This is a genomic window from Litoribacterium kuwaitense, assembly GCF_011058155.1.
Taxonomy (GTDB): Bacteria; Bacillota; Bacilli; order Bacillales; family DSM-28697; genus Litoribacterium; species Litoribacterium kuwaitense.
This window is the reverse complement of record NZ_JAALFC010000013.1, coordinates 1-57,671: the sequence shown is the minus strand read 5'-3', so window position 1 is coordinate 57,671 and position 57,671 is coordinate 1. Positions and strand designations below refer to the sequence as shown.

At 42.6% G+C, this 57,671-nt stretch carries 48 protein-coding genes, 3 pseudogenes and 1 other annotated feature (1 of these 52 running past the window's edge); of the genes and pseudogenes, 38 read left to right on the top strand and 13 right to left on the bottom strand.

What is annotated here, in order from left to right:
- A protein-coding gene (locus tag G4V62_RS09070; protein ID WP_165201396.1) for a YjiH family protein crosses the window boundary here: on the bottom strand, positions 1–426 show its start. The gene continues 924 nt to the left of window position 1, outside the view; 426 of the gene's 1,350 nt are visible here — the first part of the coding sequence; its start codon is at positions 424–426; the stop codon falls past the left edge of the window.
- Positions 427–1,282: 856 nt separating this feature from the next.
- On the opposite strand from G4V62_RS09070, the gene G4V62_RS09065 reads away from it, so the two are divergent.
- The 7 genes from G4V62_RS09065 (at position 1,283) to G4V62_RS09035 (ending at position 5,887) form a co-directional block, all read left to right on the top strand.
- Positions 1,283–1,942, top strand: a complete 660-nt coding sequence (locus G4V62_RS09065; RefSeq protein ID WP_165201394.1) for a hypothetical protein — start codon at positions 1,283–1,285, stop codon at positions 1,940–1,942.
- Positions 1,943–1,965: 23 nt separating this feature from the next.
- The gene (locus tag G4V62_RS09060) at positions 1,966–2,430 is read left to right on the top strand and encodes a GNAT family N-acetyltransferase (protein ID WP_165201392.1); all 465 of its coding nucleotides are present in this window, start codon (positions 1,966–1,968) and stop codon (positions 2,428–2,430) included.
- Positions 2,431–2,606: 176 nt separating this feature from the next.
- A complete protein-coding gene (locus tag G4V62_RS09055; RefSeq protein ID WP_165201390.1) occupies positions 2,607–2,807 on the top strand; it encodes a hypothetical protein in 201 nt (66 codons plus the stop codon).
- A 9-nt stretch (positions 2,808–2,816) separates the two neighbouring features.
- Positions 2,817–3,194, top strand: a complete 378-nt coding sequence (locus G4V62_RS09050) for a ribonuclease FAU-1 family protein (protein WP_165201388.1) — start codon at positions 2,817–2,819, stop codon at positions 3,192–3,194.
- Positions 3,195–3,567: 373 nt separating this feature from the next.
- Entirely contained in the window at positions 3,568–4,131 is a 564-nt protein-coding gene (locus G4V62_RS09045) for a DUF4256 domain-containing protein (protein ID WP_165201386.1), read from the top strand.
- 95 nt (positions 4,132–4,226) lie between these two features.
- The gene (locus tag G4V62_RS09040) at positions 4,227–4,583 is read left to right on the top strand and encodes a DUF2200 domain-containing protein (RefSeq protein ID WP_165201384.1); all 357 of its coding nucleotides are present in this window, start codon (positions 4,227–4,229) and stop codon (positions 4,581–4,583) included.
- Between the two features lie 401 nt (positions 4,584–4,984).
- A complete protein-coding gene (locus tag G4V62_RS09035) occupies positions 4,985–5,887 on the top strand; it encodes a methyl-accepting chemotaxis protein (protein WP_246218352.1) in 903 nt (300 codons plus the stop codon).
- A gap of 242 nt (positions 5,888–6,129) precedes the next feature.
- Here G4V62_RS09035 and pflA read toward each other — a convergent pair whose 3' ends face one another.
- Together pflA and pflB are read right to left on the bottom strand one after the other, a co-directional pair.
- Positions 6,130–6,855, bottom strand: coding sequence for a pyruvate formate-lyase-activating protein (pflA, locus tag G4V62_RS09030; protein WP_165201382.1), 726 nt, complete (start codon positions 6,853–6,855; stop codon positions 6,130–6,132).
- 95 nt (positions 6,856–6,950) lie between these two features.
- On the bottom strand, positions 6,951–9,197 hold the full coding sequence (gene pflB / locus G4V62_RS09025) for a formate C-acetyltransferase (RefSeq protein ID WP_165201380.1): 2,247 nt from the start codon (positions 9,195–9,197) through the stop codon (positions 6,951–6,953).
- A gap of 335 nt (positions 9,198–9,532) precedes the next feature.
- Here pflB and G4V62_RS09020 point away from each other — a divergent pair, with 335 nt between their 5' ends.
- The 14 genes from G4V62_RS09020 to G4V62_RS08955 all read left to right on the top strand — a co-directional run bounded on the left by G4V62_RS09020 (position 9,533) and on the right by G4V62_RS08955 (position 28,296).
- A complete protein-coding gene (locus G4V62_RS09020) occupies positions 9,533–10,387 on the top strand; it encodes a PHP domain-containing protein (RefSeq protein WP_165201379.1) in 855 nt (284 codons plus the stop codon).
- A 25-nt stretch (positions 10,388–10,412) separates the two neighbouring features.
- Complete coding sequence (locus G4V62_RS09015; protein WP_165201377.1) at positions 10,413–11,045, top strand: DapH/DapD/GlmU-related protein; 633 nt, start codon at positions 10,413–10,415, stop codon at positions 11,043–11,045.
- Positions 11,046–11,059: 14 nt separating this feature from the next.
- Positions 11,060–11,770: a GntR family transcriptional regulator gene (locus G4V62_RS20565; RefSeq protein WP_165201375.1), complete on the top strand. Its 711-nt coding sequence runs from the start codon at positions 11,060–11,062 to the stop codon at positions 11,768–11,770.
- Between the two features lie 3 nt (positions 11,771–11,773).
- The gene (phnG, locus tag G4V62_RS09005) at positions 11,774–12,205 is read left to right on the top strand and encodes a phosphonate C-P lyase system protein PhnG (protein ID WP_165201373.1); all 432 of its coding nucleotides are present in this window, start codon (positions 11,774–11,776) and stop codon (positions 12,203–12,205) included.
- Between the two features lie 14 nt (positions 12,206–12,219).
- Positions 12,220–12,813 carry a phosphonate C-P lyase system protein PhnH gene (gene phnH / locus G4V62_RS09000; protein WP_246218351.1) on the top strand — a complete coding sequence of 198 codons (594 nt, stop codon included), beginning with the start codon at positions 12,220–12,222 and terminating at the stop codon, positions 12,811–12,813.
- A gap of 1 nt (position 12,814) precedes the next feature.
- A complete protein-coding gene (locus tag G4V62_RS08995; protein WP_165201369.1) occupies positions 12,815–13,948 on the top strand; it encodes a carbon-phosphorus lyase complex subunit PhnI in 1,134 nt (377 codons plus the stop codon).
- Positions 13,949–13,951: 3 nt separating this feature from the next.
- Entirely contained in the window at positions 13,952–14,794 is an 843-nt protein-coding gene (locus G4V62_RS08990; protein ID WP_165201367.1) for an alpha-D-ribose 1-methylphosphonate 5-phosphate C-P-lyase PhnJ, read from the top strand.
- Positions 14,795–14,810: 16 nt separating this feature from the next.
- Complete coding sequence (locus G4V62_RS08985) at positions 14,811–15,656, top strand: ATP-binding cassette domain-containing protein (protein WP_165201365.1); 846 nt, start codon at positions 14,811–14,813, stop codon at positions 15,654–15,656.
- Positions 15,657–15,674: 18 nt separating this feature from the next.
- The gene (gene phnM / locus G4V62_RS08980; RefSeq protein ID WP_165201363.1) at positions 15,675–16,853 is read left to right on the top strand and encodes a phosphonate metabolism protein PhnM; all 1,179 of its coding nucleotides are present in this window, start codon (positions 15,675–15,677) and stop codon (positions 16,851–16,853) included.
- Positions 16,854–16,860: 7 nt separating this feature from the next.
- Complete coding sequence (locus G4V62_RS08975) at positions 16,861–17,589, top strand: phosphonate C-P lyase system protein PhnL (RefSeq protein WP_165201361.1); 729 nt, start codon at positions 16,861–16,863, stop codon at positions 17,587–17,589.
- Positions 17,590–18,192: 603 nt separating this feature from the next.
- Positions 18,193–19,695 (top strand): malate:quinone oxidoreductase, encoded by a 1,503-nt coding sequence (locus tag G4V62_RS08970; protein ID WP_165201359.1) that lies wholly within the window; start codon positions 18,193–18,195, stop codon positions 19,693–19,695.
- A gap of 317 nt (positions 19,696–20,012) precedes the next feature.
- Positions 20,013–21,125, top strand: coding sequence for a response regulator (locus G4V62_RS08965; RefSeq protein ID WP_165201357.1), 1,113 nt, complete (start codon positions 20,013–20,015; stop codon positions 21,123–21,125).
- Positions 21,126–21,153: 28 nt separating this feature from the next.
- Positions 21,154–24,201, top strand: a complete 3,048-nt coding sequence (locus G4V62_RS08960) for an ATP-binding protein (protein WP_165201355.1) — start codon at positions 21,154–21,156, stop codon at positions 24,199–24,201.
- A gap of 252 nt (positions 24,202–24,453) precedes the next feature.
- Positions 24,454–28,296: a cadherin-like beta sandwich domain-containing protein gene (locus tag G4V62_RS08955; RefSeq protein WP_165201353.1), complete on the top strand. Its 3,843-nt coding sequence runs from the start codon at positions 24,454–24,456 to the stop codon at positions 28,294–28,296.
- Between the two features lie 169 nt (positions 28,297–28,465).
- Here the strand turns inward: G4V62_RS08955 and G4V62_RS08950 are convergent, their stop codons facing one another.
- From G4V62_RS08950 to G4V62_RS08935, 4 genes are all read right to left on the bottom strand, one after another.
- Positions 28,466–29,599, bottom strand: coding sequence for a Ger(x)C family spore germination protein (locus G4V62_RS08950; protein ID WP_165201351.1), 1,134 nt, complete (start codon positions 29,597–29,599; stop codon positions 28,466–28,468).
- Positions 29,599–31,047 carry a spore germination protein gene (locus G4V62_RS08945; protein ID WP_165201349.1) on the bottom strand — a complete coding sequence of 483 codons (1,449 nt, stop codon included), beginning with the start codon at positions 31,045–31,047 and terminating at the stop codon, positions 29,599–29,601. Before G4V62_RS08945 ends, G4V62_RS08950 begins: the two co-directional genes overlap by 1 nt.
- Positions 31,031–32,125 carry a GerAB/ArcD/ProY family transporter gene (locus G4V62_RS08940; RefSeq protein WP_165201347.1) on the bottom strand — a complete coding sequence of 365 codons (1,095 nt, stop codon included), beginning with the start codon at positions 32,123–32,125 and terminating at the stop codon, positions 31,031–31,033. The genes G4V62_RS08945 and G4V62_RS08940 overlap by 17 nt, the downstream gene beginning before the upstream one ends.
- 166 nt (positions 32,126–32,291) lie before the next feature.
- A complete protein-coding gene (locus G4V62_RS08935) occupies positions 32,292–32,708 on the bottom strand; it encodes a DUF2283 domain-containing protein (RefSeq protein ID WP_165201345.1) in 417 nt (138 codons plus the stop codon).
- A gap of 105 nt (positions 32,709–32,813) precedes the next feature.
- Positions 32,814–33,083 (top strand) — a binding site (T-box leader).
- A gap of 51 nt (positions 33,084–33,134) precedes the next feature.
- On the opposite strand from G4V62_RS08935, the pseudogene metG reads away from it, so the two are divergent.
- The 4 genes and pseudogenes from metG to G4V62_RS08915 all read left to right on the top strand — a co-directional run bounded on the left by metG (position 33,135) and on the right by G4V62_RS08915 (position 36,555).
- Positions 33,135–34,773 (top strand): annotated as a pseudogene (gene metG, locus G4V62_RS08930) (methionine--tRNA ligase).
- 120 nt (positions 34,774–34,893) lie between these two features.
- Positions 34,894–35,301, top strand: coding sequence for a VOC family protein (locus tag G4V62_RS08925; protein ID WP_165201343.1), 408 nt, complete (start codon positions 34,894–34,896; stop codon positions 35,299–35,301).
- A 40-nt stretch (positions 35,302–35,341) separates the two neighbouring features.
- The gene (locus G4V62_RS08920; protein ID WP_165201341.1) at positions 35,342–35,872 is read left to right on the top strand and encodes a hypothetical protein; all 531 of its coding nucleotides are present in this window, start codon (positions 35,342–35,344) and stop codon (positions 35,870–35,872) included.
- A gap of 185 nt (positions 35,873–36,057) precedes the next feature.
- Positions 36,058–36,555 (top strand): annotated as a pseudogene (locus tag G4V62_RS08915) (NUDIX hydrolase).
- Here the strand turns inward: G4V62_RS08915 and G4V62_RS08910 are convergent.
- Complete coding sequence (locus tag G4V62_RS08910) at positions 36,536–37,075, bottom strand: hypothetical protein (RefSeq protein ID WP_165201315.1); 540 nt, start codon at positions 37,073–37,075, stop codon at positions 36,536–36,538. The pseudogene G4V62_RS08915 and the gene G4V62_RS08910 overlap by 20 nt on opposite strands.
- Positions 37,076–37,238: 163 nt before the next feature.
- Between G4V62_RS08910 and G4V62_RS08905 the strand changes: the two genes are divergently transcribed.
- The 3 genes from G4V62_RS08905 to G4V62_RS08895 all read left to right on the top strand — a co-directional run bounded on the left by G4V62_RS08905 (position 37,239) and on the right by G4V62_RS08895 (position 39,138).
- A complete protein-coding gene (locus tag G4V62_RS08905) occupies positions 37,239–37,667 on the top strand; it encodes a cytidine deaminase (protein ID WP_165201339.1) in 429 nt (142 codons plus the stop codon).
- Between the two features lie 320 nt (positions 37,668–37,987).
- Positions 37,988–38,557, top strand: coding sequence for a C40 family peptidase (locus tag G4V62_RS08900; protein WP_246218350.1), 570 nt, complete (start codon positions 37,988–37,990; stop codon positions 38,555–38,557).
- Entirely contained in the window at positions 38,554–39,138 is a 585-nt protein-coding gene (locus G4V62_RS08895; protein ID WP_246218349.1) for a histidine phosphatase family protein, read from the top strand. The genes G4V62_RS08900 and G4V62_RS08895 overlap by 4 nt, the downstream gene beginning before the upstream one ends.
- Before the next feature lie 172 nt (positions 39,139–39,310).
- On the opposite strand, the gene G4V62_RS08890 is transcribed toward G4V62_RS08895, so the two are convergent.
- Complete coding sequence (locus tag G4V62_RS08890) at positions 39,311–39,550, bottom strand: hypothetical protein (protein WP_165201337.1); 240 nt, start codon at positions 39,548–39,550, stop codon at positions 39,311–39,313.
- Between the two features lie 220 nt (positions 39,551–39,770).
- On the bottom strand, positions 39,771–40,790 hold the full coding sequence (locus G4V62_RS08885; protein ID WP_165201335.1) for a zinc-binding alcohol dehydrogenase family protein: 1,020 nt from the start codon (positions 40,788–40,790) through the stop codon (positions 39,771–39,773).
- 228 nt (positions 40,791–41,018) lie between these two features.
- Here G4V62_RS08885 and G4V62_RS08880 point away from each other — a divergent pair, with 228 nt between their 5' ends.
- Both G4V62_RS08880 and G4V62_RS20820 read left to right on the top strand, forming a co-directional pair.
- Entirely contained in the window at positions 41,019–43,040 is a 2,022-nt protein-coding gene (locus tag G4V62_RS08880) for a HelD family protein (protein WP_165201333.1), read from the top strand.
- A 79-nt stretch (positions 43,041–43,119) separates the two neighbouring features.
- Positions 43,120–43,697, top strand: a pseudogene (locus G4V62_RS20820) (5' nucleotidase, NT5C type).
- Here G4V62_RS20820 and G4V62_RS08865 read toward each other — a convergent pair.
- The gene (locus tag G4V62_RS08865) at positions 43,694–45,505 is read right to left on the bottom strand and encodes a cation:proton antiporter (protein ID WP_165201329.1); all 1,812 of its coding nucleotides are present in this window, start codon (positions 45,503–45,505) and stop codon (positions 43,694–43,696) included. The pseudogene G4V62_RS20820 and the gene G4V62_RS08865 sit on opposite strands and share 4 nt — an antisense overlap.
- A gap of 169 nt (positions 45,506–45,674) precedes the next feature.
- On the opposite strand from G4V62_RS08865, the gene G4V62_RS08860 reads away from it, so the two are divergent.
- From G4V62_RS08860 to G4V62_RS08825, 8 genes are all read left to right on the top strand, one after another.
- Positions 45,675–47,552, top strand: a complete 1,878-nt coding sequence (locus G4V62_RS08860; protein ID WP_165201327.1) for an ABC-F family ATP-binding cassette domain-containing protein — start codon at positions 45,675–45,677, stop codon at positions 47,550–47,552.
- 331 nt (positions 47,553–47,883) lie between these two features.
- Positions 47,884–49,692 (top strand): ribosomal protection-like ABC-F family protein, encoded by a 1,809-nt coding sequence (gene abc-f, locus G4V62_RS08855; protein WP_165201325.1) that lies wholly within the window; start codon positions 47,884–47,886, stop codon positions 49,690–49,692.
- Between the two features lie 184 nt (positions 49,693–49,876).
- The gene (locus G4V62_RS08850) at positions 49,877–51,340 is read left to right on the top strand and encodes a spore germination protein (protein ID WP_165201323.1); all 1,464 of its coding nucleotides are present in this window, start codon (positions 49,877–49,879) and stop codon (positions 51,338–51,340) included.
- Between the two features lie 14 nt (positions 51,341–51,354).
- On the top strand, positions 51,355–52,455 hold the full coding sequence (locus G4V62_RS08845; RefSeq protein WP_165201322.1) for a GerAB/ArcD/ProY family transporter: 1,101 nt from the start codon (positions 51,355–51,357) through the stop codon (positions 52,453–52,455).
- The gene (locus G4V62_RS08840; protein WP_165201321.1) at positions 52,448–53,563 is read left to right on the top strand and encodes a Ger(x)C family spore germination protein; all 1,116 of its coding nucleotides are present in this window, start codon (positions 52,448–52,450) and stop codon (positions 53,561–53,563) included. Before G4V62_RS08845 ends, G4V62_RS08840 begins: the two co-directional genes overlap by 8 nt.
- Before the next feature lie 72 nt (positions 53,564–53,635).
- The gene (locus tag G4V62_RS08835; RefSeq protein WP_165201320.1) at positions 53,636–54,583 is read left to right on the top strand and encodes an acetylxylan esterase; all 948 of its coding nucleotides are present in this window, start codon (positions 53,636–53,638) and stop codon (positions 54,581–54,583) included.
- Between the two features lie 126 nt (positions 54,584–54,709).
- The gene (locus tag G4V62_RS08830; RefSeq protein WP_165201319.1) at positions 54,710–55,372 is read left to right on the top strand and encodes a DsbA family protein; all 663 of its coding nucleotides are present in this window, start codon (positions 54,710–54,712) and stop codon (positions 55,370–55,372) included.
- Positions 55,373–55,374: 2 nt separating this feature from the next.
- Complete coding sequence (locus G4V62_RS08825; RefSeq protein WP_165201318.1) at positions 55,375–55,794, top strand: disulfide oxidoreductase; 420 nt, start codon at positions 55,375–55,377, stop codon at positions 55,792–55,794.
- A gap of 119 nt (positions 55,795–55,913) precedes the next feature.
- Here the strand turns inward: G4V62_RS08825 and splB are convergent, their stop codons facing one another.
- Together splB and G4V62_RS08815 are read right to left on the bottom strand one after the other, a co-directional pair.
- The gene (splB, locus tag G4V62_RS08820) at positions 55,914–56,942 is read right to left on the bottom strand and encodes a spore photoproduct lyase (RefSeq protein WP_165201317.1); all 1,029 of its coding nucleotides are present in this window, start codon (positions 56,940–56,942) and stop codon (positions 55,914–55,916) included.
- Positions 56,935–57,192: a transcriptional regulator SplA domain-containing protein gene (locus G4V62_RS08815; protein ID WP_165201316.1), complete on the bottom strand. Its 258-nt coding sequence runs from the start codon at positions 57,190–57,192 to the stop codon at positions 56,935–56,937. Before G4V62_RS08815 ends, splB begins: the two co-directional genes overlap by 8 nt.
- Positions 57,193–57,671: the final 479 nt, after the last annotated feature.

The following is a 57,671-nucleotide window of genomic DNA, read 5'->3' as shown; positions in this document are numbered from 1 at the left end:
AAATAAAAAGACACTAAATAACACATGTAATAAATCTCCTAAAAGCATTTGACCAGTATTATCACTATGGATAAACTCAGGTCCTATGCGGAAAAACACCATAACAGCAAAGATAGCAGCAATAACTCTTGTGAGCGTCCAAAACGCATTCACATAAAAAAGCTGTTGGAAAAAAGGCGTTCGGTCCAGCTTTTCTTTGCCGAGAAACCGAACGATCACCGTCATTATAGCTGTGAAGACGATCATCACCATCATAATGGCCGAGAGCTGATCAGCCAATAATGATTGAACATTGCCGGCAAGAATGGCAATGGGAATCGTGAACCCATCACCGGTTTTCATTGGTGTCATAAATAAAAACACACCAATGAGAGAGGGGATAATAAATTTAATATGATCCAGTATCGAATAATTGTTGTTTTTCATAAAAAAGCCTCCAGCGGTTCTTGGTGCTTATTATTATAAGTCAAAATGTATTATTATCCAATAATAAATTATGGCAATATTGTTTTTCTAAAATAGCGACAATGCAAACTAGCATGACTTTCATACGGAATATTCCTGAATAACGCTGTGTGCTTTCGCTTTAATGTTGAACGAATATTGATCGCACCTTTACAACTACAACATGCACTGGCAAAAAAATATACGAAAATGCTCCTTAATGCGAAAAGTGATAAGCATATTTCACTGAAATATATGACTGAATATTATTATTTATCGTATAATTGAATGAATCGAATCGTAAAGGAGTGATCGACATGATACGTCGGGACATACAAATACAGGTGATTTGCGTTTCACAGAAATAGTAAAATCATCTGTATGGAAAGGTGTCTTTTACTATTTCTTCTCGATCTATTTTACTTATAGGGTTTTTTGGGATTTTACTAGAAAAGGATTGTAGTTTGCAGGCCATCATACTCATTTCAATACGCCATGATTTAGGGACCCTTATATCCCGTATAGTATGCTTGTTGGTTTTACGTTTAGATCGCATCATTTTTCTGGATGTGTATTAGAAACCGTGTCGCCTTGCAGTGGGATCGATCAAATAAGTATGCATTTTATCATAGAGGTCCTTGGAAAACTTCAAATCAGGGACGTGTGAGTGATAGTAAGAAGCATATGTATCTATGAACAACTATGACAATGAGTTGTTTGAAAATATAGGATCTATTAATGGCGGTACAAAAGCATTTACAAAACGATTTAGGAAGGTTTTATGAATGCTAAAAAGTAAAAAATGATATGGGTTTTTGGAGCTCTAGTAATCACTGTAATGGTTGTCGGGTTTGGTGGTAAGTTTGTTGATGGTGCTCAAAATGAAAGAGAAATGATTAATAATAAGCCAAAAGAAACTAAAGACACAGAGGTTTTAGATGTCGACTTTACGAAAATAGATGCGATTGTAGCTGAAGAATTAAAATCAATGTCTAAAGTATCCTCTGAAATTAAAGAGATTCGTAGTAAGCCTAATCAGAAAAGCATATCCATGAAAGATCATATGATTGATGATGAATATTTCAAAAATTTATTAAGTGTTGATAAAACGATATTTCGTTTAAATGTTGAAAATAAGCTTTCTAATGCTAATCAAACGAATGTAAACATGCTTGCTAAAGAGTATGTAAATCACTATGCTAAAGCATTGTCTATCGCTGAAGAAGTATATGGTGTAACTGTTTCTGAAGATGAGGTTACGCAATATATTGATGCTCATATTGTTAATGTAAAATCAGAGGAAAAGGAAGCATATGCTAAAGCTCTAGGTTTGACTTCTGCAGAATTGGATTATCGTTTTGACCGGGATATATATGTTATGGATACTTTATGGAATAAGCTTATACCAGTTTTAATGAAGAAATATCCTCAAAAAGAGAATGAAGAAGAAAATGGTTATCTGGAACGTATTAAATCGGAGTTCTATAATCAACAATAAAAAAGAGATAGCTAGAGTTTGGTATGTATCAACATCACCAATTTTTAAAAGAGGTGGTTTATACGTTAAGTAGCCAATACAAAATGATCGAACGTCCTCCAACTGTTTTGGAACATCAAGCGTTAGGGGAAGCGGTTGGTTGGGGAGAAGTGGATTTAGAGATGACTGAACAGTCAATTGCTAATTCTGTCTATTGTGTCGTTGCCATCAGTGAGGGAAAAGTCATCGGCATGGGGCGAATTGTTGGCGATGGCGCGATGTACTTCTATATCCAAGATGTTGCTGTGCTCCCTGAGCATCAACATCGGGGCATCGGTAAGAACATGATGAAGAAAATGCTTACCTATATAAAAGGTCATTGTTCTGAAGGCGCCTTCGTCGGATTATTTGCATCACATGGGAAAGAAGCATTTTACGAAAAAATGGGCTTTGAAGACCATCCACCAGGGATGACAGGCATGTTTATGGTCATGGACAAATCGTTGTGAAACATTTAGAGCGGTTCGCCTCTTCTTTCGTCATGTTAAAACCCTGTACTCTTGTGACATGTGGGTTTGAGATACAGTTCTTTAAACTGTAACGATGTAGCGAAAAAGAGGTGGGGAAGGTTGTCATGAGTGTCACTTTCCCATCTCAACACTGGGTTAAGAATAGGTGAAATCTTATGGGAAAACGGATCAAGATAAAAGCATTGAAATACGCGGATAATATACATTATGAATGGACAGCGGAAATGCTCGAACACACAGATGAGTATGTATTAGTCCTATGCAAACCTGGAAGAAATTTAGTTCACCATTCAAAGAATAAAGTTTTTACGATTGATAACACATCCCTTGAGTTGTTCTCATTGAAAGAGTGGTAAACAGTCGCTATGGAACTTGAGCAAGGAAAAATCATCTCATATTACTGTAATGTTGCCATGCCGTCTGTGATTAGAAACGACGAACTGAGCTTCGTCGATTTAGACTTAGACTTGGTGAAGGAAAGCAATGAGGATTGGAAGGTTGTGGACGAAGAAGAGTTTACAATGAATAGTCAAACGTATCATTACCCCGCTGCACTAAAAGACAATGCCATTAAAGCATTAGCAACACTTAAAGAGAAGGCCAAACAGGAAAGCTTTCCTTTTGATGAGGCTGTCTTAAAGACGTTGAATCTTAAAGACGACGATGCGGATGGAGAGAATAGTCTTTTAAATGCGGAGACTCCGCCAAAACGAGAAAGGGAACATGAGTCATGCACTATTTAAACAGACAATGAATGAACAACACGCCATTGAAATACTTGGTTGGAAATACAAGAAGCCTTATGATATTTATAACAATGAAGTGTTTGCTGATATATAAATAAAAAATGTGGATTTAGCTGAATCGGTTCCGGTAAAATGTATAAAAGCAGATGGATAAGAAAAAGTATGGTCATAGCAAACAAAAGATGGAATTCGCGAATATGGCCGACTTCACGACGAATGAAGACAGCCGTAAAATAATATAGGAAGCAGTGACCAAAGATCGAAATTGGGGATTTTTTGAGATGAGAAGCAGTGCGTCGAGAGTGTAATTTTTTCGACATTCCAATAAACGTCGCAAATCATTGGTGTATCACATCGAGGGAGGTTCAATATGAACAATCAAAAACAGTTGTCACCAGAACAACGCGCAGAACTGCTCAGCGCTTTGAAAGCACGGTTTGAGAAAAACATGGATCGGCATCCGGAGCTTGAATGGGCGCAAGTACAAGCAAAGCTGGAAGCCCATGCTGAAAAATTATGGTCTCTTTATGAAATGGAAGCCACTGGAGGAGAACCGGACGTGGTTGGTCATGATGCGGACACTGGAGAATTGACTTTTTATGATTGTTCCGCAGAAAGTCCTAAAGGTCGCAGAAAAGTTTGTTACGACCGCGCAGCCCTGGATGCTAGAAAAAAATATAAACCAGAAAACAGCGCAATGGACATGGCCGCCGCCATGGGCATCGAGATTTTAACAGAAGCTCAATACCGCGAGCTGCAGAACACAGGGAATTTCGATACGAAAACATCAAGCTGGCTGCACACACCTGAAGAGATCAGAAAACTCGGTGGCGCGATCTTTGGTGATTTTCGCTATGGCAGTGTCTTTGTATATCACAATGGGGCAGATTCTTACTATGGTGCGAGAGGATTTCGGGGAGCGCTAAGGGTGTAAGAAATTGATGACGATACGTCAATGATACCGATCAGAATTTTAATGTGCGAGCTTTACCAAAAGCTCTACGAAAAACCAGATAAGGAATGGTGCGCATGACCAAGCATCGAATTTATAAGATGAGTTTCGCAAGCGTCTATCCTCATTATGTCACGAAGGCAGAGAAAAAAGGGCGGACGAAAACAGAGGTTGATGAAATCATCCGTTGGTTAACGGGTTACAGCGAGAAAGAATTAGAAACGCAATTGGAAAACGAGACAGATTTTGAAACATTTTTTGCGAAAGCGCCCAAGCTGAATCCTTCACGGGCTCTGATCAGAGGCGTCGTCTGCGGAGTTCGGGTGGAAGACATCGAAGAACCTACGATGCAGGAAATCCGCTATTTGGATAAGCTGATTGACGAACTTGCAAAGGGAAAAGCCATGGAGAATATATTGAGGAAATCATGCTAAAAGCAAAGCCATACTGATTCCATCAGTGCCAATCGTATGTCAACAAGAAATTGGCGCCATCAATTTTATCGTTGTCTGCGATTTTTAAGTTTATGTTGTAAAAAATCATTAAAAAATGAACGCTGTCCAGGATTGATGAAAGCAAAAACAGGGTAAACATAAAAAGTGCAAATCGTTCTACATCTGAAAGTGTACCATTAAAGATTGTTTTACGTTACATAAGATCTATAGATTTGCCACTTCTAGATGCATGTTGTCATGTGTCAGTGAACGTGTAAGTGTCAACAGTCAAATTTAAAGGCGGCTGAATTTTTTCCTGTCTTTATCTTTTTTTATGTATAAAATAGAACTAAAGTCCTTATTGATCCATGAGCATAAAGTCTATATGTAGGAGGGAAAAGATGAAACGTTTCCTTGAACATCGTCAGCGCTTTGTATTTGATGCAGTCGTGAACAATTTAGCGATTATTGAATTTGGAATAGATCGGAGGGTGTCTTACGTCAACGATATATTCGCTAAGCAAATGGGCTTCTTTCATAAAGAGGAACTGATCGGAGTGCATCATAAAACGTTGTGTTTTGATTCGTTTGTAAATAGCCCTGATTATGAGCGATTTTGGAAAGGGTTATTGAATGGTCGCAGTCATCAGGACAAAATTTGTAGAAAAGATGCGAATGGCCATGCGGTTTGGCTGGAAGCAACCTATATGCCTGTGTTTGATCAAGGGGAGATCATAGGAATATTAAAAATTGCTACAGATATTACGAACCGACAACAAAATATAAGTGAGGTCGTCGAAAATCTTCAAGAAATGGCTGCTCAATTTTATGAAAAAGCGGAACAAGGCATTCAAAACCATCGCGTTCTCACAAGTAATGTAAAACAGATCGCCCAAGACTCCCAAGACAATACACAAATCCTTTTACGTGTAAAAAATCAAGCAGGGGATATCGAAAATGTTGTAAAAACGATCAGGGACATCGCGGCGAAAACAAATATATTATCATTAAATGCGGCCATTGAAGCAGCAAGAGCTGGAGAACATGGGAGAGGCTTTGATATTGTCGCTCAAGAAGTACGAAAACTGTCCCAACAAGTAGATCAGTCTATTCATGAAGTCAAAGACAACATTGAGAAGATGATGCTTGAGATTACGAACATTACCGAGGGCATCATGGAATCTAAGAAAAGTGTTGAATTCGGAGTCGAACAAATTCAAGTCGCAGCAAGTGGTTATGAAGATATACTAAAGTCAGGGGAAACGCTAAAGCAAGAAGCCGACAGGTTAAGAACGATTATATAGTGATTGGCTGATTTGTCGTGACGTTAAGATGTTTTGAGCTCTTGCGTCGATTATAACAATGATGAATGTATGTTCATCTGAGACTTTTTGACAACGGTTCCCCCAGTCTAGTATTAATAATGTCATGTTATTATACGATGTTTTCTCAGTAACCGAGCGATTTTCACAGTAAATTGTCCTCAAGTGCTTGTGAAAATCATACGAAGGGGGAACTCCCCCTATGAATGCAATTGAATTTCCCTTCACGTAATTGACAACAGCTCTTCCGCTCGTTGGATTTCTGCTTCTGTAGGCGGTTCCACGCCGGCAAGTGGATAGTCCAGGTTTAATTGCTCCCATTTGTATACACCCATTTTATGATAGGGGAGGATTTCGACCTTTTGGACATTACCGAGTTTAGTGATGAGTTTGTTTAGTTCGGTGAGTTCTTGTGGATCGTCGGTTCTCCCAGGGATGAGGACACGGCGAATCCAGACAGGGACGTTTTTGTCGGCTAAGAGCTTGGCAAATTTCATAATGTGGGCATTTGGCATGCCGGTCAGCTGCTTGTGTAAATCCTTATTTAAATGCTTTATGTCTAGGAGGACAAGGTCGGTCATTTTTAATAATTCATTCACTTTGTTTAAAAAGGCAGGGCTTTCCCGGAAACATCCAGCTGATGTGTCAATTGCGGTGTGCAAACCGAGCTTTTTACATTCTTTAAACAACTCTAGCAGGAAGTCGATTTGTAGTAAGGGCTCTCCGCCACTTACTGTAATACCTCCGCGCTTTTTAATATATGGAAGGTAATCTTGCAAATCTGTGATGATGTCTGCAACACTTTTTTCGATGCCGCCCTTAGTATCCCAAGTGTCGGGGTTATGGCAGAATTGGCAACGAAGCAGGCATCCTTGTAAAAAGATGACGTATCGTAGTCCAGGTCCATCTACAGTTCCGCACGTTTCAATGGAGTGAATTCTTCCGATCATAGGTCAAGCCCCCTTATTTAAATGGAAGGGCAGGGAGGCTTGCCCTTCCGACAGATCCGGTTTAATTGCTACTTTTCGCTTAATCAACAGCGATATTACATGTTTTTATGGAAGGTCCGATTAATGACATCAATCTGTTGTTCCCTCGTTAATTTAACGAAATTGACCGCATAGCCGCTCACACGAATCGTTAGCTGTGGATACAGTTCAGGATGCTCCATGGCATCTTGCAGTGTTTCGCGGTCAAACACGTTGATATTTAAGTGATGTCCTTCTCGTAATGCATATCCGTCGAGAATGGAGACGAGGTTTGCTTTGCGGTCATCCATCGTTTTTCCAAGTGCTTTAGGCACAAAGCTCGTCGTATTGGAAATACCGTCTAAAGAATTTTCGTAAGGTATTTTAGCGACACTGTTTAAAGATGCTAAGGCTCCGGATTGATCACGACCGTGGAGCGGGTTAGCCCCTGGGGCAAAAGGTTCTCCAGCACGTCGGCCATCTGGTGTGTTTCCTGTTTTCTTACCGTAAACGACATTTGACGTAATGGTGAGAATGGACAATGTCGGAACTGCGTTTCGATACGCAGTATGCTGACGGAATTTGTTCATGAATTTATTGACAATCTCGACAGCTAATGAATCGACCGCATCATCGTTATTCCCGTATTTCGGGAAATCGCCTTCGATGCGATAATCGACTGCTAGACCATCTTCATCACGAATGACGTGGACTTTTGCGTGTTTGATCGCACTCAAACTGTCAGCGACAACACTTAGTCCAGCAATACCGCCAGCCATAGTGCGAATGACATCTTTGTCATGCAATGCCATTCCAATCCGTTCATACGCATATTTGTCGTGCATGTAATGGATGACGTTTAATGTGTTCATATACAGTTTAGCTAACCAGTCTAAAACGACATCGTATCGTTCCATAACTTCTTCAAAGTCTAGTACATCAGAAGTAATTGGGCGAAGCGGTGGTGTCACTTGCATTTTCATTTTTTCATCAACACCGCCATTGATCGCATACAAGAGTGCTTTGGCGAGGTTCGCACGTGCCCCAAAGAATTGCATTTGCTTGCCAATTTCCATCGCACTCACACAGCAGGCAATGCCATAATCGTCACCATAATGCTTGCGCATGAGGTCATCGTTTTCGTATTGAATTGAGCTTGATTCGATAGACATTTTCGCACAATAGTTTTTAAAGTGCTCAGGTAATTTCGTTGACCAAAGAATGGTCAAGTTCGGCTCAGGAGCAGGTCCTAAGTTTGTTAATGTGTGCAAGAAACGGAATGAGTTTTTCGTCACAAGCGGTTCGCCTTGTAAGCTGATTCCGCCAATCGCTTCAGTTACCCAAGTAGGATCACCACTAAATAGTTCATTATATTCAGGCGTCCGTGCAAATTTTACGAGACGAAGCTTCATGATGAAATGGTCAATCATTTCTTGTGCTTCTTGTTCAGTTAGATTGCCTTCGTTTAAGTCACGTTCAATATAAATGTCTAAGAACGTTGATACACGTCCAAGACTCATCGCCGCGCCGTTTTGTTCTTTAATGGCGGCCAAGTAAGCAAAATACAACCATTGAATCGCTTCTTTGGCATTGGTGGCAGGTTTGGCAATATCAAAACCGTAAGCCGCAGCTAGTTGCTTTAACTCGTGTAATGCCCGAATTTGTTCTGAATGCTCTTCACGCTGTCGAATAATCTCTTCTGACATCACACCGTCATTTTCGAGCTGCATGTACTCTTCTTGTTTATCCTTGATTAAGAAGTCGACTCCATAAAGGGCAACGCGTCGATAGTCCCCAATAATTCGACCGCGGCCGTAAGCATCTGGTAAACCGGTGATAATCCCTACCTTCCGAGCTTTCTTCATATCAGAAGTATAGGCGTCGAATACGCCCTGGTTATGGGTTTTTCGATAGTCAGTAAAAATGCGTTCCGTTTCTTCCTCCAGCTCATAGCCATAAGACTCACAAGCGTTTTTCGCCATGCGAATGCCGCCAAATGGCATTAATGAACGTTTAAAAGGTTCGTCTGTTTGGACACCTACGATCGTTTCTTTATCTTTATCTAAGTAGCCCGGACCGTGGGACGTAATCGTGGATGGGATTTTCGTGTCCATGTCGAGCACGCCGCCCGCTTCACGTTCTTTTACGGTCAGTTCTGATACGCGTTTCCATAAATCTAGTGTATTTTCAGTTGGTGCAGCTAAAAATTGTTCATCGCCTTCATAGCATGTGAAATTCCTTAAAATAAAGTCTCTTACATCCACTTGATGTTCCCATTTCCCTGATTGAAAAGTTCGCCATGGGGTAATTGTAGCAGTAGCCATTGAGCGACCTCCTTTGGAAGTGTTGGTGAATCTACTATTATTATAACAAATAAGAATAATTTGTGAAAGAATTCACATGAAATTCTTTTAGACAATTTGTTTGGCGGAGATTTCTACGTTGAGTATATTACAGTTAAATCAATCCGTTAAACACTTGATTTCCCGAGTGTTTAACGGTTTTTTTATGGGGAACAACGTGTTTTACAGCAAATGAAATCAATAATTTACATAGCATTTACAAATCTTTAACCTTTGCAACTTGGTACCAAGTTAGACTAGGTCTGTACTTAAAAATTGCTGGCAATGCAAATGCGACTGAGCGAAAGGAGCTAGCTATGAAAGTAGAATTACACTGTCATACGACCGTATCTGATGGCTCATATACTTTTCTTGAGTTGTTGGACTTAGCAGAAAAAGAAGAGGTCGGTTGTTTAGCTGTCACAAATCATGATACGACAAAGGATATTGTTGAGATGATCGCTATCGGAAAAGAGCGCGGTATTGACATCATTCCTAGTATAGAAATCTCAGCTTTTGATTTTTTAAGAAAAAGAAGAGTGCATATTCTTGGCTATTTTATTGAACCTGGACACGAGGCAATCGAGCAACTGTGCAGCCCGCTCGTCACTCAACGTCATCAAGCGAGCTTGCAAATGATCGACAAGTTGATCGCAGCTGGATACGAGATTACCTTAGAGCAGGTCATGACATACGCAGAAGGTGGCACAGGGATTTATAAACAGCACATTATGCGCGCCTTAATTGATCAAGGATATACGTCAAGCTATTTCGGTGATTTATATAAGAAGCTTTTTTCCAGAGGACAGAACGGCATGGAAGTTGGCATTGCATATATTCCATTAGAATATGTCGATGCGAAAGCAGCAGTTGCAGCGGTTCGCAAAGCAGGCGGTGTACCTGTCCTTGCGCATCCTGGACAGTACGGCAATTTTGAAGCTGTTCCCGAGCTTGTCGAAGGCGGCTTGCAAGGCATTGAAGTGTGGCATCCACTTCATGACAAAGAAGATGAAACGTTGGCACAAGAGTTGGCGCACAAATACGATTTGGTCATGACGGGTGGGTCGGATTTTCACGGAATTTATGGAGAAAAAGACGTAACGTTAGGCAGCAAGAGTCCGGGAGCATCTTGTCTTGAAGAGTTAAAGCAAAGAAAATCGACGTCAGACTAGATTCAATGGAAGGAAATGATCTCACTTGAAGCATATTCACCAGCCACAACGTCACTCCCTGCTCTCAGCTGAACCAAACATTCACGAGAGCAGCCATATTCTTAACAGTTCTGCCGGTCAATGGGTCTCGATTGGACCACACAACAAAATTGTTGAAGCGAAAATTGATAATTATACGTACACGATGGACGATGTCACGATCAACTACAGTGACATTGGAAAATATACGTCAATTGCGTCGCATGTATGCATAAATCCGACAGACCATCCGATGGATCGCGTCACCCAGCATCATATGACGTATCGACGAAAAGATTATCACTTGGCTGAGACAGATGACGAGACCATCTTCGCTTGGCGGCGGAGTCATCGGGTCACGATTGGGCACGATGTTTGGATCGGGCACGGCGCGATCGTCATGAAGGGCGTCACTATAGGAGCAGGGGCAGTCATCGGTGCTGGCGCTATCGTTACGAAGGATGTCGAGCCTTACTCTGTCGTCGTAGGTGTGCCGGCACGTCCGATTAAAAAACGGTTTGCTCAAGAGGTCATCGACACGTTATTGGACATCGCTTGGTGGGATTGGCCACGACACATTTTGGAAGAGCGTTTCTACGAACTAAATGACTTAGATACATTTATTGCAAAATATAAGTAAAGGAGGGGAATGAAGTGCCTGAGGAATTAGACATTGTTGATCACTTAATTGCACATCTGCAGGGAGAAAAATACGAAGCTGATGATCAATTGCCATCCGAAAATGAATTAGCACATCTATTTCGTGTGCCACGCATCACGGTCAGAAGGGCGTATGAAAGACTTCAAGAACTTGGCTATATTTACACGAAGCAAGGAAAAGGCAGGTTTGTAAAGGACCGTCAGAAAAACATTCCGATCGTCTTGTTCACATATAAAAGCTTTAGTAAAAGAATGCTCGAGCTCGGATATAACTATGAGTCAAAAAATATTTTCTGTGAACCAATTGAGTATAACGACAAGATTTATCGGGCGCTTCAAGTTGAAGAGAACGAGCGGGTATTTAAGATCGGGCGGCTGCGCATCGTCGATCACGTCCCAATCGCCTTGCACATCTCCTATGTAGCTGAGCATATGTTTGACAACATTGAACAGCAAGGGAATAACATCACGTCAATGTATGACTTTTACCAAAGTAAGGGATATACAGACCTTCGCTCAAAAGAGATTAGGTTACAGATGACTTATGCCAATAAGTATGAGCGAGAATGGTTCGCTTGTTCAGGTTTGATTCCACTAATGGTCGTAGATTCGGAATGCGTCGATTTTAATTCCGGAAAGACAGTGGAGTACAGCAAGGTTTTGTACCGAGGTGACTATTTTACTTATAGCGTTGATGGAGGATAAAGGATGAAGCGAAAAAAACGTACGGAAATATTGATTAATGGTTCCCTAGAGCTCTCTTCTTCGATGGCTCAAGAAGTGTCTGATCGCTATTCAGTGACGACGATTGAAGAGCCGAATCAAGGACTCATTATGGTCAAAATGAGAGAAAGTGCCCAAAACAGTTTATTTTATTTAGGAGAAGTGCTTGTGACAGAGTGCAGAGTGCAAATTGAAGACAAGATCGGGTTAGGTATCGTAAAAGGGATTGAGCCGGAGCTTAGTTATCAACTTGCAGTGATCGATGCCGCTTACGAAGCGAATTTACCAGAAACAAACGAATGGGCGACGAAGTTACAGGCTGAAGAGGAAAAGCTTGTCCGCGCCCGTAAAGCAAATGCGGCGAAAGTCCTTAGAACGAAAGTAAACTTTGAAACAATGGTCACGGACCAAGATTGAGAGGAGCAAACTTGATGAAGATAGATTTGGTCCATGATATTCAAACGTTGTACCGGAAAGTCGTCGATGCCATGTCTAGGCCTGGGGTGCTCTCCGATTTGTCGGCGGAGTGTAACAGCGTGAAAGAAGAAGACGGTTGTTATCATTCGAGCTTGCTGTTGGCACTGATGCTTCTCGATACGGAGGTTACCTTTCATGTCGTATCACATCAGGGAGAGGCAGTCAAAAATCGTTTTTACCAATTGACTTATGCGAAAACGGCGGAAATTGGCGAAGCTGATTTTATCTTTGTGACGAGAGAAGCAGTAAATGAAGACCTAAAGCAAGTGCTTTCCAAAGCGAAAGTTGGTGAGCTCAACGATCCGCATGATTCAGCATTGATCATTATAGAAGTCGATTCTCTTACTGAGGGTCATACGCTGAAGCTCACTGGTCCGGGTATTAAAGATGAAAACGAAGTCCAAGTCAGTACCGATTTGGCTTGGTTATCGCTTCGGGAGCAGAGAAACAGTGATTATCCACTTGGTGTTGATATGGTCTTTGTCGATGCCGATCATCAGATGCTCTGCCTGCCGAGAACGACTAAAGTTTTACAGCAGGAGGTCTAGTATGGGATACGTAGCGGTTAAAGGCGGGGCGTCCGCCATTGAAGAGTCATTAAAACGAATTCAGTATGAAAGAATAAAACAGGGCACTGTCCTTGATATGAAAGACATTGAGGGTGGCATGAGAGGCTTGATAGACCAAGTCATGTCAGAAAGCAGCTTGTACAGCGAAACGCTCGCTGCGCTCGCCATTAAGCAAGCAGAAGGAAATCCTGAAGAAGCTGTTTTTCTACTACGAGCATACCGCTCGACACTACCGAGAAAGCATTATTCAAGAACGGTGACGTCAGAAGGGATGGCTGTTGAAAGAAGAATTTCCGCCAGCTTTAAAGACATTCCAGGTGGTCAAATTCTTGGTGCATCGCTTGATTACAGTCATCGTCTGCTCGATTTTGCTTTACTCGAAGAAACCGAATCAGGAGTGAAAGAATGGCTCACTGCTTTTGAGCAAGAACAAGAAGATGAAAGTGTTGCGCTTGACGACACACAGGATGTCTCGCAACTTCCAAAGGTCATTGACTATTTGCGAAGAGAAGGTCTTGTTGCCAGTTGCCCAATCGATCATAGCGAGCCTTATGATGTAACGAGAAAAAGTGCAACCTTCCCTTCCAGCCGCAGTCAAAAACTGCAGATGTTAACGAGGGGCCAAACAGGCGCAGTAACCTCACTGGCCTATGCAGTGATTCGTGGATATGGCGATGTTCATCCTACCGTTGGAGAGCTTAGAGTTGGGACGTTGCCTATCTACATCGATAACCCCTTACATTCAGATTCGGATGAGGAAGATACCTATTATATTGGCGATATTAAGGCGACAGAAGTAGAAATGCTGATTCCCGTCACGATAGAGAAGGAACGAGGAAAGAAAGAGCTGTCGTTTGAATTTGGTTACGGACTTTGCTACGGACAGAATGAAACGAAGGCGATCTCGATGAGTATTTTGGACAAAAGTCTAGAGGCAAACAATGAGAACGTACCGACGCAAAACGAGGAATTTATCTTGCAGCATATCGATTCTGTAGAATCCACAGGCTTTATCTCGCACTTAAAATTGCCGCATTACGTCACTTTCCAATCAACGCTAAACGATGTTCGCGGCACAAAGCGTGAGCAGACAACAGATGATGAGGAGGTGTAAGGGATGCAGATAGAATATAATTTTGCTTTTTTTGATGAAGGATCGAAAAGAGAAATTAGAAGAGCGACATTAAAAGCCATTGCAATTCCCGGATACCAAGTGCCATTTGCTTCAAGAGAGATGCCGATTGGTCGTGGCTGGGGAACGGGCGGACTTCAGCTCACCTTATCATTAATCGGGAAGGCTGACTCGCTGAAAGTGATTGACCAAGGTTCTGATGAGTCTGTGAACGCGGTCAGCATTAAAAAGCTTGTCCAGAAGACAACAGGTGTGCCAGTGGTGGAAGATACCGAGGACGCGACGCTCATTCAATCAAGACACCGCGTTCCTGAAGTGCCGTTAAAAGCTGGACAAATCCTAGTGCTGCAAGTGCCGCTTCCCGAACCATTGCGACCATATGAGCCGAGTGAAGAGAAAACGAAAAAGCTACATGCAGAAAAAGACTATAGTGGCGCATGGCTTATGCTGTTCGAGCAGATTATGAAATTTCGAAAAATGTCGACCGGTGCAGATCATCCGGTTTGGGTGCACGACAGGTATGTCATGGCTCCAAGCCCAATTCCGAAATTTGACAATGATAAGCTAGATCATTCTGAAGCGTTGATTTTATTAGGAGCCGGTCGCGAGAAAAAAATATATGCTGTACCACCACATACAAATGTCGTTTCGCTCGCTTTTGCTGACGTTCCGTTTGAAAAAGAATCGTTTCCGGGGCAAAGCTGTAAGCAGTGTGGAGCGAACGATACATTTTTGGATGAATTAATTGATGAAGAAACGGGACAAGTCTATTACTTGTGTAACGATACGAACCATTGCATCAGTCGGATGAATGAACAATTTTCATAGGGAGGTGAACCGAGAAATGATTGAATGGGAAGCGCCAGTATTAACTATTCAGCAATTAAACAAGCAATTTGGAGACGGGTGCAGCAACTGTGAAGATAAGGAAAATCGAAAATTGGAAAAGAACTACTGTCCAGTGTGCGGCACTGTCTACTCTTGTCAGGATGTCAATATAGACCTCTGGGCAGGGGAAGTGTTAGGAATCGTCGGTGAAAGTGGTAGTGGTAAATCCACTTTGATGAAATGTATTTATTTCGATCAAATGGCGACGAGCGGCGAAGGCTACCTTCAGCATTATAAAGACGGAAAAAGCAATATGTTTCAAGCGTCTGCACAACAAACAAAGACGATTCGCAACGAATACATGGGCATGGTTTATCAAAATCCGGTTCATGGGTTACGCATGGATTTTACTTCAGTCGGTAATATCGCTGAGAAAATGATTGCGGCTGGTAATCGACACGTTGGATCGATGGAAGGAAGAGCAAAAGAGCTTTTGGAGCAAGTAAACATTCCGTTATTTAGAATGATGGATGCGCCAAAGACATTTTCTGGTGGCATGCAACAACGGGTGCAGATTGCGAAAGCACTGTCCAATCGCCCGCCGATTTTATTGCTAGATGAAGTCACGACAGGGCTTGATCTCTCGGTTCAAGCAGATGTCCTCGATTTGATCAAACAATTGCAGATGGAACTAAATATAGGGATGATTCTCGTGTCGCATGACCTCGGCGTCATTCGTATGATGGCCGACCGAACGATGGTAATGCTTGATGGCAAAGTTGTCGAAGAAGGCCTAACCGATCAAATTTTAGAAGATCCTCAGCACGTTTATACACAACAGCTCGTACACTCACTGTTGTAATATTGAAGGAGGTAATCCATGTATTTAATTACGAACGGTCTCATTGTCACAGAGGATGCGATTTTGCAAGGGTACGACCTTCTCATTCAAGATGATCGTATTGCAAAGATTGCTTTACAAGGGGAAATTGAGCCTCATGAGGAAGTAGAAATCGTTGATGCACGCGGCGGTTATGTGTCCCCGGGGTTTATCGATATTCACTCTGACTATATTGAGCATATGGCAGCCCCAAGACCCACTTCATTAATCGATTTTGAACTTAGTCTCATCGAAACGGAGAAGCACCTTGTCTCTCACGGAATTACGACGATGTATCATTCGCTGGCGATCTTTAAAGCGGGTGAATTTAACTATCGTCCAATCCGCGAGCCAGAAAATATGAGGCGTTTAGTTGATCAAATTGAACAGACACATCAAAGCAAACATCTCGTACGTCATCGATTTCATGCACGATTTGAGATCGATAATATCGAAGAGATTGACCAATTGAAAAATTATATTACTGAGGAAAAAGTTCATTTGATCTCGTTTATGGATCACACACCGGGACAAGGTCAGTATCGAGATTTGGAAGGGTACCGTGAAACGCTAAAAGGTTATAATGATTTGTCGGATGAACAAATTGTCGATATCATTAATGACCATCAGTCTAAAGAGAAGCTGACGACAGAAGGACTGCAAGAGATTGCTCAATTGGCTGCAGAATATAACATTCCAATCGCTTCTCACGACGACGATACAATTGAAAAATTAGAAATTGTTGAAAGCTTCGGTGCCGAGATTAGCGAATTTCCAATTACGATGGAAGTAGCGATGAAGGCGAAGGAAAAAGGAATGCATACGGTCGCTGGCGCACCAAATGTCATCTTAGGGAAATCGCACAACGGAAACCTGTCTGCGTCAGAGGCTGTGAAAAATCAGTGCATCGACATTTTATGCAGCGATTATTATCCGGCGTCCTTACTACACGCAGTGTTTGTTCTCGAGAATAAATATCAAATGAATTTGATTGACATGTTTAAGCTTGTTTCCCTGAACCCTGCCAAAGCGTTAAACATCGACCATGACATTGGCTCGATCGCAGAAGGCAAAAAAGCAGACGTGTTGATTATCGAAAAAAATGAGCGTGATTATCCAGTGATCACAACCGTATTTGTCGACGGTCAGGTCATGCAAAGAACCAACTATAGGAGGTGACGACGATTTGGGCAACATACTTACTGTTGAAGGTTTATCTAAAACGTTCCACTTGCAGAACTTGAATAAAGAGATTAAAGCGATCGACAACATCAGCTTTCATCTTCAGCAAGGTGAATTCGTCGGCATTACCGGTAAGAGCGGGAGCGGAAAATCGACGATTTTAAAGTGTGTTTACCGTACGTACGTCCCGCAGGATGGGGTCATTACATACAACTCCTCCCTATATGGATCAGTCAATCTTGCGCAAGTATCAGATCGGAAAATGATTGAGCTGCGTAAAAAGGAGATTGGGTACGTCTCGCAATTTTTAAACGTGATGCCTCGCACGACGGCAAGAGAGTGTGTCAAAAAGGCAGTGATGGAGATGGGGCACCCAGAAGATTTTGCCGAACGAGAGACAGAAGCGATGTTGACGCATTTTGAACTCGACCAAGAGTTGTGGGACAGTTATCCAGCAACGTTTTCAGGTGGAGAGAAGTTGCGTTTAAATATCGCCAGAGCGATGGTGAAGCGCCCGCGCTTGCTATTGCTTGACGAACCGACAGCAAGCCTAGATCACGCCTCAAAAATGAAAGTGAAAGATTTAATTGAGCGATTGATGAACGAAGGTACGACAATGCTAGGCATTTTCCACGACTTAGAGTTCATGGAGAACCTATGTCACCGCCAATATGTGGTTCGTGAAGGAGCCATTCAAATGGAGGAAAGGCGTGACGGCATCTCTTTATCATAATTTTTCTGTTTCCAAGCACAAAAGACAAAGTGTTAGGGAGTCAGAAAGAACTGCATATCCTCAAGATGTGAGTCAGCATTGAGCGGTTTGAATTAGTCAGGGCAGAGACGCCCTGGCTTTTTTGGATGTAGCTTTTTCATTGAGAAGAAGTATGCACCTATTCACATATGCATTTACCTTTGCTTAGTTTCATCGTGTTTTCAGCCTGTCTGATTGATTAGGAGCGGGAAGGAAGCAAAGTGTGACAACACATGAACAACAGCTTCATCGACAGTTTAATGTCAATTCTCTATGATAAATGATGTATTTTGTAATGATTCCGGTATGTGGTGTGGTATGATAAGTAAAGGTGAATATCAAGATGAAGCACCATACATTAGAGTGAAAAACAGAGTATTCAAGGTTGTTTTTCTGTGTTTATGTCTACGTCTACCCCGCTAGTCAGCACCAATGTATTTACAAAAGGTGGTAGGTGCTCTCATCTATTAACCTATGATAAGGTAATCATAGAAAAACAAAAGCGTGTGCAAATTGGTGGCGCCTAGCCTTAGTGTGCCGCCTATCTTTATATAGAAATTATTTTAGAAAAAAAGGTTGATAAAAATGGGCAATAGTAAAACGACGACCGACGTCATCTTAATTGGCGCCGGAATCATGAGTGCGACATTAGGAACGCTCTTGAAGGAACTAGTACCAGACTGGGACATTACCGTTTTGGAAAAGCTCGGAAGTGCAGGTGAGGAAAGCTCAAACGAATGGAATAATGCAGGAACAGGTCATGCGGCATTATGTGAATTGAATTACACTGTCGAAAAGCCGGATGGCTCAATTGATCTGAGCAAAGCAAATAAAATCAACGAACAATTTCAAGTATCGATGCAGTTTTGGTCTTACCTCGTGAATCAAAAACGAATCCAAAACCCACAGGAGTTTATTATGCCGTTACCTCATATGAGTATCGTGCATGGGGAGCAAAATGTAGCGTTTTTGAAAAAACGGTATGAGGCAATGGTGCGCAACCCGCTTTTTAAAGGCATCGAATTTTCTGATGACCCTCAGAAGTTACAGAAATGGATTCCACTGATGATGCAAGGTCGCCAAGTCAATGAACCAATTGCGGCGACAAAGATTGACTCAGGTACGGATGTGAACTTCGGCGCTTTAACGCGTAAACTATTCGAACATTTGTACCGCGAAAATGTCGACATTCAATATAAGCGTCAGGTGGATGATGTAAAGCGTACGAGCGACGGCTTGTGGGAAGTGAAAGTGCGTAACTTGGACACAGGTCAGGTTGAGCGTCACAAAGCAAAGTTTGTTTTTATCGGTGGCGGGGGAGGTAGCCTGCATTTACTACAAAAATCAGGTATTCCTGAAGGGAAGCATATTGGCGGTTTCCCTGTAAGCGGTCTATTTATGGTGTGTAAAAATCCGGATGTCGTTGCTCAGCATCAAGCGAAAGTCTACGGCAAAGCAAAGGTCGGTGCGCCGCCAATGTCGGTTCCGCATCTTGATACGAGATACATCGATCATAAACAATCGTTATTATTTGGTCCGTTTGCCGGTTTTTCCCCAAGATTTTTAAAGACGGGTTCTCTGTTTGATTTGCTCACATCGGTGAAACCGAACAACGTATTAACAATGCTTGCAGCAGGCGCTAAACAGATGGCTTTGACAAAATACTTAATTCAGCAAGTCATGCAATCAAAAGAGCAACGTATGGAAGAGCTACGCGAATTTATCCCAAACGCAAAAATCGAGGATTGGGATTTAGTTGTTGCTGGTCAACGCGTGCAAGTGATTAAAGATACAGAGACCGGCGGTAAAGGAACACTTCAATTTGGTACGGAAGTCATTACTTCTGAGGACGGATCAATTGCTGCTTTACTAGGCGCTTCTCCAGGTGCTTCTACAGCAGTACAGGTCATGCTGGATGTCATTAAACGATGCTTTCCTGAGCATCTAAATGAATGGGAATCAAAAATAAAGGAAATGATTCCTTCATACGGTATGTCTCTCATCGAACATCCTGCACTATTGCAAGATGTCCATCAATCGACAGCACAAACACTCGGTTTAAGTGATAAAAAGTTAGTTATACGTTAAATCATGAGATGAAAACGAAAGCAAAGAGCCTTTGATCCATATTGAGATCGAAGGTTTTTTGCTTTCGTTTAACTTGATCTCAGATAAATGGTGAAAAATCAATTAAAATTCACTTAAAAATTCGTCATAAAAATTTATTTTTAAGTTTTTGTTAATAATATCTTTGCTAAACTTAAAAAAGGTTGAGAACGTCCGTTGTATAGTTGGTACACTTATTCGGTCGAATGACCTAAAGGCCGACAGCATAGATACTTGATTGTCATTGTAAGGATAAAGAGAGTTTAGCCATAAGACAATTCAGAAAGAGGTTCATCGTAATGATCAAAGTACTTTTAATTGATGACGAAGAAACAGGTCTGCATATTTTAAGGGTTTTGTTAAGTGATTTCGACTATGTTTTAATCCAAGGAGCATATACAGATCCTTTCGATGCTCTGCAACATATGAAAGAAGAGCAGATTGATGCTGTATTTTTAGATATCGAAATGCCTGGTTTATCAGGAATGGACGTAGCTCGTGAAATTCGCAAACACAATGATCAGACGAAATTGATATTTGTGACAGCTCATATGGATTTTGCTGTTGAAGCTTTTGAAATTGAGACGATGGATTATGTATTAAAACCAGTGACAAAGCAACGATTGCATCAGTCAGTGCGACGCTTATTTAAGACAGCTATCTTAAACCAAACGACGGCCGAGCAGCCCTCTATTTCGATTCGGTGCTTTGGTCAGTTTGATGTTGTGTTAAGAGATCGTAACGAGCCGTTATCATGGCGTACGAATAAGGCAAAGGAGCTTTGTGCCTTCCTTGTTTATTACGAAGGAAACGTCGTGGGTCGAGACTTTATTATTGACGCTTTATGGCCTGATGTAAGTGTTGACAAAGGAAAAACAAGTCTTTATACGTGTATTTCTTACTTAAGAAAAACGCTGAAGGCGTATGGTCTTGAGGAGGTCGTACTTAAAAAGGGGAGCGGTTATTGCTTTGATATTTGCAAAATACATTGTGATTTGATTGAATGGTCGCAGCTTTATAAATCTCTTCTGCCGATTCAGGAAGAAAATAAAGAACATTACGAGGCATTAGCGTCTATGTACAATGATGAGTTTATGAGTTCCTATGATTGGGCGCGAGAAAAAAGAGACTATATTCGGGCGAAGATGACGAGTGTTTTTCAACAGCTGTCCCTATTTTATGAGAAGCAGGGAGATATGACACGCGCGCTTAAGTATACAGAAAAAGAGCTCACGCTTTCTCCTTACTCGGATGATACATGTCAGCGTTTGATAAATATTCATTTAAAGATGAATAATCGAACAGGGGCCCTGTTAACGTTTTTACGCTTTAAGGAAAATTTGAATGAGGAGTTAGGGATCGAGCCTGGTCTACAAACGACGCAGATACTTGAGCAAACAATCAAGCAGTAGTCAAGTGGTTTTAGATGGGAGATGAGAGATGAAAAAGAAACTGACGACAATTACCCTTTGCTTGTTTTTATACATAGGCATGTTTCTAGTTTTACTATATTTTACGAATAAAGATGAACAGGAACTTCCCGATGCAATCGCAGGTGTTTTTGATGTGTCATCAACGAATATTGAAGAAGCTGGGCCGTTTCCCTTAAAAGGAACGTGGGAATTTTACCCGAATCAGCTATTCACCCCGATCGATTTTGTACAGGCGCATGGTGAGCCAACACCTTCATTTACGTATGTTCCTCATATGTGGTCTACAGATCAGGATGCGTCACTTGATCATTTCGGAAAAGCGACCTATCGATTGCAGGTGAACATTCAAAATGATGAACAATTATATGGGCTTAAGACGAATGCCATTCGTATGTCTAATAAAATATATGTCAATGGCGCACAGGTGGGGCAGAGCGGGAGCCCCGATGAAGATAAATGGCAGTACACGCCCGAAAACACCCCCTATGTGACGTATTTTCCTTTGCAAAAGGGAATGAATGAAATTGTTGTTCAAGTAGCCAACTATCACTATATGGTTGGTGGAGGCATTGCAAGTCCCATTTATTTTGGGACGGACGCTCAGATTTCTCAGCTTCGTGATCACTCGCTCATGCACGATTTTGTGCTAATTACAGCGTTATTTATTATGGGTCTCTATTTATTAGGGCTGTATTTTCAAAGAAAAGATGATCACTCGCTCATCCTTCTTTCGATCTATTGTTTTGGCTATGGGTTGTTTTCCTCGCTTCACGGTGAAAAGGTTATTTATTTTATCTTTCCTGATATCCCATATGATCTTCTATTGAAAATGCAATATTCGTCTGCCTTAGTCGGATATATTGCTTTGTATTTCTATCTTTACCATGCCTTTCAATCGCTGATTTCAAAAAGCTTTGTCTATTTTGGTGCAATCATAGGAATGATCTATTTATTATATCAAGTCGCCTTTCCAACTTATATACCGATTGAAATCCATATCTTTAATTTTATTTACGTTCTATGTACATCTATATACTTTACGTATGTTTTTATTTTGGCGGCTTTGGAGAAGGAAGAAGGTACGTGGTTTTTAATCATTGCTGTAACGATGATGAGCATGTATACAATGATTCAAATGTTTAATATGTATGGCAAGGTGATGGGAAGTTATTTTCCAATAGAAGTCATTATATTCGTGCTCATGTTAGCTTTATTGCTTTCGCTCCGCTTTTCTAATGCGTTCAAAAAAGTGGACTCATTGTCGAAAGAGTTGATCAAAGCAGATCAATTCAAAGACGAATTTTTAGCTAAAACGTCACACGAGTTTAAGACGCCTCTTCATGCAATTCAAAACATTTCTCAAGTCATGATACACGAGTCACAAGACCGCTTAACACCAGACCAAAAAGACAATCTCTCGTTAATGTCTGGAATCGCCAAACGGCTGTCTCGTCTTGTGAATGACATTCTTGATTTGGAAAAGATAAAGCAAGGAGAAATGAAGGTCACCCCGGTGGCAGTTGACGTTGATAGTACTGTTTCCCTTTTAATCAAAATGTTTTCTTTTCAGTCGAAAGAACAGGGAATTCAAATGATCAAGCAAATTCCAAACGATCTTCCGTATGTTTATGCCGATGAAGTTCGTTTTCGCCAAATGATCAGTAATTTGATCGATAATGCATTAAAATACACTGAACGTGGTCAGGTGACATTGGCTGCTGTTGTTCGGGACGGGATGGTGGAAGTTTCTGTTACTGATACGGGAATAGGCATGACTAAAGAACAGTTAAGCAATATTTTCTCTCCTTTTCAGCAGTTTCATGACGAGGAAGGAGCAGGGTTAGGTCTAAGCATCGTGCAACAGTTGGCGAATCTTCAAGGTGGTCGCATTGAGGTCACCTCGGTCGAAGGACAGGGCTCTACCTTTACATGCATCCTTCCGATGACTAAAGAACAGCCAGTTTCCCCTTTACAAACGGCTGCTGTTGATGAAGATGATGGACGTGAAATGCTCTTTAAAACCCCCTATATTTCAAAACTAACAGGAAGGTTTACCATTTTAGTTGTCGATGACCGTTTTGCGAATTTAAAAGTGCTTATTGACTTATTGGAGTCTGAACAATATAAAGTTATCGCAGTAAAAAGCGGAGTTGAAGCACTTGAGATCGTTCAAGAAATAAAAGTTGATCTTATCATCTTAGATTTAATGATGTCAGGGATGTCCGGCTATGACGTCTGCACACACGTTCGTCGACAATATAAAAGTATTGAGTTACCGATTTTAATGGTGACAGCCAGCCATCATACAGAAGAAAAGCTTGCCTCGTTTCAAGCTGGCGCAAATGACTTTTTACCAAAACCCTTTGATGTCTCAGAAATATTAGCACGAGTGGAAAATCTACTGATGATGAAGTATTCTGCGCAAATAGCGATCGATTTTGAAGTGGCTTTTTTACAATCGCAAATTAAACCACACTTTTTATTCAACGTGTTTAATACGATCTCCTCATTAAGTTATACAGATATTGATAAAGCAAGGGATGTGATTGCTTATTTGGCCGATTATTTACGCGGCAGCTTTCAGTTTGCGAATACAGATCAACTCATTCCTTTTGAAAAGGAAATGGTGCTCGTTCAGGCATATATCGAAATTGAAAAAGCACGTTTTCAGCGAAAAATTGCGTTTGTCAAAGATATTCCCGAAGGTTTTTCTCTCGATATTCCGCCGTTGATGATTCAGCCACTCGTAGAAAATGCCATTCGTCACGGGATTCTTAAGCAGGCAGAAGGAGGCATAGTGACATTGTCCATTGTAGAGGATAATGGCCATGTCCAAATTGTCATTGAAGATAATGGTGCAGGGATGTCTAAAGAAAAGCTCCAGGCTTTATTACAAGGAGAACATTGTGGAGAAAGCGTTGGACTGAAAAATATCCAACAGCGAATGGGGCATATCATTGGGGGAGCTATAATGATAAAGAGTGAGCCAGGCGTAGGTACGATAGTGACGCTTACGTTTCCGAAGCGTAGGAACCGGGGAAACAATACAGATTGATCCGCCTTGTACGAGCAACGAAATCAGTGAGCAGTCACGAGGGGCCGAATGTTGGGTAATAGGATGAAGAATAGAGAAAGTTTTTAGGTTGACAACTAAAAAGATGTAGAAAAAATCTAGATTAAACTTGTTCTTTACTCTGTAGGGAAGCTCATCAAATCTTCCCTTTTTATAGGTCTTTTTTCCCTCGTTAAGTTTTTGTTAAGAAGGATTTTAGTATAATTTAGCTACAAAAAATGAAGAGGTGATGGGATGAATCGTAAGAAAGGAAGAGGTCGCCGACTCATGTATAGGGTGCTCGTTTGTATACTAGTCATATCAGGCTTTGGCATTGTCGGAGAGCAACCTAACGCATATGCAGAAGACAGACCAACGATTTTCTTTGAGGAAGGTACTAAAGTATCGGAGGAAGCTATCGGGTCAATACCTGCAGTGTCCATTGGTAAGGATAAAGACGGCGTACATGTGTTTGGTCAAGAAATCCATGTGGTGGATCGAGATCCTTACAAAACGGAGACTCAATTAAAGCTTTTACGGGATGTAGGAGAAGAGAAAAGCGATCAATCGCCTTCTGCTCGAGAGGAACAGTCATTTTATGGAACGGAATTTGTAGATTTAAACGAAGACGGTTATTTAGATTTAGTTACAGCAGGACCGAATGGTGGGAATTATGTTTATCAATGGAATCCTACTGACAGTCGGCTAGATCGGGTTGGCTCGACATTTGAGTTGAACAATTCTTCTTTTTATGGGAAAGGCATCGTATCAGGAGATTTCACGAATGATGGAAAGCCTGATGTACTTTGGTTTACGAACTCCGGAGTACTGTTAGGAGTCAATGGAAGCACAGAGGATCAAGTTAAGTTTTCTTCTATACAAAACACCAGCATTGATAATAAGTCTAATATTGGAAATAACAGTGTTGATGTCGGCGATTTTAATGAGGATGGTCATCTTGATTTTATTGCCAATTATGCTCCTTATCCTGATGAGGGCCATTATTATACCGTTGGATTAGGGAATGGTGACGGAACATTTGAGCAAGAAAGGATTCCGCATGACGGGTCTTCTTTTAGGGCTTTGTATGTTTCTGTCGGCGATTTTAATCAAGATGGATACGATGATTTTGTACTTGTCAGAAATGATAACGGCCAGTCTGAAAGCGAAGTGATCTTGTTTACAAGAAATAGCGCTAACGATGGTTTTGATAGAAAGACATTACGTAAAGATAGCTTGATCTATCGAGGTATCCAAGTTGGAGATGTTAATAACGATGGCTTACTTGATATTGTCCTATTGTCACAAAAAATTGATATCTACTTAAACCAAGGCGCAGAAACGTTCAATGAGACACCAGATCAATCTTTAGAAACGTTTTCTCACTGGCCGACGCAGCTGATGCTCTATGATATTAACAGTGATGGAAAGTTAGATATTCTAACATTGGAAAATCAAAGTTTGTATCAGTATTTGCAAGGTGAACTACACGAAGATGCATTACCAACCGCCTCTCCGTCGCTAACAGGAACGGCACGAGTCGGTGAAAAGTTAACAGCAACCTCTGGTTATCAAGATGAAGATGGTGATGAAGAATCAGGGACGACGTATGCCTTTTTTAGCTATGATCATGAAGGAGAGAATGAAACAGAAGTACAGCCAGCTTCACCGAAGAATACGTATACGATCAAAGCTTCTGATATAGGCAAAGTGATTTTAGTCAAAGTTGTTCCAAAAAATGAGAATGGTACGGGAGAAGAGGCAGCGAGTGCCACAACTGAAGTCATTCCTTCCAACAATGCGTTTTTAAGCGATGTTACGTTGAGTCAAGGTGAACTGAATGAAGATTTTGCGTCTGAAAAAACGAATTATACGGCAAGCGTGGCAAATGAAGTAACGGAGATTTCTGTTACACCAACGGTAGCAGACGACAAGGCAGAGGTTACAGTTGATGATCAAGACGTAGAGAGTGGTCAGTCGTCAGGTGATATCGAGTTAGATGTTGGTACGAATACGATAGAAGTCGTTGTTTCGGCAGAAGATGACACGACAAAGACATATACCATTGACGTGTTCCGTCAAGGAAAGGTGTCCGTCAGTGCAGGTCATGTGACGGGCAAAATAGGTGACACCGTTGAGATTCCGGTCAAACTTGACGCTTCTACATCAGGAATCCAAGCATACACGATTGAATTAGATTATGATCCGAATGCGCTGACGTTGATTGAAGTGAAAGATCAAAGTGGAGCGACAAGCTTTGACGTTAATGAACATGTGATTAACGGCCAATTTGACGAGAGTCTTACGGAGCTCGGTGAATTATTTACAGTGGACTTTGAGATTGCGGAAGGCGAAGGAGATCTTCCTATCGATTTTGCTTCCTCTGAACTGATCGATGAAAATGACGAAGAATTGGAAGCGACGTTTAATGCTGGTAAGGTGACTGTGTTGTCCGAAAATGCGAATTTAAGGGCATTGGACCTTAGTGCGGGCATGCTGACGCCTGACTTTTCACCGGACACGACAGATTATTCACTAGAGGTCGAATACGACGTCAGTCAACTTACTGTGACGCCCACTGTCGATCAAGGCATGGCTACAGTAGACATTAATGGTACGACTGTAGAAAATGGGTTTCCTTCATCGGCCATTGAATTAGAAGAAGGAGAAAATACAGTAGCGATTACAGTGACGGCAGAGGATGGGACCGAAAAAGAGTACACCATTACTGTGACCCGTGCTGAAAAGGAAAGAACGGGTGGCGGCTCACGCTACGAAGGTCCTAAGGAAGAAAAAGAAGAGCCAAAGGACAGAGAAGAGATTCAAGAGGAAAATGAAGACGAAAAAAACGAAGTACCGTTGATAAAGCCGATCACGCCAGTACAAAACGTAGTTGTTGTCAATCCTAAAGTGATTGTGAGCAGTGAAAATGCTGATGAGGGAGCAGTTGTTACACTCGACAGCGAAGCACTGCTTGAGCAACTGACTGATTCTGAAGAGGCACGTGCGTTTGTGATTCCAGTGGAACTCAAAGATAATCGTGCAAAGGTGTTGCTCACAGTACGTGATATTGGCACTGCTCTTGCGCACAATGAAGACCATGTGTTTATCATTAAAGCTGGCGATGTAGAGTATTCTGTTCGGGCAGATGCTCTGAATGTTGCCGATCTCGCGCAGCAATTAGGTGTTAGTGAAGAAGCAGCGCTTGATGCGCAAGTGGAAGTGCATATTGAAGAGTCATGGGCATTCGCAGGCCAAGATTGGAAAACAACATTAGCAACACCGGTGTTTGAGTTTACCGCTGCCATTTCCACTGGTGAGCAAACATTTAACGTCGAACCTTTTAGTTCCTCGTATACGGATCGGGCGTTTGCTGTCGATCCATTGTTATCGGGTCACCAAGCTGTTGGGGTGATCGTCCATGACGATGGTACAATCTCACCCGTCCCTACAGTCTTTGCTAACGTCGATGGAGAGAATATCGCTATCTTGAAGCACCGGGGAGATGGGTCGTACGCAGTTATTCGACATGAGGTTGCCTTTACAGATATGGATGGTCACTGGGCGGAAGATACTGCACACTTACTTGGCAATAAGCTCATTGTGAAAGGGTATAAAGATGGGAGCTTTAAACCGGAAAATACGATTACACGGGGAGAGTTTACTACGATCGTTGCCAGAAGTTTAGGGCTAGGTATGGAGAGCTCGGATGCGCAGACATTTTCGGATGTTGAAAAAGATGATTGGTACAGAGGCGCGTTGCAAGCACTGATAGAGGAGAGAATTCTTCAAGGCGATCGCCAAGGATTGTTCCAGGCAGATGAAGAAATCACTCGTGACGAAGCAGCTGTCATTCTTGCCAATGTGATTGATTTCATATCAATGGAGATGCCAGAAGAGGGACAAACAGAGCGTTCCTTTACAGACGTAAATCATCTGACCGATGCTACGCAACAAGCGATTAACACCTTATCTTCGTTAGATATTGTCCATGGATACGAAGATTTCACCTTTAAACCAGAAGCGACGATGACGCGTGCAGAAGCTGTCCAGATGATTGTTCAGCTGTTAGAACAAGCTCGTTTCATCACAAAATAAAGAAAAGAGAACAGCGTCTGTTCGTCAGTGTGAAGTCAAAGTGATGTTAGACTTTCTCCACAGGTGAAATGACAGCACCGAACAAGCGTGTTTATCGACAAAGCATCCGTTCACGTAGTGTGAAACGGATGCTTTGTTTAAATACCAGACCGTGCTAGGCTACTGATCTTTATCGGTCTGTCACCCCTTTCGTTTCTAAATAAAATTCAACTGAAATCGTATCAAGTGCATCTGCAGTAATGGTATGCTCATCTAATTGTTCCGGTGGTACGCCATTTCGAAAGAGCTTGTTTCTTAAATTATACACGTCCGCTTTTTTCTCAAGGCTGTGCAAAAACGTTTGGCGTATTTCTGTTTCGATTTGGGCTTCGACAAGCTTTTCGATGTCGTTTGTAGGTAAAGGGTGATTAATGTCGGTTAGCGATCCTTTAGCTTTTACTGCAATATTAAAACGAAAATCACCATCTTTTTTGATGACTTCAAATGTTGCTGAAGGATCAAAGACATCTACAGAGCCGATGTTCTCATCGTCTTGGACAATAGGAGCGGACGTATTTCTCGCTGTATTTTCTACCCAACGGAGTCCTAGCAAATCTTGATAAGTTAACATCTCCTCGCTTTTACCATGGTACACCGGAAACGCGCCATTGATTTCATACGTTTTTTTTGGTTCAGTTTGTTTTTGCGCTTCTTGCCAACTTTTTGTATTGATACGAATGGAGGGAAGCAAAGCAGACCCGCCAGGCTCATTATAGCTCGCAACAAATGAATGCATGCGAAGCGGTTTGACATACGAATTTTCGATAAATATGTCCATCGGTTTGTAGATCATCGTATAAACAGGCGGGAGTTGGAAAAAGCCTGTGACGCTCAATATCTCTTCGATAGGGTCTTTTGTGCCAAACATCCATGATGTGTAGCGCAATTGACCATCTTTTTGTAGTGACTCCTGGACTTGATTCATACCAGCTTTTAAGAGATTATCTGAATAGACAATGGCAGCGACATGTGACCAATTCATCGGTTGTTGGGATGTTCGTGTTAATTCATCAATGGCATGATGAACGGTTGAACCCGTGCCTTTGCCAATGAAAACAGGCGAGGCTTGCGCTGCTTTTCCAGTCTCCTGTTTGGCTACACTGGAAAAGTCCAGTACTTGTGCGTAAATGATATATTGTTCATCAGCGTAATCAACGCCTAAGGCAGTGACATAATTCACTTCGCCAATCTCCTTAGCGTCCCAGCAACCTGTTAATATGAAAAGTAAACAGCTGCAAAATAGTACAATTTTGAGAGGTTTCATCATTCTTCACCTTGTCTGTCGCCGTCTTTTGGATGCAAAATAGCGGCACGTTTGTTTTGCTTAACCACAGGAGGTTTAGTAAACGCCTTTACGAAATCGGCACGGACAAATGGAGAAACAGGGCTTAAGTAAGGAATACCAAAGGACTCGAGCTTTGCTAAATACCCTAGTGTCAAAAACACGCTAATTAAAAAGCCGAACATCCCTAAGACAGAAGCAAACAGTAACGACACCACTCGAATGATAGAGACGGTCCCAAACAGTGCTTGGTTGCCGAGGGTAAACGTAGCGACAACGGTAATTGCTGTAATGACGAGCATTGTCGGGGAGGTCAAACCAGCTCTAATCGCTGCGTCACCAACAATGAGCCCGCCAACGACAGCGACCGTTTGTCCGACTGGCTTAGGTAATCGGACGCCCGCTTCACGAAAGAGCTCGAATAAGCCGAGCATGATTAAAATCTCAATTGTCGAATTAAAAGGTATACCGATCCGGGATGAAGCGATCGTAGCCAGCATTTGAAACGGAATCTGGTCAACGTTATAGGAGGTCAAGGCGACCCAGGCGGCAGGAAGAAATAAGGAAATGAGAAGGCCAGTCAGACGAAGAAGAATTTCAAACGTCGCATAATAAAATGGCGTATACTCGTCCTCAGACGTTTTTAAAAAAAGACTTAAATTACTTGGTGCAACAATGACATTAGGAACATTGTCAATAAAAATGGCAAATCGTCCTCTAGACAAACTCGTCACGACGCCGTCAGGTCTCGAGACAGACTCTAACAGAGGAAAAAGTGAATAATGGGAGTGTCCAAGTAAACCTAACAATTGATTATCACTTGATAAAAAATCAATATCAATTTGATTTAAGCGTTCAGTCACATCGTCGATGAGCTTCTCATCTTGAATATCACTTAAATAAACCAATTGTACTTGGGTGCGGCTACGCTTTCCAATGACAAAGGATTTAGTGACAAGTGAATTTGATTTAACACGCTTTCTAACTAAAGCAAAATTGGATTGAATGTCTTCAACGAACGCATCTCTTGGCCCACGGACAGATACCTCTGAATTTGACTCCTCAGGATTTCGCTTCGGTGGATTCGCCGTATTAAAAAAGTAAATGTATTCAGCGATAATAATCGCGGTAAATCCATTAAATACTTTTTCAGTGAGCACTTGCTCCATATCATCCGTTTGCGAAAAAACTTTCTCCGAGGGGGATATGCTTCTCATACTCTTTAAGCCGTGATAATAATAGTTCGTTTGAATGTCTGGGAGAATGCTGTCCATCAACATCTTCGTGTCCGCTAACCCTTGACAATAAATGACGAGCATCTCATTTATTTTTGACTCATTAAAAATGTCATGTATTTCCACAACAACATCCGAACTGTTGCGAAACAGATGCTTGATAAATTCCTCTCTCGTTTTAGTTGTTTTTCCCATTTGTGTTCTCACCTCTTTTAGGGATTTTTATAAATACGAAGAGAAGCAGAACGAAACTGATGCCAAAGATGCCACTTCCCAAGTAATAATAGCGTGATAAAAAAGAGAGAAATTGTTCATCCGAGATTTGCGCCATGATTGATAACAGATAAACAATAGCGATGGTAAGTTGAATTCGGAAACGCTTTTTTGTATCGGTGACTTTAAAAGAATGCGTGATTAAATATAGAATGAGCGCTAAGCGGATGAAGATGCCTGATAACCATTGATAAATCGATAAGAAATCAAGGTGATTGAAATAATTGCCTATGCCGACAATTCGCCATTGAAAAAAGGCTGGATAGCGTAGGTTCGCAGCTTCATCCACTCCAAAAATAGCAATCGTCCCAATTAATGGTCCTACCGTTAAAATCATTAGAAAGATCAATAAGGCAATAAAATGCTTAAATTTGATCTGCTGCACGACTTGGTGCTGAAGTAAGACGAGAAACAGCAGTTCCATGATCGAACCAAACGAATAGACGGCTCCATGAAAAACGTCAAACCAATCGTTCTCCACAAGGACAGGCGCCACGAGCTGATATTGTTTGTCGGGGATCGTCCCAAGTGCAACAAAAACGCCGAACAGCACGACTAATGGAAGCAGGATGCCGGCACAAATGGCGATGATATTAAGCTTTCCAAACGATATGTAAAGCGATGAAGCTAAGATGAGTAAAGCGATTACGACCATTGGTGTATAAAATAAATACGTTTCATTTGTCCAGAGGATCGTCTCTTTTAATGTGATCCAGCCAGCGATAAAAAGGAAAATAGAGATTAAGGCTGCCATGAGTTTACTTATTCGGTCGGAATAATTTTCGGATAACCAGTCAAACAGAGATTGATCACGAAACTGTCGCAATACGTATAAAAACAATGGGGACAAAATGAGAATCAGTGCGTAGCCGATTAAGATGCTAATCCATGCATCTCTTCCAGCAGCTCTAATGAGGACAGGAATGACGATGACGTGGTTATTCAAGCCAGTGCTTAAGAGGAAAATGGCAAAGAGCTGCGGCATCGTAATTCTACTCATTTTAGCCTCACCTCCCCCGTTGTATTTTGAAACTATATGTAGTGTGAGAAGATCAGTACGGATTTATGCATTGGATAAAGGGAGGAAAAGAGGCGAAAGTCTTGCTGATTGCAGAGCAAATAATAAACATCCTGCTTTTTTTATACAGGATGTTAAAGAAAAAAGCTCAACGGCTTAAATAGGCGTCGTAATATGGATTGTCTCCGTACACTTCGACGCCAATAAAGTCTGTGCACGCTTCATCGGCAAAAAGAAATTTGACTTCCTCTCTCCCTTGGAAGGAGAAGGTGTTTTTAATCGGTTGCTGATCCAGTCTGAAGAAGAAATAACGTTCGCCAGCACGAGTTGATGCGGTTGTAAAAGTCCGGTCTTCAAGCGGCACTGCTTGTATTTTCTTTGCGCACGGACCGTCTAATTCGATGCCGATGATGGGCGCTTCACGGCCCATATCGACCATGATCCAATGGTTGACAGATACCTCTTCAGTTGATGTGATTTTACATTTCAGCGGCTCAGTTAAGTGAATATAGGCCATGTCAACTTCAGTATCAAATGTGATCATGTGATCAAAGCTAGTGTTCATCGGAAACCACTCCTTTTTTAACGCTTGTTCGTCTCTAAAGGATAGCACAAAGATTGTATCATAAAGCATACATTTGCCATTCTTATGGTAAAATAAGATTCAATAAGAAATGCAATGATGAGAAGAGTAAATCAAGGTCATTTTTTTACAGAGAGCTTCGTTTGCTGAAAAGAAGCAGAGAATGTTTGATTGAATATGGTCTCTGAGCAGCATCGCCGAGCTTACACATGTCAGTAAGGCGATGACGAGATGTGGCACTCGTTACAAATGCCAGAGTATAAGAACATTTTTGTTCCGTACTTATGGAGACGAACCATGTGAGTGGTTCGTAAATGAAGGTGGTAACACGGGGATTTAGTCAACCTCGTCCTTAGACTATTTGTCTTTGGGCGGGGTTTTTTCTATGCAAAAAAGGAGGAAAGTAAAATGAATGTGTTGATTGGAGGCGCATGGCCATACGCGAATGGTTCGCTTCATTTAGGGCATGTCGCCAGCTTACTGTCAGGAGATGTGTTAGCGCGCTATTATCGTATGAAAGGAGACCAGGTTCTTTATGTTTCCGGGAGTGATTGTAACGGCACGCCCATTACGATTCGGGCGAAACAGGAGGGTGTTTCGGTAAAGGACATTGCCGACCGTTATCATGAGGAATTCCTTAGTTGCTTTCAAGCGTTAGGATTTACGTACGATTGCTATACACGTACAGATAGAGAGCATCATCATCAAACCGTGCAAAAGATGTTTTTAGAGCTGTTAGATCGAGGTTTTTGTACAAAAAGAGATCGAGCAGGCGTTTTGCCAAACGTGCGTACAGTTTTTACCGGATCGATACGTTGAGGGGACCTGCCCGAATTGTAGCAAAGAGGCCAGAGGAGATCAGTGTGATCATTGTTCCAAGCTCTTAGATCCGTTAGAGTTGCTTGAGAAGTCATGTAAGCTGTGTGGTGATACACCAATCGCCAAACGGACCGAGCATTTTTACATCGCATTAAGCGCATTTCAACAAAAGCTCGAAGACTACGTTCACGAAGCAAGTGAACAAGTACGCTGGCGTGACAATGCGCTTCAATTGTGTGAGCGATATCTAAACGAAGGACTGCACGATCGAGCGGTGTCACGCGATCTGCCAAATGGTGTACCGGTCCCCGTCGAAGGGTACGAAGAGAAAAAGCTGTACGTCTGGATTGAAGCCGTCGCTGGGTATTATTCGGCAAGTCAGCTGTGGGCACAACAGAATGGCAAGGATGACGAGCCGTTTTGGCATAGAGACACGAGGTCGTATTACGTCCACGGAAAGGACAACATTCCGTTTCATGCCCTCATTTGGCCGGCAATGTTAATGGGGCTAAATATTGCCGGCTTGCCGACGCACATCGTTTCAAATGAGTATGTAACGATTGAAAAACGAAAGCTGTCAACGAGTCAAAATTGGGCGGTTTGGCTGCCTGATTTGATCGGAAAATATCACCCTGATACGATTCGATACTTCTTAACGATCAACGCCCCAGAGCAGCGTGATGCGGATTTTTCATGGAGAGAGTTTATCTATCGTCACAATGGTGAATTGTTAGGTGCATATGGAAATTTTGTGAATCGAACGTTAAAATTTATCGTAAAGTCATATGAGGGTGTCATTCCCGAGGGTACAGTTGATCAGCAAATTGAACGTGACGTTTTTGACTGCTATCGTCAGACGAGTGAACTTATTGAAGCGGCTCATTTTAAACAGGCGCTGGAAGGCGTGTTTGCCTTGATTCGCAAAGCAAACAAATATTTCGATACAGAACAGCCGTGGCTCCAAATCAAGGAAGCGCCTGACGATTGTAAACATACACTCGCGACGTGCACGTACTTGATTGCCAATCTTGCTCAGCTGTTGCATCCGTTTTTACCGTTCTCAAGTGAAGCTGTCAAGGACATGATTGGGTTGTCTGATTGGACTTGGTATCCGGTGGGGACGTATGCGACGACAGTAAAACATGTTAAGCCATTGTTTGAGCGAATCGACGTTGACACGATTGAAAGAGAAGTAGAGGCTTTAAATAGACGTGCCAACATGCAGTGATTATTTCTTAGAAATCAGGCTGACATGTTCACAACTTCTTAAACATTTCAAGTAGAATAGAACGTCTACACCTTTGTTCAACATAAGCTTCATAATAAATATATTTAGGAGGCGGATGTCATGATTAAAGGTATCGCCCATACGGCGTACACGGTGAAAGATATGGAGGCGTCGTTAGATTTTTATTGTGACAAGCTCGGGTTTACGAAGCTATTTGAGCTGCAAGATGAACATCAGCAGCCTTGGATTGTGTATTTAAAAATTTGTGAAGGGCAATTTATCGAGCTGTTTTATGGGGGAGAGAAGAGCCCTGCTCTTGATCAAAAAACGATTGGCTATAACCATTTATGCCTGGAAGTGGAGAATATGACTTCTTTTGCGCGCGAATTAAAAAGCAAAGGGGTTTCGTTAGATGTAGAGGTGAAGCAAGGACTCGATAAAAATAGGCAATGTTGGGTGAGAGATCCAGATGGAAATCGCATTGAGTTTATGCAATATCACCCTGAGTCACCACAAATGACGAAATAGAACTGTTTTCAGTAAATCTTCATGATGGGTAGGAGATTCATTGAAGAAAGATCGAAAAATAACGATTTTAAATATTGTTTTTATCTTGCTCGTGACCGTTGGCGGTCGGCTTCTCTTTATTTTACCTGATAAAAAGTATTTAAATATCTTAAACGGGGACGACTTTTTCGTACTGTGCAGTGTGGTATTAATTGTCTGTCTGCTGGTCGGTATTGTATTGTTTAAAAAAGTGAGCAAGATGAAAAAATTGATGACGGCATATGTGCTGGCGTTCATTATTTTTGCAGGGGTAGGGACATATTTTTATACAAATCTCCCCCATTATACGTACGAGCAGGCGGTTGCAGAGGTGGAGGCGTATGCTGCTGAAACATTCGGTGCACCTGTGCAAGCAGAAGTACCACCAGCTCGCGTCGACAAAATTGGCTTTGATCAACGCTCGTTTCTCCAAATGACCAACGCTTATTATTACGTTTACCTTAAGGTCGAGCAAGAGGATAAGGTGTACCGGTTTGATCCTTATACGGGCTTATTTGAGCCGAGTGATCGTCAATTGGAGTGGCTAGAATAGAGGGGGGAAGAGACAGGATGATATTCATACAATCTCGAACATCCTTGCTAGGGAGCTTCCTCATGTGACGTGCTCTTACACATTCAATCAAGCCATTTTTTTATAATAGGTGCATGTGAAAGCGGCAGAGATGAGGCTAAAGTCTAAAACGCGTAGCATAGACGAGAGGATTGAGGGAGGTTAGTATGGGGTACATTACGGAACTGCGAAAAGTCGTCGGTAGCCGTCCGTTGCTGCTCGTCGGTGCATGTGTCATCGTCATCAATGATGCAAAACAAATTCTCTTGCAACGACGGAAGGACAATCATTGCTGGGGATTGTCAGGAGGTTCACTAGAATTGGGAGAAAGTGTAGAAGAAACTGCTCGCAGAGAGCTATATGAGGAGACTGGTCTTCGGGCAGAGAAGCTCACGCTAATGGGTGTTTTCTCTGGTGAAGAAATGTACTACAAATACCCCCATGGAGATGAGGCTTATAATGTAACAGCAGCTTATCTGTGTCGCGAATATATTAGAAAATGACGTTTTGATGCTCATGAGGTTCAAGATTTACGTTTTTTCTCATTAGATCAGTTGCCAGCGAAGATGAATCCACCAGAAGTGCCAATAATTGAGCACTTGAAATTAAAAGAAGAGCTTTTGCGAGAAAGCTCTTCTAATCGAGTTAGGAAAATAATATTGTGACCGCGGCACCGTCCATTAAAGCTTCGTTTCCACTGTGCGTAATCCGCACGGATACTAAATCACATTGTTCCACCATATATGTGCCGGTTCCAACGGCGCAGCAGTTTGGCTCAGTTGTGTTGTTCGGCCCCATGACAGTGGCGGTAATTCCAGTGGCTGTAGGGGCAATAAACCCACAACTTGTGCTTACATAAATCTCAGCCGTTACACTTTCCGCTGCGGTAAGAACCTCATCACGAATGTTCAAAACCAATCCTGAAATGGTGGCGCTTTGCGGAATGACAACAGTACTCTCGATAAAATCGAGATCAGATGTTCCTAAACCTAAAAAATGTCCGCTTTGTACGGTTTCGGCCGCTAAATAAATTGGGCTGATGCCAGGCGGTCCGGGCGGTCCCTGTGGCCCCTGTGGCCCCTGTGATCCCGGCGGTCCCGGTGGTCCAGGTGGACAAATACATTTACACTTCTTTTTACATTTCGTGCGGCAGATTTCACATGGACAAGGTCGTCTTTTTCCCAAAATAATTCCCCCCCTTTTTGCAATTTCTATATTTGATATGTAATGAGCCGATCTTTTGCTTGGATTATAAATATAAATGCTCATCCGCCTGTCTAAGTATGGTATGCAATAAACACTTCAGTCTGTATGATGAAGAAGTCGCTTTAAGAAAGGAGAGAATAATATGATAAAAGAAAGACCGTTGACAGAAGCGGACGAACAGCTTGTTCGTGCAGCAGAAGAGGTCATTGAAAAGCAATACCGTTTCGGAAAACACCATATTGGCGCTGCTGTTAGGACGTCAAATGGTGACATTTTTACTGCTGTTCATTTAGAAGCGAATGTAGGGAGAATTGCCGTATGTGCTGAAGCTGTAGTGATCGGAAAAGCAATTTCTGAGGGAGCGCACGAATTTGATGCCATTGTTGCTGTTGCCCATCCTCATCCGCATGAGGATATTGACCATTGCTGGGTGGTGGCGCCTTGTGGCATGTGTCGTGAACTTATTAGCGATTACGGTGACAATATTGATGTCATCCTCCCGTATAAAGGTAACGTGAAAAAGTGCAATGTGATGGAATTATTGCCCGAGAAATATGGAAGTAGTGACTAGATCAAAATAGTAACAGCACAAAGCTGGTTCGATTTGGAGCCGGCTTTGAAATTCAGCGAAATGAAACTCGGTAAATATCAGAAAAGAGGAATTTTTCATTTTGATTAAGAGGATTTTTAAGGTAAATGGTAGAATTTTATGCAAATAAAGGTTTCAGAATATTAGAGAAAGGAAAAGAAACCGTTTATTATCACTGTTTTTATGTATTTTTCAAATGCCCTCCGACTTCGGTCTGATGTCTATAAAGACGAATTCACGATAGTTATGTGAAACCTATCGTGATAAATTTCGTATATATAGATGCATAGGAAAGAAGCGAGATGGGTAGTGAGATTATGTCTAAACGTTGTGTTTACATCATATTGACAGAAACAGGCTCGTGGATTAATAAATTCATTAAATTTTATACGGGTGCTCCTTATAATCATGTCTCCATTTCTATGGATTTGCATTTAAATGAAATGTATAGTTTTGGTCGCAAGCATCTCTATGTGCCTGTATGGGGTGGGTTCGTCCAAGAGAATGTAAACCAAGGGATGTTTAAACACTTCCCAGAAACACGCTGTGCGATTTTAAAATTAAAGGTTTCAGAAGAGGAGCATTGTAGAATTAGTTCTCTTCTGCAGCACTTTGAGCAAAATAAAGAGTTATACCGCTACAATTTAATTGGCTTATTTGGTATCATGCTTGATTTGCCTTTGGCTATGAAAAATGCTTATTTTTGTTCACAATTTGTTGCTGAACTCCTTAAAAAAAGTGAGGTCCCTTTATGGGACGTGAAAACGTCGTTAGTTGTGCCAAATGATTTTTTACAGCACCCAGATTTACAGTTGGTTTATGAAGGGAAACTACATGAATATCCTTTGTTGATGAAGGAGAGTATCGTATGAACGAAAATGAAATGACCGTTTATTTAGTACGTCACTGTCAGGCGGAATCCCAAGATGCGGAAGCGCCCTTGACAAAGGAAGGCGTGAAACAAAGTGATCGTTTAGCGGTGTTTTTTGCCGATAAAAAGATTAACGCAATTTATTCAAGTCCTTTCAAACGCGCTATACAATCCGTTGAGCAAGTGGCTTTAGATAAAAAGCTACCTATTATCCAGGACTTTCGTCTACAGGAGCGCCGTTTGTCAGGTAAACCGATCGATGACTGGAAAGAAAAGTTGGCGGCATCATTTGACGATCCATTGCTTACGCTTGATGGTGGTGAGTCAAGCAAAGAAGCCGCGAAAAGGGGATGGGAGGCTTTAGAAGAGTCTGTTGAGAAGCGTGAAGGGGCAGTCATGCTTGTGACTCATGGCAATCTGCTCGCTTTACTCCTTAGGAAAATAGACGAAAGGTTCGGTTTTGCTGAATGGGAGCAGTTGTCTAATCCAGATGTTTTCAAGCTTACGTTGTCTTCTGGTATTGCGACTTCTGTACAGAGAGTTTGGCAAGCGGATGCCAATAAAGCGCCACATCTGACGTAGTTTAGTAAGAAAGCAAGGCTTTTATACCTGATGACAAACGCTTGACACCGCCGTTTGGTCCCGAATTTTTAGATCAAGAATTTCAGGAAAACCGAAAAGATATTCTCATCCACCACTATAAATAAAGCGTAGACAACCAATCAGATGTTGTCTACGCTTTATTCTAGTGTTTTTATGCTCCTTGATGAAAGTCTTCTAAGCGTACTTCCAGCAGCTCTATCGATTCAGTTAATGGCGGTAGAGATTTAAGAAAAGATAGGTATGCCTTCACGATGCCTTCACGAGGGTAGAGGTTGGCTAGTTCTTTTTTTAGCTCTTCCATGACTTCTCCTGCCTCATTTTTCGTATGAGGAACGGTTAATGAAGCGATTTGCCCCTCAAACTGGATCAGCTGAAGGTAGAAATGGCGCACATGGCTTTGCAAAGGCTTGCGTATTATGGGGCAAAGGCGCAGGTTGAAGCGATGGAGAGTGGGCTGATTCATTAAGAAAAACAGGCGGATGCCTTTGAGTAAAGGTAACCGCCTGTTTTAGTCTGGCAAACCCGCACATTGGTCGCCCGGCTGTCTTCCTCGTCCTCTTATGAACTACAGTACTCGACTTCCCGATTTGGCAGTGTAGACCTACCAATCATTAGAAGACGTCGATGACCGCTTTAATGACTTCTGATTCTGGATTAAGCCACTGGTCAAATCTCTCAGGGACTTCCTCGAGCGGGGCGCGGTGGGTAATATAGCTTGAAAGGTCAATCGACCCGTTTTCCAAAGAAGACATGACGTTGCGAAAGTCTTCAAAGGTGGCGTTCCGACTCATATGGAGGGAAAGCTCCTTTTTGTGTACGTCTGGGTGGTAGAAATGGATGTGGTCTTTGACGAGTCCAACGAAGACGACCTGTCCGCCATGGCTAGCATAAGAAAAAGATTGATTCATGGACGAGACATTTCCTGTAGCATCCAGCACTGTTGTTGGTAACAGACCACCAGTCGCCGCCAGCAATTGTTCTTTCGGGTTATCTCCTGCTAAGATCGTCTCATCCACTTGTGCCCACGTTTGACAAAACTGAAGTCGGCGTTCGTTCATATCCATCGCAATGACGTGAGCCCCTTTTTCTTTAGCAAACGCCATGACACCAAGACCGATGGGACCTCCGCCGATGACGAGAACGGTGTCCTCTTTTTGGAGATTGGCTCGACGAATGGCGTGGGCACCGATGGATAACGGTTCGATTAACGAGGCGTGAGCTAAGTCGATGTCTTCAGGAACTTTAATCAAGTGTCGTTCTGGAACAGTAATCCACTCCTGCATCCCACCGTCTACATGAACGCCCATCACTTGCAACGACTCACAGCAGTTCACGCGCCCACGTTTACAGGCAGAACAGTTGTCACAATAGAGGTAAGGCATCACAGTAACACGATCTCCAGACTGAAAGGCACTGTCATCACAGACCTCCTCGATCACGCCTGACAGCTCGTGACCTAAGACTCTTGGATAAGCAAAATAAGGCTGCCTTCCTTTGTAGGCATGTAAGTCGGTTCCGCAAACACCGATATGATGCACGCGCACAAGCGCTTCACCTGTATTTCTTTCTGGGATGGGAGCTGAGACGTGTAAAGAAAAATGATCCGGTTGTTCACACACAACTTGTTTCAAAGGGAACGCCTCCTCTAAAAGAAATGTATTCGTTTTCATTATAAAATTAAAAGAAAACAAGACCGTCGTGGACTTGTTCAATGATTACCATAATATGTAAATTTAAAGAAGGTATTTGTACATTAAATAGCTTAGCAAATTTTAAACTATAAGTCTACTATTTCTTTTTTTGTCGAGGCACAATAGAAGGAGTCTCTAGACAAGAGCAATCGAAAGGAGGAGCACGTTTTGGCTGGATGGGAAGAGGAAAAGCAGTATTTGTCTGTAACGTGTGGTCATATTCAAGAACAACTGAAGGAGATAGAGGCGATACCGCCATATATCGGCGATGATGTGACAGAACAAGCGTTAGAGCATCACCGCGAAAAGAGAAAAGAGCAATTGAGGAGAGCGATGGGCTCACCGTATTTCGGGCGTCTCGATTTTAAAAATGATGAAGAAAGCAACGTACGCGCCTATTACATTGGAAAAGCAGGCATTGACGACACGGAAGACGGCACACTGCTCGTGATCGATTGGCGTGCACCCGTCTCCAGTCTATTTTATGGGTTTACAGGCGGAGGTGATGACGCCTATTATGTGGCCCCAGAAGGTCCGGTCGACGGGCAAATTTATTTGAAGCGAAACCTGTTAATCAGACAAGCAGAATTGCAGCGTATGGTTGATACGTACGTTCGAGGGCAAGGCCATTCAGGGGGCGGTGATGAATTTCTTTTATATCGGTTAGAGGAAAATAAAGATGATAAACTTCGTGATATCGTCTCGACAATTCAAGCCGAACAAAATGATATTATTCGCGAAAGGATCAACGCGCCTCTCATCATTCAAGGCGTTGCTGGGAGTGGAAAGACGACAGTGGCGCTTCATCGGCTGGCGTATTTACTTTATGAATATCGTGAAAAAGTGCGCGCAGAACATATGATTATTTTTGCGCCAAACCAAATGTTCCTTGATTACATTTCGGACGTGCTTCCGGAGCTTGGTGTGGGAGACATACAACAAACGACGTTTACAGAATGGGCTCTCGCGCAGCTCGACCTTCCGTACCCTTTAGAGGAAGGCGCTTCTCGTCTACGAGCCACCTTTGAGTCTAGTGAAGACGAACAGTTGAGAAACGAAAACGACCTAGGGTCATTCTCCTTTTGCAAACAGTTGGAAACGGAGCTAGCGACGCATACGGCTTTTGCTGTAGCCAAACCTTTTGATGCGGGACACGGGAAGACACTTCCCATTGAAAAATTAAATCAATGGACAGCAGGGCAAGCGCAACAGCCGTTAGCAAGCAAAATGCGTCGCTTGCATGATCGAATCAAGCACTGGATTGACGAGGAGGCTCGCCTTTTTGAACCGTTGAAAGCGCGTGCTTTTAAGAAAAAGGCAAAGCAGAGACTAAGGAGCTTTAAGGCAAGCTGGCCAGAAACAGATGCGTTTACATTATATTTGAAGCTATTAAAACAGTTACTGCCTGAAGAGCACGCTCGTTTAATGAATGAAGAGAAAATAGCCGTTCGTGACCTGGCGCCACTATTATTGATTCATTACCGACTAAATGGAGTGCTCCAGCAGCGTTATGACTATGTTGTGATTGACGAAGCACAAGATGTCACGCCATTCCAAATCAAGATATTAAATGAAGTGACTAAAGGTGCTTCATTTACGATTCTAGGGGACATGGGGCAGGCGATTTACGGGAAAAGCGGCGTTGAGAGCTGGACTGAGCTGAATGAAGTCTTCTCTGTCACACCGCAAGTGTCTTTAATGAAAAGAAGCTATCGTTCAACGTACGAAATTGTTTCTTTTGCCAATCGTTTTTTACGGCGGCTCGGAGGAAAGGACCGCCAGGCAGAGCCTGTGTTTCGAAGCGGGCAAGAGGTCAAGGTGATGAAAAAGCAAAGCACTTATGCGTTTGAGTGGGTGAAACAAAAGGAGGCACAGTCCTTCCAGAGTTTAGCTGTGCTGACGCGGACGGAAAAACAAGCCCGACAGATTCACAAAGCCCTTGTAGAACAAGGGGTGCAAGCGACACTTATCTCTCCAGAACACCATCGCTATGAAGGAGGGATATCTGTAATGCCAGTCTATTTAGCAAAGGGGCTTGAGTTTGATGCTGTTTTGCTCACGAATGTGGATGAAGACCATTATCGTGATGATCCCTTTCATACAAAGCTACTGTATGTAGGTTGTACACGGGCCTTGCACGATCTAACGTTATGTTATGAAAACGATCCTTCCTTGCTTTTAGAATTGTAAAAAACCGTCGTCCATACGATGCAATAGAAAAAAGAAGCCGAGCGGCTCTATAGGAACTGCTCGTCTTATCTATGATACAATGGAAGAAGCTATGTTACACAACAGGAATGGGAAAGGGTGGTTTAAAATGACACGAATTGCCATTGATATGGATGAAGTCATGGCCGATACAGGAATGCGACTCATCGAGCTGTGCAATGAACACTGTCAGGATGAGGAACCGATTACGCCGGAGTCGCTTAGGGGAAATAAAATTTACGACGTTCGTCCGAACTTTACAGAACAACTCTTCGTCCATCTAATGATACGTCATTTTTCCGTGATCTCCCTGTCATTGAAGACAGCCAGAGAGTCATTGAGCGACTGCACAAAGAGCATGAAGTGTTTATTGCGACAGCCGCAATGGAAGTCCCTGCATCCTTTGATGCGAAATACCAATGGTTGAAGGAGCATTTTCCGTTTCTCCCTGAAGAGAATTTTGTTTTTTGTGGAGACAAAAGCATTATTCATGCGGACTACTTAATTGATGATAACCCTAAACAGCTGAGGGCTTTTTCAGGTACCGGCTTGTTATATGCGGCGCCTCATAACGATCATATTAATGACTTTACACGCGTTGCGAATTGGCAAGAAGTCGAGAAGTATTTTTTTAATTAATCCTTTGATTCTGCAGAGGGCGCCAACATAAAGAGAACATCTTCTTGAGCTATATGAGGTTGTTTATCGTTCGTAAAGAAATAGAGCTGGTCGTTCGGTTTTAAAACAGCTAACTGTATTGTCCGCTCGTCGATGTCCTCGGTGTAGGGCTTTAATGGGGTGTCCTCTGTTAGGTGAATCGTCTGGATTGAATAGTTTTCATGCTCAAGCAAGTAAATAAGTTTGCGCAAATGGAGCGTTTCTTGAAATAATTGCTGTCCCAGTACTGAGGACGGCATTTCTTCATGGGCAAAAGGCTCTCGTGGATATAAGCTTGTTTGATATAAATGGTTGCTGCCGAATTCGTGAACGAAGGAACGAGAGACGAGTGCATTATATGAGTCAATTTCCGTCGCGGAAATAACGATATCGTAAGGCGTAACATCCAAAGTAAAATCGTAGTGATCGGAAAGAACCTCACCTTGATGAATTGACAGCTCATGTCTTCTGGCACTGCTTAACCGCTCCCAAGACGTATCTGTGATCAGCACGTTCACCTTGTGCGTAGACAAGGCTTCCGCGAACTTGATTGTAAAGGTGTTACTGCCGACGAATAAAACACCTGTCCCTTCCTCATTCGCTAGCTGCAGTTTTCGAGCAAGCCATTGAATAGAAAAGCCATGGGCGCAGACGGTTGCGAAGGACAGGGCGAAGGTGAGCGGAATGAGCAACTCAGCATCGGGGTACCCATCCTTGGCAAAGCTCTCGGCAAAATAACCAGCTACGGTTAAGGCGACGATACCGCGCGGCGCGATCCAGCCAATCAGTATTTTTTCTTTCGCAGTTAATTTTGTGCCGATGGTAGAAATCCAGATAGATAACGGGCGGACGACGAAGAGCATCAAGATGACAAAAAGCACGATTGGCCATTGTAAAATGGCATTCAGAACCTCCCTGTTTAAGGAAGCTGTGAGTAAAATAAAAATGGTCGAAGTGAGTAGTATCGAAATGTTTTCTTTAAAATGCTGAATGTCTTTGACCGATGCCTTATGCTGATTGGCTAACGTAAGCCCCATCGCCGTCACGGCAAGTAAGCCCATTTCATGCATAATTTCATCAGACAGTGCAAACACAGCAAGGACGAAAGAGAGCACGACAGGAGACTTTAAAAACTCAGGAATTTTTGCGTGTGTAAACAACCAAGTGAGCGCACGACCCGACAAATAGCCAGCTGTGACCGAGAACACCAGCCCTAAAAAGAAGGTAAGGACATCAGCAGAAGCTTCATTGCCATTCATAGGAAAAAATAGTGGCACGAGCTCATACGCAAAGACGGCGAGAATCGCGCCAAGTGGATCAACAATAATGCCTTCCCACTTTAATACAGAAGCAGGCCTGGGCTTTAGCTTCGCTTGCCGTAATAGAGGGATAATCACGGTAGGACCAGTGACGATAAATAAGGCACCGATGACAAACGAAAGTGCCCAGGATAGACCCGCAACATAATGAGCGGCTAGGCTGCCGAATATCCAAGCCAACAAACCGCCGAGGGTGACAATACGATAAATGTGCAGGCGTAACCCCTTGATTTCTCTAAAATCCAATTGAAGACTTCCTTCAAATAAAATCACCGCCACAGCCAACGAGATGATCGGATTAAAAAGGTCGCCTAAGTGTTGTTCCGGATTGATGAGCCCGAAAGCTGGTCCGATTAAGAGACCTGCGACCGCCATCACGACAATCGCAGGAAGGCGAAATCGCCAAGCAAGCCATTGTGAAACAATACCTAGTACGATGACAATGGTGATAACAGTAAGAAATGACAGCATAAATTTGTTCTCCTTTTTAGGTGGACAGCTATTCATTAATGTACCCGTTTAAAATCTCACTTACCCGTATTCTTGTAAAAAGAGTAAGGCTTTGTTTACAGGAGAACGCATCTGTCGCTTTACAAGGGTAGAACATTTCACATAAAGTAACAATGAAGGTGGTGGTCAGATGAGTCTGCTCATTGCACAGCATTTATATAAATCATTTGGAGAAAAAGTGTTGTTAAACGATGTGGCGTTAACCATTGAATCGAAAGAGCGAATTGGCCTCGTTGGTGTGAACGGCACCGGTAAATCTAGTCTGCTTCGCTTGCTCGCCGGCCTAGAATCTCCAGACGAAGGAACGATCACTCATGCCAATCAATTTTCGGTGGCTTTTGTCGATCAAGATCCTGTTTTTGAAGAAGACATCACTGTGTTTGAGTATATCTTCCGTGGCGATGCTCCGATTTTAAAAGCCGTCAAAGCGTATGAAGCAGCCGTTCATGCGATGGAAAATGAGCCGAATACACAGGTGTTACAAGATCAACTCTTCAAAGCACAGACACAGATGGATGAACTTGAGGCTTGGGATGCACAAGTGAAGGCCAAAACCATTTTGACGAAGCTTGGTGTTCGACAATTTTCTACTCGTGTAAAACAATTGTCAGGCGGGCAGTTAAAAAGAGTCGCCCTTGCCCGGGCATTTATACAGCCGGCAGATGTGCTCATTTTAGATGAGCCAACAAACCATTTAGATCATGAAACGGTGGAATGGCTTGAGAAATATTTAAAATCGTATGAAGGCGCTTTGCTCATGGTCACGCACGATCGCTATTTTCTTGATCAAGTTGCTGAAACCATTTTCGAAATGGATGGTGGCGATCTCTATAGACACGATGGAAATTATGCGACTTATTTGGAAGGCAAGGCCGAGCGGCTCGCCCTTGAAGACGAGAAGCAGAAGAAACAAGCGAATTTGTTAAAACGAGAAATGGCATGGTTAAACAGGGGCGCAAGAGCGCGCTCGACGAAACAAAAGGCGCGAAAAGATCGTATCGAAGCGCTAAAAAGTAGTCAAGGGAAACAACAACACGGACGCCTAGAAATCCCCTTGCTCGTAGAACGGCTCGGTAATGACGTCATCGATGCAGACAACATCTCTTTTTCATATGATGACCGTGCTATTGTTCATCAATTTAGTCTGTCGCTCCAGAGGTATGAACGTTTAGGAATCGTCGGAGAAAATGGCGCAGGAAAAACGACGCTGCTCCGTTTACTGGCTAGAGATCTTACGCCCGATGAAGGCTTCGTTTCAATGGGGACGACGGTACGCCTAGGCTTTTACACACAAAATCACCCACCTCTACCAGATGATCTGAAGGTGATTGATTATGTGCGGGAGGTTGCTGAAGTGATCCGCACGGTTGACGGCGAGGAAGTCACGGCTGAACAGATGCTCGAGCGTTTTTTATTCCCACGTTCGACCCACCGTTCATTGATCCGATATTTATCCGGTGGCGAGAAAAAACGGCTCTATTTATTGAATGTTTTGCTCCAGGCACCGAATGTCCTGTTTTTAGATGAGCCGACAAATGACCTTGATACAGAAACTCTCGGTGTGCTGGAGAGCTATCTCGATGCATTTCCTGGTACCGTCGTGACCGTGACGCACGATCGCTATTTTCTCGATCGCGTTGTCGATCACATCCTGTGGGCAAAAGGTGATGGGCAGTGGGAGCGGTTGATGGGTGGTTATACAGAATGGCGCGAAGCGCAGGAGCATTGGGAGAAGACAAACGCTTCGGAAGCGAAACCTGACATAAAGCGGGACAAAAAACGAAAGAAAATGTCCTATTTAGACCAGCAGGAATGGGCACGAATTGAGGACGATATTTCCTTATTGGAAGAAGAGGTCGAGCAGCTGACGAGCGCTGTCGCTGAAGCAGGCGATGACGCTGGAAAAGCACAGGAATTGTACGCCAAACAACTTGAAACAGAAGAGCGCTTAACGAAAGCGTATGAGCGATGGGAAGAACTGGCTCAGCTTGCTAGCGACGATAACTGAGGTTGACAGACAATTTCTCTTATGGTTAAATAAAGGAAATTCTGAATGAACGGAGGGATCTATAGGTCCATGAAGTAAGCATACGTATTCTTCTTTGTTATCTTAAAACAGGCACACGTGCCAAGCAGTGAGATCACACAAGGACAGGATACGTATGCATAAAAGGACCTGTAGATTCTACGAATACACATTTTTTTGTGTGTTATACAGGTTTTTTGGCATACGTTTTTTTATGTAGTGAAGCTCACAGGGTACGAACTGTGGGCTTTTTTGTGTGGCCTTAAAAGCAGATGAAGGCGCGTGTTTCTTAATTTAAAATGGAGGCGATCATATGAAAACAGTCATGCACGTAGATCGTTTAAAAAAAGAATGGCATGGACGTCTGGTTTTTAAGGATGTGTCCTTTACCCTGACAAAAGGACAACATGTGGCGGTCTTCGGACAAAACGGCGTCGGGAAGACAACGTTACTTAAAGCACTTGCCGGCGACATTGGCGTTGACGAAGGTTCCATTTTCAGAGCTTTTGCACCAGATGAGTGGGGCGTCGTCCAGCAGCATGTACACGTACCTCATACTTGGACAGTGTTTGATGTCGCTAGTGCTGCCTTTCCTAAGTGGCAAGCTGCATATAAAGCATTACAGCAAGCTGAACAAGACTTGCGTGAGGATACGAACGCATATGACCGCTATGAAGTAGCCTACGAATCGTTTTTATCGTTAGGAGGCTACGACCAAGCGCAAAACATTCGCCAAGCCTTACTTAAGAGAGGGTTACCAGAGGCTATTCATGGCGTCTCTTACGATAAGGTGAGTGGCGGGCAAAAAACAAAAACGCAATGGGCGCAAATCATGTTGAAAGATCCGCCGCTTGTGTTGATGGATGAACCAACCAATCATTTAGATCATGAAGGAATGAATGAGCTTGCGCATTGGATGAATCATTTTAAGGGGACGATTCTCTACGTCTCCCACGACCGGTATTTTTTAGATGAAACGGCTCATGCTTTACTCGAATTAACCTCTGATGGCACGTCCTTGTATCAAGGAAATTATACAGCTTATAAAGAACAGAAGGCAGTGGAACAGAGGACACAAGAGACACAATATCGAAAAGAGCAGCAAGAAAAGAAAGCGCTAGAGGAAAGCATACGTCGCTATCACGAATGGTTTAGCCAAGCGCACAAATCAGCAGGAACAAATGATTTTTTACGAAGTAAGGCAAAAAAGAACATCTCACGCTATCATGCAAAGCTGTCTTCTTTACAGAAGCTCAACGACGAGGGGATTGAAAAGCCGCAGGAGACGGAAACAGTGTCCTTTCAGCTAGAAGCAGACACATTCGCTGCGAAGTCGCCTGTCCGGATGGAAAATGTCTCTTTTGCATATGGAGAAAAAGACATTTTTTCAAATGTCACCCTGCGCATTCACACCGGTGATCGTCTCGCCATTTTAGGAGAAAACGGGAGCGGTAAATCGACTCTTTTAAAAATCCTTTCTGCCCAGCTTCTCCCTGACGAAGGAAGAGTAGCGGTTAATCCACAGACGCGGATTGGTTTTTTTGCCCAAGAGCTGGAGGAGTTGAACGAGGAAGTGACCTTGCTCGATCATCTGTTAGAGCTGCCTGGAATGACGCAAACAGAAGCGAGAACGATCTTAGCGTCCTTCCTCTTTCGCAAAGATGATGTCTTTAAGTCTGTGCAAGCATTAAGTATGGGTGAGAAATGCCGGCTTGCATTTATCCGTCTATATTTTAGCGGGGCAAATGTGCTGATGCTTGATGAGCCAACAAACTACCTCGATGTACCGACACGAGAAATTGTCGAGGACGTGCTCCAGTCATATCAAGGGACGATCGTACTCATCTCGCACGACCGCTACATGGTCCAACGTTTAGCGACACGAATTGTTGCTTTACATGACTCTGGAGTGGAGGTGTACAATGGTACATTTTCAGAGTATAAAGAAGCAAATGAGCGTCCGCCTCGTTCCGATCGCGAGAAGGAAGAAGAAAGAAAAAGGCTGCAATTCGCTTATGAACAGCTCATTGCGTTTGATGAGAAGATGACAGAGGTTGACAAAGAACATCATGTCGAAAAGATAAGACAGCTCAAAGCAAAAATCGATCAATTAGAAACGTAGGAAGTAAATTCATAGTGTCAAGAAAGCCCGGAAAAGGCTTTGTTGGCACTTTTTTTATGACACATTTTTAGTGAAAATGATGTGAGTCACGAAGTGCTTACCAACCATCTGTCATTTTCCTTTTAAGTCACATAAAGTCGAATGAGGGTGGACATATTAGTTGTCAAGAAGGGAGGGGAGTCGGATGGACAGCCAACAGTCGCCAGAACCTGTGTTTTCACAAGAGATTGATACGAACATCGCAGTGTTTCAAGAGTATATTGACGATAATGCGGATATAATGATACGTCATTTTAGTATTCAAGGGCACCAGAAGGCAGCAGTACTCTATTTAAATGGGCTTGCGGACAGCAAAGAGGTTGATCGCACTGTGTTACAACGGATGATGGCGATTAGTGAGCCAGTTAGCCATGACAACATTCGCGACCATGTCAATGTGACGAGTCTCGAAGCTGCACAATCGAAGAAGGCAGCGGTGCGAGCATTATTTAAAGGAGTCACACTTTTATTTGTAGACGGTATCACCGATGTCTTTCTTGTCCACCTTGACAAGCGAATCGAACGGTCAGTTGAAGAGCCGATGACAGAAATGGTTGTGCGTGGTCCTCGAATCGGCTTTTTAGAATCTCTTAAAGCAAACACAACGATTTTAAGACAGCGTGCCAATGATCCGCGTTTAGTCGTTGAAGAGAGTACGGTTGGCGTGCGCAATCAAAAAAAGGTCGCCATTGTTTATTACAAAGAACTAGCGAATCCGTCCATTGTCAAGGAAGCTCAGGCACGATTAGACAAAATCGACATCGATGATGTGAGCGATGCAGGGATGCTTGAGCAGTTTGTCGAGGATGATTGGCGTTCGCCTTTTCCCCAAATCCAAAATACAGAGCGACCGGATCGCGTGATCGCTGGACTGTTGGATGGGCGTGTGGCGTATTTATTAGATGGCTCACCATACGCATTAATTGTCCCTTCTACATTTCACGATTTTTTAAAAACCCCTGATGATTATTTCTCTCGTTGGTTACCGGGTTCTTTGCTGAGAGTTCTGAGATATGTGGCTGTATTGTTTACGCTTTTTTTACCGGCATTATATATTTCGTTAGTGTCATTTCATACAGGACTCTTGCCCACGGGACTGGCGATTTCAATCGCAATATCCAGGGAGGAAGTGCCTTTTCCAGCTTTTGTCGAGGCATTAATTATGGAGGTCACCATCGAGCTTTTGCGCGAAGCAGGGCTCCGTTTGCCCCGCCCTATTGGTCAAACGATTGGCCTCGTTGGTGGGGTCATCATTGGACAGGCAGCCGTTGAGGCGAAAATAGTCAGTCCGATTATGATTATTATCGTTGCCATCACCGCCATTGCTTCGTTTACAGTGCCTAAATACGAAATCGGTGTGTCGTTTCGAATTCTCCGCTTTATTGCAATGATTGCGGCCAGCGTGCTCGGCATTTATGGCGTCTTTTTATTTATCGTTTGCATGGTGATTCATTTGATGAAGCTAAACAGCTTCGGTGTCCATTACTATACCCCTGTCGTCCCTATGACCAAAAGTGAGTGGAAGGATTTACTAATCCGTCTACCCATTCAATTTCAAAAGAATCGCAGCCGGATTTTTCGCCCGTTAGATGATCGACGCCAGCGTTAAAGGGAGTGATCACTTTGAATTCTAAGCTGACTATCAATAGTACATTGTCTTTTGCTCAATCCGTGGCTGTCATCGCCTCCACTTTGTTGGCTTTGGGGTTGATTACCCTCCCAAGGGGCATTACAGAGGAAATTCAATCTGCAGATGGTTGGATTGTCTTTATCCTGGCCGTTCCTTTAGCGTTGGTGTTTAACTTCATTATTGGCAAGCTATCAGCAGCGTTTCCAAAGCAAACGCTGTATGAGTATAGTCCAAGCATTATTGGGAAGATGGGTACTCGTCTCTTAGCGCTCGGATATATCATATACTTTACTCCGCTTCTAGGACTTGAAATTCGAGCTGTAGGAGAGCTAATTCATTATTTCTTGCTTGACGAGACGCCTTTCTTTGTCATTCTAGTGACGTTTGCTTTCATTTCGAGCCATTTGGCGTTAAGTGGCCTTCAGGTCATGAGTCGTGTGTACCTACTGTTTTTCGTTCTGACCATTTGTGTACTTTTAATGATCATTGCTTTAAGTTTTAGCATTTTTGATGTGACGAATTTAATGCCGGTTTTAAGGGAAGGCCCGTGGCCAGTTGTTAAAGCTTTACCTAGTACAGGTTTGTATTTTTTAGGGATTGAAATGTTGCTTTTTATATCAGGGAATATGGAGACGAAACAAATAAGCTTAGTTGGGGTTCTTTCTATTTTAATTGCCGCGTTTCTTTACATCCTAATCTATATTGTCGTTATTGGCGGGATCGGGATGGCAGAGACCGAGCATTTGACATGGCCGACGATTTCGCTCGTTCAATCTTATGAGATCGAAGGTTTGTTCTTTGAGCGGTTTGAAATCTTCTTTATCTTCATTTGGCTCATGCAAATTTTTACGTTTACCGCATCTCTCTTTTATATGATTTTACACTCTGTGGCCCAAGTATTCTCATCAACGAAGCGCAAGGCCATTTTGTTCGTCTTCCCGTTGAGTCTTGTCATCGCCTATTACCCGCAGAATATCAATCAATTATTTGAGTATTTGGGATTAAGCGGGATGGGCTATTACTATGGTGCTTTTGTTGTTCCAATCGTGCTTCTCCTGGTCCATAAGATAAGAAGGAGGGTTCGACGTGATTAAACGAATGATGAGGATGAGTTTTCTTATCATTATGTTAAGTAGCTTAGTGGGATGCTGGGACGCACAAGATATTGAGGATATTTCAATGGCAATAGGTTATGGGTATGACCTTGGGCAATCGGATGGTGATATTATGACGACCTTCCAAGTCATCAATACAAAGGCGAAGCAACAAGCGTCGCCCTATATAAACTTACACGAGGAAAATCCAAGCTTTCATGGGGCGATTAGAGATGAGTCTTTACAAGCCAATGTGATTAATGCGAAACATTTAGAATCGATCATCATTCATAAAGACCTTGCAGAAAAATTAGCAGTCAATAAATATTTGAGTCAAGTCGTTAAAAGTAATGAAGCGAGACGAAGCAGTTTAGTGTTTATTTCGAATGAACCGGCACAGCAAATTCTTTCATCAGGACTAGATCAGGTTATTCCTGCCCAGCATTTAAAAAAATTAAATGCGAGCAATTATTCGATTAAAAGGCTTCCTGCTATGACGCTCGGGCAGTTATCTGCAAGATTGCAAGGTGAAGAAACATTTGCAGTTCCAGCTGTTCGTCTCAAAGACGGTGTCCAAAAGCTAGGGGGTGCTTACGTCATCGAGGGGCGGTCAAGAAAAGTCGTTGGATACCTCGATGATTATCAAGTGATCGGTTTGAATTTTCTACTCGGCAATGAGATTGACGGGATCGTCGTCAAAGGCGATTCTGACCAACAAGTGATGGAAATTCATCATACGGACATCACGCCAGAGCTTACCTTTGAAAATGGACATTTCAAAGCTGATTTTTATGTGGAGCTAAAAGCAAGGCTGTCAGAGGATTGGGCGACAGAAAAAGACTGGAATGCTTTTGAGGAAGGGTATTTAGAAGACGTACAAAACGAGTTTGAAAAGGAAATTAAAGGGAGGATGGAGAAGACCGCCACTTTTCTGCAAGAAGATCTTCAAGCGGATGCGATGGATTTGCATAAGTTGGCAAAAATTCATCATTATCAAGAATGGAAGAAAGTGAAGGATGTCTGGGATGAAGGCATTTTCCCACATATTCCAATCGATATTAAAGTGAAAATTACGATCACAGAATTTGGGACAAAGGGTGGATTTTAACATTCTAGTCATGATAGGATGCTTTCATTATGCTATGATGTTGAAAAACATAGCATAAGGGAGGGCGTCTGAATGAAAGAGTTTGTTAAGCAGAAAGCAACATTTGAAACGTATATCCCTGAGCAAACAAAGCCGGACGATTTTGATCTGTTTTGGGACAAGGCACTCCATTCTTCAGCACAAGTGTCTTTAAATGTGACCCGTAATAAAATAGCGTATCCACTAGCGAATGCTCTCGTTGAAAAAGTTGTGTATCACGGTGAGGATACGACACCAATTCATGCCGATTGGATTCGTCCGAAAACGTCAGACCGTGTACCGTGCCTTATTCATTTTCATGGGTATGGTGGTGACAAAGGCTCGGTCACGCAATACGCGCATTGGGTGCTTGAAGGGTACGGTGTACTCTCGGTTGACGTGCGGGGGCATGGGGAAAGTGGTGATGCCGCTTTTTATCCACACGGAACAGGGGGAAGCTGGGTGACGCAAGGGATTTTATCGCCTGAGAATTATTACTATCGCCACGTTTTTTTAGACGGCGTGCGTGCGATTGACGTCGTCCGTCAGTTTGAGGAGGTCGATGAGAAGCGGATCGGTTTAATTGGTGGAAGTATGGGCGGCGGCATTGTTCTTGGGGTGGCGGCGCTTGATCAACGTCCGTCCGTTGTTGTGTCCGATGTGCCGAATCTTTGTGACGTACCTTTAGCCATTCATCAAAAAATGGAAGGTTCTCTTCAGATTGTTGAGCGCTTTATGGCGCGAAACCCCGAACACGTCGAACAGGTTTTTCAAACATTGGCTTATGTCGATCATGTCAACCTGTCAGAGCGAATAACGGCGCCGATTCGGATGTCAGCTGCCATGCGTGACTTTGTTTGTCCACCGCAGCCGATATTTGGCGTTTATAATCGTGTTACGAGTGAGAAGGAGCTAAAGGTGTTCCCTTATTCGGGTCATGACGCTCCGGGGTCAGTCACTCATATTGCTGAAACGATTGCATTTATTAAGGAATGGTTGTAGATGTTGTTGTCAAAATAATCTTTCGAAACTGGCATTTTGCGTATAGCCGTTATATAATTTCTTACGTAAAAGTTGAGAACATAGATAAATGACGGTGTACTCCAAAATGGAAGTAGGTTTAGACAGATGAAAAATAAGTATCTTGTTTTAATGACGGTCATCATTGCCGCTGTAGCGATCGGTTTTATCGTTGTCGCTAATAATATGTCCAGCGGTGGGGATATAGCGAAGACGTTTGATGCGCCTCCTTCAATTGAAGGTCAGCCCGTATTAGGTGATTCCGAAGCACCGGTGACAGTCGTCGAATTTGCTGATTATAAGTGCCCTTCATGTAAGGCTTGGGATCAATCGATTTTTCCTTTATTAAAAGAAGAGTATATTGATACAGGAAAAGTGAAGTTTATTCATATTAATACGCCTTTTCACGGTGAGGAATCCGTACTAGCTTCGCTTGCCAGTGAGGCGGTATGGCAGCAAAATCAAGACGCCTTTTGGCCTTACCATAAGGAAATTTACCGCAATCAGCCACAAACGCAGCAGCACGATCAACCTTGGGTGACAGAAGACGCTCTTTTACAGATGGCAGCTTCGTTAGAGGTCGGAATTGACGTAGATCAGCTTCAAGAGGATATGACAAATGCGACGTATAAAGAGCAAGTCGCGATTGATCAAGCTGTGCTTGAGCAATTTAATGTCACTAAAACCCCAACCATCATGGTCAATGAGCATCAGCTAAACAATCCTTTTGAATATGAGCATCTCGTCAAGCTAATCGAGATGGAGGAGTAAGTATGTCAACAGAACGTTTCAATCCTTTGTTGCTATATGTTGCTTGGGTTGTTGCTCTGATCGCTACACTCGGCAGCCTCTACTTTAGCGAAATTAAAGAGTTTGTTCCGTGTGAATATTGTTGGTATCAACGGATATTAATGTATCCATTAGCGATTATATTAGGAATTGCCGCATATGTAGGGGATTGGCATATTAAAAGGTACGCTCTGCCTTTCTCAATGATAGGTATGGGCGTGTCCAGCTACCATTATGCTACGCAAAAAGTGCCAGGGTTTGGACCATTGACACCATGTACTGGTGGCGTCCCTTGTAATATTCAATACATTCATTGGTTCGGCTTTGTGACGATTCCGTTTCTCGCGTTCATTGCTTTTACACTCATTACGATATTACTGTTTGTGATGCGAACAAAAAAATAATTTTATATTTGCAGTAGCTTGGATGTTAAAGCTACTGTCTATTTTGTTTAAAAAAAGAGGCATGATTGAACGAACTTTTTCAAAGGGTTCGTCAGTCATACCTTCAGATAGAAACGGCATCAAGTAAAGTATTCGATATGAGATTCAGGAAAGTAACGGTCAATATACATTTGAAATACATCTTTTATTTCTTCTTGCTCCTCGGTTTGGTAAACATACTTCCCGATTCCGTATCTGCCCCACTTATATTTTCTTTTTTCCTCATCTAATTCGAGCTTTGTCATTGGGTAGTTTTCTTGTATGACACGCTTGGCAGGCTTCGTAAAACGGTGCTGGATGAGTTCAAAAGTTAAATTATCCAGAGCTTCGTTTGGAAGTTTTTCCGCTAACTTTTTAAAGAGTGTCTCATAGCCTTCACGCCAGCCATCGTGTAAATAGATTGGTGCGATAATAAATCCAAGAGGATATCCGGCTTTAGCAACCTTCGCTGCCGCTTCAATTCTCTGATCAAGCCGTGACGTTCCTGGTTCAAGAAACTTAATCACATAATCATCATTTAAACTGAAGCGAAAGCGTGTGCGGCCATTGTGTTCTGCGTCCAGTAAATGATCGACATGATGAAACTTAGTGACAAAGCGTAATAATCCGTGCTTTGTTTGACCGATATGTTCGATTGTTTTTTTCAATGTATGCGTCAAATGATCGATGCCGACGATATCAGACGTGCATGAGGCTTCAAAGCGCGTCGGCTCCGGAGAGCGTTCCTCCATGTATTGATCGGCAGCAGCAAAAATCTCTTCCGTATTGACGTACGTTCGAATGTAAGGCTTGCTTCCCATTGTCGTTTGTAAATAACAATAATGGCAATGTCCCATACATCCGGTCGCTAAAGGAATCGCATATTCGGCTGACGGCTTTGATGTATCAAACTTTAATGTTTTGCGGAGACCGATGACGAGTGTTGATTTAGCATTGCGATATTTTTGCTGGTGATTGTCTCCAGGAATATTCCGTACTTGATTGTGTGACGTCGTTTTACGAATTTCAACGCCTAGCTTGTCAAATTTCTCATAGAGCTGTCTGCCTAGGGGGAACTCCATTGCGCGGGGCTCAATATAAACGAGCTGTGGCATAAAGGGCTTAACCATAAAAAACATCCTCGTCTACTTCAAAATAATGCGTATAGGCTGCAACAGCTTCTTCATAGCTCGTATACATGGCGTAATCACGATCGAGCGGATAATAGCTTTCCAGAAGAAAAAGGCTTAGTTCACCCGGTTGATCGGGGTGTTCGGTGATATGCGCTTCCTGAATCGTAGCGACGCTTTGCGCGTGTGGGTTTCGATAGACAACATAGACGACATCACCTTCAGATAGCTGAGATATGTTAATGATCATCAGTCCTTTTTATGAGTAGCATGTTCTCCTTCGCAACATAATATAAGTCCATTGTTTTGGGAAATAATCCCTATATAAAAAGACACTAGCTGATGTACTTTACAATAGAGGAATATTGTCTACGGACAGTCTGTATTGGTGTATTGGGATTGATATTAAAGAATTTTAGAACAGGATGGATGCTACATGAAAGGAAAACTGTTAGATCGACTTGTTGCAAATCGACGCTGTGTTTGAGACTTTCCCATTGACTTTAGACGAAAAAATGGTCAGAGCTTCAAGCATTTGTTGTGAAAGCTGCTGATGAGGAAAGTAGGTATGTAGCGTATAGTGAGGGAATAGACAGCAAATCTTATGTAGAAAAAATATAAGAAAGCTTGTGTGAATATCGGTGTTAAAATCCTCAATAATAACGGTTTAAAATTCCCCAGTTTTCACTGATAATCTAACTCGACAGAGATAGATTGGAAGTGTTGGAA

Excerpts from the sequence above, each read along its gene's own strand:
- G4V62_RS09060 (WP_165201392.1), top strand. The coding sequence starts at position 1,966 with ATGTATCAACATCACCAATTTTTAAAAGAGGTGGTTTATACGTTAAGT.
- G4V62_RS08815 (WP_165201316.1), bottom strand. The coding sequence starts at position 57,192 with ATGATCATTAACATATCTCAGCTATCTGAAGGTGATGTCGTCTATGTT.
- abc-f (WP_165201325.1), top strand. The coding sequence starts at position 47,884 with ATGAAAACAGTCATGCACGTAGATCGTTTAAAAAAAGAATGGCATGGA.
- G4V62_RS08895 (WP_246218349.1), top strand. The coding sequence starts at position 38,554 with ATGAACGAAAATGAAATGACCGTTTATTTAGTACGTCACTGTCAGGCG.
- G4V62_RS08935 (WP_165201345.1), bottom strand. The coding sequence starts at position 32,708 with ATGAACACTAGCTTTGATCACATGATCACATTTGATACTGAAGTTGAC.
- G4V62_RS09050 (WP_165201388.1), top strand. The coding sequence starts at position 2,817 with ATGGAACTTGAGCAAGGAAAAATCATCTCATATTACTGTAATGTTGCC.
- G4V62_RS09035 (WP_246218352.1), top strand. The coding sequence starts at position 4,985 with ATGAAACGTTTCCTTGAACATCGTCAGCGCTTTGTATTTGATGCAGTC.
- G4V62_RS08850 (WP_165201323.1), top strand. The coding sequence starts at position 49,877 with ATGGACAGCCAACAGTCGCCAGAACCTGTGTTTTCACAAGAGATTGAT.
- G4V62_RS08955 (WP_165201353.1), top strand. The coding sequence starts at position 24,454 with ATGAATCGTAAGAAAGGAAGAGGTCGCCGACTCATGTATAGGGTGCTC.
- G4V62_RS08960 (WP_165201355.1), top strand. The coding sequence starts at position 21,154 with ATGAAAAAGAAACTGACGACAATTACCCTTTGCTTGTTTTTATACATA.
- G4V62_RS08995 (WP_165201369.1), top strand. The coding sequence starts at position 12,815 with ATGGGATACGTAGCGGTTAAAGGCGGGGCGTCCGCCATTGAAGAGTCA.
- G4V62_RS08940 (WP_165201347.1), bottom strand. The coding sequence starts at position 32,125 with ATGAGTAGAATTACGATGCCGCAGCTCTTTGCCATTTTCCTCTTAAGC.
- G4V62_RS09055 (WP_165201390.1), top strand. The coding sequence starts at position 2,607 with ATGGGAAAACGGATCAAGATAAAAGCATTGAAATACGCGGATAATATA.
- G4V62_RS09040 (WP_165201384.1), top strand. The coding sequence starts at position 4,227 with ATGACCAAGCATCGAATTTATAAGATGAGTTTCGCAAGCGTCTATCCT.
- G4V62_RS08970 (WP_165201359.1), top strand. The coding sequence starts at position 18,193 with ATGGGCAATAGTAAAACGACGACCGACGTCATCTTAATTGGCGCCGGA.
- phnH (WP_246218351.1), top strand. The coding sequence starts at position 12,220 with ATGAAGATAGATTTGGTCCATGATATTCAAACGTTGTACCGGAAAGTC.
- G4V62_RS08990 (WP_165201367.1), top strand. The coding sequence starts at position 13,952 with ATGCAGATAGAATATAATTTTGCTTTTTTTGATGAAGGATCGAAAAGA.
- pflA (WP_165201382.1), bottom strand. The coding sequence starts at position 6,855 with ATGATCGGAAGAATTCACTCCATTGAAACGTGCGGAACTGTAGATGGA.
- G4V62_RS08830 (WP_165201319.1), top strand. The coding sequence starts at position 54,710 with ATGAAAAATAAGTATCTTGTTTTAATGACGGTCATCATTGCCGCTGTA.
- G4V62_RS08905 (WP_165201339.1), top strand. The coding sequence starts at position 37,239 with ATGATAAAAGAAAGACCGTTGACAGAAGCGGACGAACAGCTTGTTCGT.
- G4V62_RS08900 (WP_246218350.1), top strand. The coding sequence starts at position 37,988 with ATGGGTAGTGAGATTATGTCTAAACGTTGTGTTTACATCATATTGACA.
- G4V62_RS08985 (WP_165201365.1), top strand. The coding sequence starts at position 14,811 with ATGATTGAATGGGAAGCGCCAGTATTAACTATTCAGCAATTAAACAAG.
- G4V62_RS08925 (WP_165201343.1), top strand. The coding sequence starts at position 34,894 with ATGATTAAAGGTATCGCCCATACGGCGTACACGGTGAAAGATATGGAG.
- splB (WP_165201317.1), bottom strand. The coding sequence starts at position 56,942 with ATGGTTAAGCCCTTTATGCCACAGCTCGTTTATATTGAGCCCCGCGCA.
- pflB (WP_165201380.1), bottom strand. The coding sequence starts at position 9,197 with ATGGCTACTGCTACAATTACCCCATGGCGAACTTTTCAATCAGGGAAA.
- G4V62_RS08865 (WP_165201329.1), bottom strand. The coding sequence starts at position 45,505 with ATGCTGTCATTTCTTACTGTTATCACCATTGTCATCGTACTAGGTATT.
- G4V62_RS09045 (WP_165201386.1), top strand. The coding sequence starts at position 3,568 with ATGAACAATCAAAAACAGTTGTCACCAGAACAACGCGCAGAACTGCTC.
- G4V62_RS08860 (WP_165201327.1), top strand. The coding sequence starts at position 45,675 with ATGAGTCTGCTCATTGCACAGCATTTATATAAATCATTTGGAGAAAAA.
- G4V62_RS08825 (WP_165201318.1), top strand. The coding sequence starts at position 55,375 with ATGTCAACAGAACGTTTCAATCCTTTGTTGCTATATGTTGCTTGGGTT.
- G4V62_RS09020 (WP_165201379.1), top strand. The coding sequence starts at position 9,533 with ATGAAAGTAGAATTACACTGTCATACGACCGTATCTGATGGCTCATAT.
- phnM (WP_165201363.1), top strand. The coding sequence starts at position 15,675 with ATGTATTTAATTACGAACGGTCTCATTGTCACAGAGGATGCGATTTTG.
- G4V62_RS09065 (WP_165201394.1), top strand. The coding sequence starts at position 1,283 with ATGGTTGTCGGGTTTGGTGGTAAGTTTGTTGATGGTGCTCAAAATGAA.
- G4V62_RS08965 (WP_165201357.1), top strand. The coding sequence starts at position 20,013 with ATGATCAAAGTACTTTTAATTGATGACGAAGAAACAGGTCTGCATATT.
- G4V62_RS08835 (WP_165201320.1), top strand. The coding sequence starts at position 53,636 with ATGAAAGAGTTTGTTAAGCAGAAAGCAACATTTGAAACGTATATCCCT.
- phnG (WP_165201373.1), top strand. The coding sequence starts at position 11,774 with ATGAAGCGAAAAAAACGTACGGAAATATTGATTAATGGTTCCCTAGAG.
- G4V62_RS08950 (WP_165201351.1), bottom strand. The coding sequence starts at position 29,599 with ATGAAACCTCTCAAAATTGTACTATTTTGCAGCTGTTTACTTTTCATA.
- G4V62_RS08945 (WP_165201349.1), bottom strand. The coding sequence starts at position 31,047 with ATGGGAAAAACAACTAAAACGAGAGAGGAATTTATCAAGCATCTGTTT.